The 57,671-nt window shown below is 61.9% G+C and carries 46 protein-coding genes (2 of these 46 cut by a window edge); 11 read left to right on the forward strand and 35 right to left on the reverse strand.

The window, feature by feature from the left end; translation table 11 throughout:
- The 8 genes in view from hypF to BLT26_RS08480 are tightly spaced (at most 37 nt apart) and all read right to left on the reverse strand, a layout consistent with a single transcriptional unit that may run on beyond the window.
- A protein-coding gene (hypF, locus tag BLT26_RS08445; protein WP_217631404.1) for a carbamoyltransferase HypF crosses the window boundary here: on the reverse strand, positions 1-1,689 show its 5' portion. 627 nt of this gene lie to the left of the window's left edge; 1,689 of the gene's 2,316 nt are visible here — the first part of the coding sequence; its start codon is at positions 1,687-1,689; its stop codon lies beyond the left edge, outside the window.
- A complete protein-coding gene (locus BLT26_RS08450) occupies positions 1,679-1,951 on the reverse strand; it encodes a hydrogenase/urease maturation nickel metallochaperone HypA (RefSeq protein ID WP_091512021.1) in 273 nt (90 codons plus the stop codon). The genes hypF and BLT26_RS08450 overlap by 11 nt, the downstream gene beginning before the upstream one ends.
- Positions 1,933-2,418 carry a hydrogenase maturation protease gene (locus tag BLT26_RS08455; RefSeq protein ID WP_091512025.1) on the reverse strand — a complete coding sequence of 162 codons (486 nt, stop codon included), beginning with the start codon at positions 2,416-2,418 and terminating at the stop codon, positions 1,933-1,935. The genes BLT26_RS08450 and BLT26_RS08455 overlap by 19 nt, the downstream gene beginning before the upstream one ends.
- Entirely contained in the window at positions 2,415-3,734 is a 1,320-nt protein-coding gene (locus tag BLT26_RS08460; RefSeq protein ID WP_091512029.1) for a Ni/Fe hydrogenase subunit alpha, read from the reverse strand. The genes BLT26_RS08455 and BLT26_RS08460 overlap by 4 nt, the downstream gene beginning before the upstream one ends.
- Positions 3,721-4,518: an NADH-quinone oxidoreductase subunit B family protein gene (locus BLT26_RS08465; protein WP_091513322.1), complete on the reverse strand. Its 798-nt coding sequence runs from the start codon at positions 4,516-4,518 to the stop codon at positions 3,721-3,723. Before BLT26_RS08465 ends, BLT26_RS08460 begins: the two co-directional genes overlap by 14 nt.
- A 37-nt stretch (positions 4,519-4,555) precedes the next feature.
- Entirely contained in the window at positions 4,556-5,362 is an 807-nt protein-coding gene (locus BLT26_RS08470; RefSeq protein WP_245720653.1) for an FAD/NAD(P)-binding protein, read from the reverse strand.
- Complete coding sequence (locus BLT26_RS08475) at positions 5,359-5,841, reverse strand: cyclic nucleotide-binding domain-containing protein (protein WP_091512032.1); 483 nt, start codon at positions 5,839-5,841, stop codon at positions 5,359-5,361. The genes BLT26_RS08470 and BLT26_RS08475 overlap by 4 nt, the downstream gene beginning before the upstream one ends.
- On the reverse strand, positions 5,841-6,959 hold the full coding sequence (locus BLT26_RS08480) for a 4Fe-4S dicluster domain-containing protein (RefSeq protein ID WP_091512036.1): 1,119 nt from the start codon (positions 6,957-6,959) through the stop codon (positions 5,841-5,843). The genes BLT26_RS08475 and BLT26_RS08480 overlap by 1 nt, the downstream gene beginning before the upstream one ends.
- 131 nt (positions 6,960-7,090) lie before the next feature.
- Between BLT26_RS08480 and BLT26_RS08485 the strand changes: the two genes are divergently transcribed.
- Complete coding sequence (locus BLT26_RS08485) at positions 7,091-7,639, forward strand: GNAT family N-acetyltransferase (RefSeq protein ID WP_091512039.1); 549 nt, start codon at positions 7,091-7,093, stop codon at positions 7,637-7,639.
- Positions 7,640-7,765: 126 nt separating this feature from the next.
- Here BLT26_RS08485 and BLT26_RS08490 read toward each other — a convergent pair whose 3' ends face one another.
- A complete protein-coding gene (locus BLT26_RS08490; RefSeq protein ID WP_091512042.1) occupies positions 7,766-16,273 on the reverse strand; it encodes a GH36-type glycosyl hydrolase domain-containing protein in 8,508 nt (2,835 codons plus the stop codon).
- Positions 16,274-16,396: 123 nt separating this feature from the next.
- Complete coding sequence (locus tag BLT26_RS08495) at positions 16,397-17,386, reverse strand: universal stress protein (protein WP_091512046.1); 990 nt, start codon at positions 17,384-17,386, stop codon at positions 16,397-16,399.
- Positions 17,387-17,618: 232 nt separating this feature from the next.
- Here BLT26_RS08495 and ppsA point away from each other — a divergent pair, with 232 nt between their 5' ends.
- Positions 17,619-20,030, forward strand: coding sequence for a phosphoenolpyruvate synthase (ppsA, locus tag BLT26_RS08500; RefSeq protein ID WP_091512049.1), 2,412 nt, complete (start codon positions 17,619-17,621; stop codon positions 20,028-20,030).
- Positions 20,031-20,037: 7 nt separating this feature from the next.
- Here the strand turns inward: ppsA and BLT26_RS08505 are convergent, their stop codons facing one another.
- The 12 genes from BLT26_RS08505 to BLT26_RS08560 all read right to left on the reverse strand — a co-directional run bounded on the left by BLT26_RS08505 (position 20,038) and on the right by BLT26_RS08560 (position 32,009).
- On the reverse strand, positions 20,038-22,728 hold the full coding sequence (locus tag BLT26_RS08505) for a cation-translocating P-type ATPase (protein ID WP_091512053.1): 2,691 nt from the start codon (positions 22,726-22,728) through the stop codon (positions 20,038-20,040).
- Positions 22,729-22,838: 110 nt separating this feature from the next.
- Positions 22,839-23,336: an eL24 family ribosomal protein gene (locus BLT26_RS08510; protein ID WP_091512056.1), complete on the reverse strand. Its 498-nt coding sequence runs from the start codon at positions 23,334-23,336 to the stop codon at positions 22,839-22,841.
- A 204-nt stretch (positions 23,337-23,540) separates the two neighbouring features.
- Entirely contained in the window at positions 23,541-24,431 is an 891-nt protein-coding gene (locus BLT26_RS08515) for a F0F1 ATP synthase subunit gamma (RefSeq protein ID WP_091512059.1), read from the reverse strand.
- Positions 24,428-25,909 carry a F0F1 ATP synthase subunit alpha gene (locus BLT26_RS08520; RefSeq protein ID WP_091512062.1) on the reverse strand — a complete coding sequence of 494 codons (1,482 nt, stop codon included), beginning with the start codon at positions 25,907-25,909 and terminating at the stop codon, positions 24,428-24,430. The genes BLT26_RS08515 and BLT26_RS08520 overlap by 4 nt, the downstream gene beginning before the upstream one ends.
- Complete coding sequence (locus tag BLT26_RS08525) at positions 25,903-26,673, reverse strand: F0F1 ATP synthase subunit delta (RefSeq protein ID WP_091512065.1); 771 nt, start codon at positions 26,671-26,673, stop codon at positions 25,903-25,905. The genes BLT26_RS08520 and BLT26_RS08525 overlap by 7 nt, the downstream gene beginning before the upstream one ends.
- Positions 26,674-26,689: 16 nt before the next feature.
- A complete protein-coding gene (gene atpE / locus BLT26_RS08530) occupies positions 26,690-26,965 on the reverse strand; it encodes an ATP synthase F0 subunit C (protein ID WP_091512067.1) in 276 nt (91 codons plus the stop codon).
- An 18-nt stretch (positions 26,966-26,983) separates the two neighbouring features.
- A complete protein-coding gene (locus tag BLT26_RS08535; RefSeq protein ID WP_091512070.1) occupies positions 26,984-27,694 on the reverse strand; it encodes a F0F1 ATP synthase subunit A in 711 nt (236 codons plus the stop codon).
- A gap of 3 nt (positions 27,695-27,697) precedes the next feature.
- Positions 27,698-27,970, reverse strand: coding sequence for an AtpZ/AtpI family protein (locus BLT26_RS08540; protein ID WP_091512074.1), 273 nt, complete (start codon positions 27,968-27,970; stop codon positions 27,698-27,700).
- Positions 27,967-28,392 (reverse strand): F0F1 ATP synthase subunit delta/epsilon, encoded by a 426-nt coding sequence (locus tag BLT26_RS08545; protein ID WP_091512078.1) that lies wholly within the window; start codon positions 28,390-28,392, stop codon positions 27,967-27,969. The genes BLT26_RS08540 and BLT26_RS08545 overlap by 4 nt, the downstream gene beginning before the upstream one ends.
- Complete coding sequence (gene atpD, locus BLT26_RS08550) at positions 28,389-29,819, reverse strand: F0F1 ATP synthase subunit beta (RefSeq protein ID WP_091512082.1); 1,431 nt, start codon at positions 29,817-29,819, stop codon at positions 28,389-28,391. The genes BLT26_RS08545 and atpD overlap by 4 nt, the downstream gene beginning before the upstream one ends.
- Before the next feature lie 37 nt (positions 29,820-29,856).
- A complete protein-coding gene (gap, locus tag BLT26_RS08555; RefSeq protein WP_091512085.1) occupies positions 29,857-30,855 on the reverse strand; it encodes a type I glyceraldehyde-3-phosphate dehydrogenase in 999 nt (332 codons plus the stop codon).
- Positions 30,856-31,091: 236 nt separating this feature from the next.
- Entirely contained in the window at positions 31,092-32,009 is a 918-nt protein-coding gene (locus tag BLT26_RS08560) for a pirin family protein (RefSeq protein WP_091512089.1), read from the reverse strand.
- Positions 32,010-32,248: 239 nt separating this feature from the next.
- On the opposite strand from BLT26_RS08560, the gene BLT26_RS08565 reads away from it, so the two are divergent.
- The 3 genes from BLT26_RS08565 (at position 32,249) to BLT26_RS08575 (ending at position 34,389) form a co-directional block, all read left to right on the forward strand.
- On the forward strand, positions 32,249-33,118 hold the full coding sequence (locus BLT26_RS08565; protein ID WP_091512092.1) for a mechanosensitive ion channel family protein: 870 nt from the start codon (positions 32,249-32,251) through the stop codon (positions 33,116-33,118).
- A 105-nt stretch (positions 33,119-33,223) separates the two neighbouring features.
- Complete coding sequence (locus tag BLT26_RS08570) at positions 33,224-33,820, forward strand: FMN-dependent NADH-azoreductase (protein WP_091512096.1); 597 nt, start codon at positions 33,224-33,226, stop codon at positions 33,818-33,820.
- 89 nt (positions 33,821-33,909) lie between these two features.
- Positions 33,910-34,389, forward strand: coding sequence for a nucleoside deaminase (locus BLT26_RS08575; RefSeq protein ID WP_091512102.1), 480 nt, complete (start codon positions 33,910-33,912; stop codon positions 34,387-34,389).
- A 9-nt stretch (positions 34,390-34,398) separates the two neighbouring features.
- Here BLT26_RS08575 and BLT26_RS08580 read toward each other — a convergent pair whose 3' ends face one another.
- From BLT26_RS08580 to BLT26_RS08595, 4 genes are all read right to left on the reverse strand, one after another.
- Positions 34,399-36,735 (reverse strand): TonB-dependent receptor, encoded by a 2,337-nt coding sequence (locus BLT26_RS08580; RefSeq protein ID WP_091512106.1) that lies wholly within the window; start codon positions 36,733-36,735, stop codon positions 34,399-34,401.
- 269 nt (positions 36,736-37,004) lie between these two features.
- Positions 37,005-39,080, reverse strand: a complete 2,076-nt coding sequence (locus BLT26_RS08585) for a TonB-dependent receptor (protein WP_175453063.1) — start codon at positions 39,078-39,080, stop codon at positions 37,005-37,007.
- 115 nt (positions 39,081-39,195) lie between these two features.
- The gene (locus tag BLT26_RS08590) at positions 39,196-42,378 is read right to left on the reverse strand and encodes an efflux RND transporter permease subunit (protein WP_091512113.1); all 3,183 of its coding nucleotides are present in this window, start codon (positions 42,376-42,378) and stop codon (positions 39,196-39,198) included.
- 11 nt (positions 42,379-42,389) lie between these two features.
- Positions 42,390-43,556, reverse strand: a complete 1,167-nt coding sequence (locus BLT26_RS08595) for an efflux RND transporter periplasmic adaptor subunit (RefSeq protein WP_091512116.1) — start codon at positions 43,554-43,556, stop codon at positions 42,390-42,392.
- 251 nt (positions 43,557-43,807) lie between these two features.
- Here BLT26_RS08595 and BLT26_RS08600 point away from each other — a divergent pair, with 251 nt between their 5' ends.
- Positions 43,808-44,446 carry a TetR family transcriptional regulator gene (locus BLT26_RS08600; protein WP_091512118.1) on the forward strand — a complete coding sequence of 213 codons (639 nt, stop codon included), beginning with the start codon at positions 43,808-43,810 and terminating at the stop codon, positions 44,444-44,446.
- Positions 44,447-44,513: 67 nt separating this feature from the next.
- Here the strand turns inward: BLT26_RS08600 and BLT26_RS08605 are convergent, their stop codons facing one another.
- Genes BLT26_RS08605 through BLT26_RS08645 form a run of 9 tightly spaced genes read right to left on the reverse strand, consistent with a single transcriptional unit; the run spans position 44,514 to position 52,005 of the window.
- A complete protein-coding gene (locus tag BLT26_RS08605) occupies positions 44,514-46,208 on the reverse strand; it encodes a Na(+)/H(+) antiporter subunit D (RefSeq protein WP_091512121.1) in 1,695 nt (564 codons plus the stop codon).
- On the reverse strand, positions 46,201-46,536 hold the full coding sequence (locus tag BLT26_RS08610; protein ID WP_217631406.1) for a hypothetical protein: 336 nt from the start codon (positions 46,534-46,536) through the stop codon (positions 46,201-46,203). Before BLT26_RS08610 ends, BLT26_RS08605 begins: the two co-directional genes overlap by 8 nt.
- A gap of 4 nt (positions 46,537-46,540) precedes the next feature.
- Positions 46,541-48,010 carry a proton-conducting transporter transmembrane domain-containing protein gene (locus BLT26_RS08615; protein ID WP_175453064.1) on the reverse strand — a complete coding sequence of 490 codons (1,470 nt, stop codon included), beginning with the start codon at positions 48,008-48,010 and terminating at the stop codon, positions 46,541-46,543.
- Positions 48,007-49,488, reverse strand: coding sequence for a monovalent cation/H+ antiporter subunit D family protein (locus BLT26_RS08620; RefSeq protein ID WP_091512125.1), 1,482 nt, complete (start codon positions 49,486-49,488; stop codon positions 48,007-48,009). Before BLT26_RS08620 ends, BLT26_RS08615 begins: the two co-directional genes overlap by 4 nt.
- Complete coding sequence (locus BLT26_RS08625; protein WP_217631407.1) at positions 49,482-49,835, reverse strand: cation:proton antiporter subunit C; 354 nt, start codon at positions 49,833-49,835, stop codon at positions 49,482-49,484. The genes BLT26_RS08620 and BLT26_RS08625 overlap by 7 nt, the downstream gene beginning before the upstream one ends.
- A gap of 1 nt (position 49,836) precedes the next feature.
- Positions 49,837-50,859, reverse strand: a complete 1,023-nt coding sequence (locus BLT26_RS08630) for a DUF4040 domain-containing protein (RefSeq protein WP_091512129.1) — start codon at positions 50,857-50,859, stop codon at positions 49,837-49,839.
- Between the two features lie 15 nt (positions 50,860-50,874).
- Positions 50,875-51,270: a monovalent cation/H(+) antiporter subunit G gene (gene mnhG, locus BLT26_RS08635; protein WP_091512135.1), complete on the reverse strand. Its 396-nt coding sequence runs from the start codon at positions 51,268-51,270 to the stop codon at positions 50,875-50,877.
- Complete coding sequence (locus tag BLT26_RS08640; protein ID WP_091512139.1) at positions 51,263-51,535, reverse strand: MrpF/PhaF family protein; 273 nt, start codon at positions 51,533-51,535, stop codon at positions 51,263-51,265. Before BLT26_RS08640 ends, mnhG begins: the two co-directional genes overlap by 8 nt.
- Positions 51,535-52,005 carry a Na+/H+ antiporter subunit E gene (locus tag BLT26_RS08645; RefSeq protein WP_091512143.1) on the reverse strand — a complete coding sequence of 157 codons (471 nt, stop codon included), beginning with the start codon at positions 52,003-52,005 and terminating at the stop codon, positions 51,535-51,537. The genes BLT26_RS08640 and BLT26_RS08645 overlap by 1 nt, the downstream gene beginning before the upstream one ends.
- Positions 52,006-52,729: 724 nt before the next feature.
- On the opposite strand from BLT26_RS08645, the gene BLT26_RS08650 reads away from it, so the two are divergent.
- The 5 genes from BLT26_RS08650 to arsJ form a co-directional block, all read left to right on the forward strand.
- A complete protein-coding gene (locus BLT26_RS08650; protein ID WP_091512147.1) occupies positions 52,730-54,835 on the forward strand; it encodes a carboxy terminal-processing peptidase in 2,106 nt (701 codons plus the stop codon).
- A gap of 108 nt (positions 54,836-54,943) precedes the next feature.
- Positions 54,944-55,759 (forward strand): exodeoxyribonuclease III, encoded by an 816-nt coding sequence (gene xthA / locus BLT26_RS08655; RefSeq protein WP_091512151.1) that lies wholly within the window; start codon positions 54,944-54,946, stop codon positions 55,757-55,759.
- Between the two features lie 228 nt (positions 55,760-55,987).
- On the forward strand, positions 55,988-56,332 hold the full coding sequence (locus tag BLT26_RS08660; RefSeq protein ID WP_091512154.1) for a metalloregulator ArsR/SmtB family transcription factor: 345 nt from the start codon (positions 55,988-55,990) through the stop codon (positions 56,330-56,332).
- An 84-nt stretch (positions 56,333-56,416) separates the two neighbouring features.
- Positions 56,417-57,433: an ArsJ-associated glyceraldehyde-3-phosphate dehydrogenase gene (locus BLT26_RS08665; protein WP_091512157.1), complete on the forward strand. Its 1,017-nt coding sequence runs from the start codon at positions 56,417-56,419 to the stop codon at positions 57,431-57,433.
- Positions 57,430-57,671: the start of an organoarsenical effux MFS transporter ArsJ gene (arsJ, locus tag BLT26_RS08670; RefSeq protein WP_245720654.1), read on the forward strand. It continues 1,000 nt past the right edge of the window; 242 of the gene's 1,242 nt are visible here — the first part of the coding sequence; its start codon is at positions 57,430-57,432; its stop codon lies beyond the right edge, outside the window. Before BLT26_RS08665 ends, arsJ begins: the two co-directional genes overlap by 4 nt.

Here is a 57,671-nt window from a genome sequence, read left to right on the forward strand (position 1 = left end):
AAGCGCGGCCGCCTGGCGCCGTGGCTCGCGGATGGCTGCCTCACCTCCGGGCAAGGGGAACTCCCTCAGGCAGCAAATATGCTTGACCGTTGAGGCTCCGTCCCATTGCAGGAACTCGCTGCCCCGCAGCGTTCCGTCACTGCCAAAGCCGGTACCATCCCAGCAGATTCCCAGCGCAGGCCCGGAATAGCCGTGCTCGGCCATACAGGAAAAGAAATGGGCCACGTGATGTTGCACCCCGGTAGCGCGGGCGCCCTGCTTCAGTACCCACCGGCGGGATACATAACCGGGGTGCAGGTCGCACACCAGTTTGTCGTCAGGGGAGGCACTGCTTTCCCTGAGCCGGGCGATGGTCTGCTCAAAGGCATCCAGGCCGCGACGGTTATCCAGGTCGCCGATATGCTGCGCCAGAAAAACCCGGCGACCGCGTGCGATGGCCGGGCAATTCTTCAGGTCTGCGCCGACGGCGACCAGGTCGACGGCCGGTGCTTCCGGTGGAAGCTCCACCGGTGCAGGCACATAGCCGCGGGCGCGGCGCAGCAGTAAGGGGCCGCCGTCAACCTCGCGCACTACCGAGTCATCCAGGCTGTTCGAAATCCGGCGGTCGTGGGTCAGGAAGATGTCGGCTATGCCCCCCAGCCGGGTGATCGCGTCCGTGTCATCGCTGCACAGTGGCTCCCCTGACAGGTTGCCGCTGGTGCAGACGGCCGGTCTCTGCAGCATGCTCATCAATAGCTGGTGCAGGGGCGAACCGGGAAGCATGACACCGAGGTTCGGGTTGCCCGGTGCAACATTCCCGGCCACGCCCGCCTCCGAACCTGTGCGGCGGGCCAGCAGTACGATCGGCCGCTCCGCGCCGCAAAGGAGCGTTCTTTCCAGCGGGGAGACATGGCACTCGCGCTCTACCAGGCCAATATCCGAGTAGAGTACGGCAAACGGCTTTTCCGGCCGCCGTTTGCGCCGGCGAAGTCGCTCGATGGACGGGCTGCTGGCAGCGTCGACCAGCAGCTGGAACCCGCCGACGCCTTTCAGTGCCAGGATGCCTCCGTCCCTGACCGCATCTGCTGCCCGCTGCAGCGCCTCGTCACCAGTGGCGAGCCGGTTGCCCCGCGTATCGCGCAACATCAGCCGGGGCCCGCAGACCGGACAGGCGATTGGCTCGGCATGGAAGCGCCGGTCCAGGGGATCCGTATATTCCTGCCGACATTCCGGACACAGCACGTAGCCCGCCATCGTTGTATTGGCACGGTCATATGGCAGCTTTGAGACAATGCTGAAGCGCGGCCCGCACTGGGTGCAATTGATGAATGGATAGCGGAAGCGGCGGTTGGCCGGATCTGCCATCTCCCGGAGACACTCATCGCACGGAGCCAGGTCCGGAAGGAGTATTGCTGCGGCTGCTTCACCGCCACGGCTCGTACGGATCGAAAAACCCTTCGCTGGCTTGACCGGTGCAGGCTTTGAGCCGAGGGAGGTGATGCGGGCCCGGGCTGGACTTTCCCTGGTAAGCCGGTGCATGAACTCCCGTATCCCGCTCGGGCTGCCCTGCACCTCCAGTTGTACGCCCCGGCTGTCATTTGCCACCCAGCCGTGCAGGCCGCAGTCATTGGCCAACCGGTAGACAAACGGTCGAAAGCCGACCCCCTGTACCAGGCCGCCGATCTCTATCCGGAGGCGCTCAGTTGTCATGGCCCTGTGCGAACTCCAGACTGTCCAGCACGATTTCCTGCGCCAGCTCGTGGTGGATATCGGGCAGTTCTTCGATTTCCAGCCGCAGGCCCTCCAGGGGGGTGCCGGCTGTCTCATTCTCGAAATGCTCACGCAGGTGTTCGGCGGAGATATGGGCGAGTGCGCCGACGCGAAGCCGGGCGGCGATCGGCGTGCCCTGCTCCTCGCTGGAAATTCCGTGGATCTTCGCCACCAGGTTTCTGATCAGGGAGTGTTCGTGCATTCTGGACCTCCGTGGGGGGTTGCCAACAGTTCAAGGATCTCCATCTCGACACTGGCCGCGGCACTTTTGACGGCGCGTGAGAGAGCCGTGCCGGTAGTAAAATCCGCTCCACAGACGGCAAATATTTCCAGCCGCGCTGGCAATGCACCCACGACCTTTCCCATTTCGAGGGCCTCGGCCAGGTTGAGACCGTGGCTGGAGGTGGTGCACGGACTGGGAGCGACGGCTTCGACCAGCCCATCGAGCCGTATGATGTCGCCGACGGCGTGTCCCTCGGCGATTACCGCATCTACGAGGCAGACCCACCGGCCGCTCCAGTCCTGTAACAGGCGCGGCATGTCGCCGCCGTTCTCTACCAGCGGCACCCTGCCGGCGAACCGTCCCCGCAGGCGATCGAGCACATAGGGACCGACGCCGTCGTCACCGCGGAACCGGCTTCCCAGGCTGATTATCGTCCAGCCGCTCATTGCAACGCCCCCCTGCCCTGCTCGAGGTGTAGCTGCAGGAAATGCGTTGAACAGGAAATACACGGGTCGTAGTTGCGGATCGCCTGTTCACACAGGCCCTGAAGCTGCGCCTCGGGCAAGCGGAGGTACTGCGGTAACAACAGCCGTAGGTCTTCTTCGATGGTTTTCTGGTTCTGGGAGGTGGGCGGCACTATGCGGGCATCGGTGATCTTCCCCGCCTCATCAATACCGTAACGGTGATACAGCAGCCCACGTGGTGCTTCTGTTGCGGCACAGCCTCTTGATGCATACGGTTCGGCCTCCAGGTATGCCTCAGATGGCTGCTGGTAGCTGTCAATCAGGCGCAGTGCCTCGTCGAAGGCATACAATACCTCGAGGCTGCGCACCACGATGCTCTGGAAAGGGTTACCACAGAACCGCGGGAAGCCGATCTCCCCGGCCAGCTGCTTTACCCGTGGCGAGAGGCGGTCGAAATTAAGGTTGTAGCGGGCCATCGGTCCGACGAAATAGGCTCCGCGCTCTTTCAGGACGCACTGCAGTGCATTGCTGTAAGGAACATGCTCTTCCTGAAAATGTTGTTCGTATTCGTGAACGGCGATATCCAGCCCCTTGTTGGACACCACACGGCCCTCATTCATCGGGTATTCATCCGGATGCGACAGCGCCACAAATTCATATGTCTCCTCGCCTGCACGCTCAAACCGGGGAAACGATAGCGAGGCCGCCCAGCGCACCATGTCGGCAGCCATTTCCTGCGCCCGCTCCAGGGTTTCGCGCAGCTTGCCCAGTTCGCCGGGGTCGGGCACGCGATAGAATCCTCCCACTCGCACATTGATGGGGTGGATCTCGCGGCCGCCCAGCAACCGGACGATGGAGTTACCGGCTTTCTTGATCTCAAGTCCGTCCTGGACAATGTTCGGGTGATCCCGGGCCATGGCGACGGCGCTGTCGTAGCCGAGGAAGTCGGGGGCGTGAAGCATGTAAATATGCAGTACGTGGCTCTCGATCCATTCACCGCAGTAAATCAGCCGCCTCAGTGCCCGCAATTCCGGCGTAGGCGCAAGGCCGAGGGCATCTTCCATCGCATGTAGCGCGCTCATCTGGTAGGCCACCGGGCAGATTCCACAGATCCGTGCCGTGATATCGGGTGCCTCCCGGTAGTCGCGCCCGCGCATGAATCCCTCGAAAAAACGTGGTGGCTCGAAGATCTTCAGCTTCACGTCATGCACGCCACTGTCATCATAGCGGATGTAGAGTGCCCCCTCGCCTTCCACCCGGGCGAGGTAGTCGACCTTGATGGTCTTACTCTTTCCCATCGTCCGCCTCCTGGCGCCGGCTTTCCGCCGCAAAGGCCGGTGCGGCCGCATTGAAGTTGCGCAGGTTTTCCACCAGCGTGACCCTGTCAGTGCCCAGCTCTTCCTGCCACCAGTGACTGAGGGATGCTGTATTCGGATTTTCTTTGGGACCGTAGCAACCATAGCAACCACGGTTGTATGCGGGACAGACAGCGCCGCAACCCGCATGGGTCACCGGTCCCATGCAGGGAGTACCGTGGGCGACCCAGACACAGACGTTGCCACGGAGTTTGCACTCGATACACACCGAGTGAGCCGGGACCTGCGGAGGACGGCGATGGAGGAAAGCGCTGATCACCTCCAGTAGTTGTCGCTTGTTGATCGGGCACCCCTGCAGCTCGAAATCCACGGGCACATGCGCACTAATGGGCGTGGACGTCTCCAGTGTGTTGATATATTCCGGCCGCGCGTAGACCACCGCGGTGAATTCCTTTACGTCGCCAAAGTTGCGCAGTGCCTGAATGCCGCCGGCTGTGGCGCAGGCACCAATAGTGACCAGTGCACGGGATTGCTCCCGGACCTCCCTGATCCGGACCTCGTCTTCTGCCGTGGTGATCGAGCCCTCTACCAGGGAGAGGTCGTAGGGGCCCTTCACCTGGCGGCTGCTGGCTTCCATGAAATACGCAATGTCGATCGCATCGGCCAGCTGTAACAGCTCGTCCTCGCAGTCCAACAGGCTCAACTGGCAACCGTCGCAGGATGCAAACTTCCACACTGCCAGCTTTGGCTTACCGGGCTTCCCCATTTCGCCTGACTCCATTTACCCGGCCGTGCCAGATCGCTCACAGTGCCGGAATCTGCCACCATCCGCGGATATCGCTATACCGGAAAACCGGGCCGTCGCGGCAGATAAAGTTGGGCCCCCACTGGCAGTGGCCGCAGTGACCGGTGGCGCATTTCATGTTGCGCTCCATCGACAGGTAAATATTGGCGGGCGATATGCCCTTGCCCATAAGAAGCTGGACACAGAAGCGCATCATGATTTCCGGTCCGCAGATAAAGGCCACGGTATGCTGCGGATCCAGTTGAGCTGTCGACAGTGGCGCGGTTATCACGCCCACACGGCCGGGCCAGTTGACATCAGCATGGTCCACTGTTGCCACCACTTCCAGTGCGCGACCCCACTGCTCCAGTTCGGACCGGTACAAAACCTCGGCGGGCCGCCGAGCTCCATAGAACAGCCGCACCGAATGCACGTTCATTGAGCCCTGGAGCTGTGCGTAGATGATCGGCCTCAGCGGAGCCAGGCCGAGCCCACCGGCAATCACCAGGAGCTCACGGCCGGCCAGGCGGGCCACCGGCCAGCCGTTGCCAAAGGGCCCCCGCAAGCCAAGCGTGTCACCCTCGCGCAGGCGTTCCAGCGCGCGGGTGACAGCACCCTGGGCACGGATGGTGTGCACCAGCCCCGGCGTGTCAGCGGTGCCACTGGAAGATATTGGCACCTCACCCGCCCCGAAGGCGTAGAGCATGTTGAACTGGCCCGGTCGGAGACTTACGACCTCCTCCCGGGCTCCTGGCAACAGGGAGAGGGTGAAAGTCCCCGGCATCTCCTCGATCCGGCGCTCGATGCGATAGACGGCAGGGATCAACTCGAGCCCTCCGCCGGGCCCGGGCGCTCGCCGTAAATGTCCAGCAATTGCAGCCGCGTCGCCTGCAGGCGCTCGGTCATGATGCGCGCGAAACGTTTCATCAGCTCGTAGCCGAGCTCCGGCTCCGCCTCGCACTTGCCTCGCAGGCAGCGGCCATCAAGCTGGATAGCCTGCACGCTATCCACCGCTCGGGCATCGAATGTCCACTGGTAGGGAGGGAACAGCCACGACCAGCCGAAAATATCCCCCTCGTGCAGGGTCTGCAGGCACAGGGGGCCGCTGTTGGGTAACTGTATTTCCACGGCGACACACCCCCGCCTGATCAGGAAAAAATAGTCCGCCGGCATGTTTTCGCGGGCGATATACTCACCCGGCCTGTACTGGACTTCAACGCCACAACCACCGATGGTGCGCAAATGGGCGTCAGCAATGTCACGGAAAAAGGTGTGTTGGCGTAATAGCTCTTCGATATCTTCCATCAGCCCTCCAACCGCCTCACCCGCTCGACTTCCTCGGTAATATCGATCCCCACCGGGCACCACGCGATACAGCGCCCACAGCCGACACAGCCCGAGGTGCCAAACTGGTCGTGCCAGGTGGCCAGTTTGTGGGTGATCCACTGGCGGTAACGCGAGCGGGTATCGGCGCGCACGGGACCACCGGTGAGATGACTGAAGTCGGCGGTGAAGCAGGAATCCCAGCGCTCCCAGCGCTCTGCATGGTCCCCGGACAGGTCGGTCGTATCCTCGACCGTGGAGCAGAAACAGGTAGGGCACGCCATGGTGCAGTTGGCACAGGACAGGCAGCGCTCCGCAACCTGATCCCAGGCAGGGCTCTCAAAGTTGCGGTACAACAATGCCTTTAGGTCTGAGCTGTCAAAACTGCGGGGACCGGCTTCCACCTGCTGTCGCACGCGCTCCACGGCAGCAGCGGCCTGTCGGAGCTGCCTGGCTGTGGCAGCCTCTACCGGTATCTGGTGGAGGATATCCTCGCCTCTTGCAGAGCCGGCACGGATGAGGAAATAGTGTTCCGTGTCATGTATCACCTCGGTCATGACCAGGTCGGCGGGGAGGGATACTTCCGGGCCGGTATTCATGGAGGTGCAAAAGCAGGTCGGGGCCGCCGTTGCACACTCGACGGCGGCGATGAACAACTTTTCCCGCCGCCCGGCATAGCTTTCATTGCGAAAACGGTTGTCGACAAATACTCGGTCCTGGATCGCAATTGCGTGCAGTTCACAACTGCGCACGCCAAGAAAGGCCATCGCCGGTGCGTCCTCCACCACTGCTTCGATCTGCATCGCATGAGCGGCCTTCTGTGCCCGCCACACCGGCCGGCGGGGTTGTTGCAGGAATTTCTTCCAGGAATGTGGTCCTGCGTTGTAGCCGAAAAATGCATCATCCTCGCGCCGCCTCACCCGGTAACGGCCTTTTTCCTGTTCGTCGGTCCACCCGCGGGGCAGCTGGTCGGCAGCGGTTATTTCGCAGTACAGGATCGCGCCGTCCTGGAGCCTCGGGCCAACCAGTTGGAAGCCATGTTGGCGTATTGCCTGGATCAATTGGTCCAGGTGGCAAGCCTCGAGAATGAATGATTGCATATATGCTGTGCCTCACCGCGGATCAGCTGCGCCTAAATACGCTACTCCATTGGGCGGTATCGGTGACAAAGATCTATCATTGACCGAGATTCTAGAGACCGCACGCCAACACTGAGAGGAGGCTGGTGACAATGTCCGAAGACAAACACCGCGGAGACTATTCGCAGCCCGTTACAGTCGAACTCCGCGACGGACAGGTAGTGAAGATTCGCCCGATGACCCGGGATGACAAGGAACTGGAGCGCGAATTCATTACCAACCTGTCGCCGGAATCCCGGCACGAGCGCTTTCTCGGTGGCGTCGGTAAGCCGAGCGAGAGGATGCTCGACCAGCTGACAGACATCGACCACGACCTGCGCGAGGCGTTTATCGCCACCATTCCCGGCGTCGCCGGTGAAACGGAGATCGGGGTGTCCCGCTACGCCCTGGAGCCGGAGCGCAAGGTTGCCGAGTGCGCGGTCGTCGTGGCTGACGACTGGCAGAAGAAGGGGCTGGGCACGGTCCTGCTGAATCGGCTGGTGGAGACCGCCCGCACTCGCGGCATCCAACGCCTGTATTCAGTCGACTCGGCGCAAAATCACAAGCTCCAGGAGGTGGCCCGCGCGATGGGATGGGAATGCCACACAGATCCACATGATTCCGCCCAGGTGATTTACAGCTTCGACCTGGGCGTCGGTTGAAGCCGGACGTTGGTTGAAGAGAGTACTGATGACCCGCCCCATCGGGGCGGGCTGCTGGCAGGTCATTAACGATTGCCCGCCGGGAGTGCACCGCCGGCACTCAGGCTCGGCGTGAACCTGCGCGCATCACTCGCGCACCGCTTCTGAGACGGGTTCGAACACGGCAGTTACCCGATGCCTTTCGCCATCATCCACCAGTGGCACGCGCTTTCCCGCGCAGCCCTCACCGTCCAGTGTCAATTCGGACAGGTTTTCCGGACAACCACCGCAATTTTGCACCTCAACGTCATAAGAGCTACGGCCAAAGCGCAATGATACGCGATAGGAGTTCCACGCCCTTGGAAGGCAGGGGTGTATCTCCAGGCTGTCGCCGTTAAGGATCCTCAGGCCCAGCAGTGCTTCCAGCGCCCCGCGGTAAAGCCAGCCAGCGGCGCCGGTGTACCAGGTCCAGCCACCGCGGCCCACATGGGGGGGGACCCCGTAGACGTCGCCGGCCAGGACGTAGGGCTCAGTCCGGTAGGTGGCCATGCTCTCCGGGTCTGCGCTGTGGGTGATTGGATTCAGGTAGCTGAACAACTGGTGCGCCCTCTCCCCCTGCCCCAGCGCGGCGGCGGCCCACACCGCCCAGGTGGCACCGTGGGTGTACTGTCCCCCGTTCTCACGGATTCCCGGGGGATAGCCCTTGATATAACCCGGGTCCTTCTTGGTGCGATTGAACGGCGGAGCGAGCAGCAGGACTTCCCGCGCCTCCTCGCTAAGCAGGTGCTCGTAGACTGACTCCATTGCCTTTCGCGCCCTGTCGGTTGCCTCGTCCTGGGACAGGACAGCCCATGCCTGCGCGATCAGGTCGATCTTGCACTCGCTATTCTGCCTGGAGCCGACTGGCGTGCCGTCATCGTAATACGCCCTCCGGTACCAGGCACCATCCCAGCCGTTCTCCTCTACCTGGCTGCGGAAATTCTCACCCAGCTGGCGGTAGTACTCTGCCAGCGCATTGTCACCGATATATTCACACAGGGGGGCCATGTCGCGGCAAACCCGCAAGAGGAACCAACCCAGCCAGACGCTCTCCCCGCGGCCTGTGGTACTGATCCGGTTGAAACCGTCGTTCCAGTCGCCATTGCCGATTACCGGCAGCCCGTGCGGGCCGACCGCGCTGGCGCGCTCAATCGCCCGGCAGCAGTGCTCATACAGGGAACCGGCCTCTTCGCTGGTTTCGAATTCTGCGTAACGTTCGTGTTCGTCTGTCCGCAGCGGGGGAGCCTGCAGGTAGGGGACGGATTCCCTCAGAATCTCGAAATCACCCGTGGCTCGGATGTACCGCGCGGTGACGTATGGGAGCCACAGCATGTCGTCAGAGCAACGCGTCCGCACCCCACGCATGGGTCTCTCGTGCCACCAGTGCAATACGTCGCCGTCCTGGAACTGGCGCGAGGCCGCACGCAGGATATGCCCGCGCGTCCACTCCGGATGTGTCCATACCAGAGCCAGCACATCCTGTAGCTGGTCGCGAAAGCCGAAGGCCCCGCTGGACTGGTAGAACCCGGTGCGGGCCCAGAGGCGGCTGCAAAGGGTCTGGTAGGGTAGCCAGCGGTTGACCAGCAACTCCATGGCCCGGTCTGGAACCTGTATCTGCACCCCGCCGAGAAAATCGTCCCAGAATTTTTCGACCTCGATGCCCGATGCCTCGGCGCGCTCTGGCTGCCTGAATTCCCCCGCAAGCGTGATAGCCTGCTTCCTGTCCTTGCCCTCTCCCATCACAAAATACACTGAGGAGGTCGCACCGGCAGCCAGGTCGATATGTACCTGGTAGGCGGCACAGGGGTCTGTGCCGCACTGCACCCGCCCCGACAACCCGATGCGGAAGAGGGCCTCCGGCGAATCGGGCCCTCCCGACCTGCCCATGAACTCATAACGGTCAGTGGTCAGCCCGTGGGGCGGAAGGCTGGCAGTGAGAAACGCGACGCCGGGCTTGGTGGCCGGAACAAAAGTATTGCGTGCCAGTAAAGCGCTGCTGCGGGGCTCGAACTCACTTACGAGGTGTGGCCAACTGTCGGACCGAGTGAGGCCCATGACCCACTCCACATAACAGGTTGCGGTCAGGCGGCGGGGCCTGTCCCAGCAATTTTTCAGGGTCAGCCGCCCTATCTTGACGGGTGCCTTGCGGTCAACAAAGACCCGCCACGACTGCTGCAACCCATGACTGTGGTGCCGGTATTCGGTGTAGCCGGCGCCGTGGCGCACCTGATATGCAGCGTCGGCCGGTCTCGGGGCCGGCGTGGGGCTCCAGACTTCGGCGGTCTCCTCGTCGCGAAGGTAAAGTAACTCGCCACTCGGGTCCCGCACCGGGTCGTTGTTCCACGCTGTCAGGCGGTGTTCACCGCTGTTTCCGTTCCAGGTGCAACAGGAACCACTTTCAGATACCAGGCAACCGAAATAAGGGTTGGCGATGACGTTGGCCCAGGGTGCGGGCGGACGCTGCCCGCGCTCGAGTTGGATGACATACTCGCGGCCGTCTGCGCTGAAACCACCCAGGCCATTGTCGAACAGCAGGTCTGCGGGACGTTGCAGCTCAGGTGTGGGTTGCACGCTGTAGTCTGCAGCGCGCACCGGCACGAAGGGCGGCAGCGGCTGCAATTGGGTGGCTATCGCTCCCGCTGCCCTTTCCAGCTGGGAAGCCACGGGACCCGCTCCGGAGTCCAGCAGCACCCGCGCGCTCGCCAGCAGACGGATCCGGTCTGCCCCCGGCAGCTCCGTGCCGGCCACCATTATCACCGCACCGGCGAGTTCCCGCGAGAGGCGACCACGGACGTCGGTGATCAGCGCCTGCAAGTGATCGCGGGTCTGTTGCGCGTAGCCGGCGGATTCCTCATCCAGGAGCACGAGGTCAACGGCGATGCCACGGCCGGACCAGTAGGCATGCGCCTGCAGTACCTGTTCCGCGAAGGCTATATCCGTTTCTTTGCGGATTTGCGCAAGCAGTATGGGGTTGTCGCCGGATATGCCCCGACTCCAGAGCATGGACTGGATATGGCGCCCACGGGCCAGCACACGCGACGACGCACGAACCGCGGCGGATGGCGCCAGTACTGCTGACAGCAGGTCGCCCATCCAGTGCACGTCACCTGCCGCAATGCGCAGGCTGCGCAGCTCGTGTTCGGATTGCATGCGCGCAAGGTCAAAGATCCACCTCACCTTCGGGAGGGAACGGTAGGAACGGATGGCGGACAGCAACTCTCGCCGTGACCTGCTCACCCCGGTCAGGTAGACCACCTCGATCTCCGAATGGGGGGGGATGACAACCTCTTGCGCGGAGCCGATCACCGGGTCCAGAACCGGTCCGGTGGTGCCGCTGAAGCCCGCCAGGCCCGCCTCCACCGCCTGGGGCCGGGCCGGTGATCCCCACCGGCCAAGGAAGCGTGTCCGGTCGGTTTCCCAACCGAGTTGATGCTCTACGCCGGGCTGCACCATCACGCAATGCGCGAGGTAAACGGGCTTTTCCGCGCTGCCCCGGGGGCGGCGCCGGTAGAGCATTGCCTGGTCGTCCGGCAGGTACTGGCTCTCCACAAAGAGCTTGGCAAACGCTGGGTGGCGCCGGTCGTCCTGCTCGGGCGCCAGCACCACCTCGGCATAGTCAGCCAGCAGGAGTCGGCGCTCCCGGTCACTCTCATTCTTTACCAGCAGTCTCCGCGCCTGGATATCGTGCTGGGAACTGAGCGCCATATGCATGCGGCAGAACAGCTGTGACCGTCGACGCTGCAGTTCGACGCTGTGTGGAGCGAAATTTGCGTCGCAGCCCCCGCCATCGCCGCAGGGTGCCAGTCCCAATGAAAACTGCTCGCCGCTGTCCAGGTCCCGCACATAGTTCCAATGGCCCCACTGATGGCGTGTCGGGTCCGGTTGCCAGCGGGTGACGGCGATATCGTGCCAGTAGCTGCCGCCGGCGCCATCGGCTGCCTGTACAAGCGTGTAGTGGCCGTTGGACAGCAGGTTGTACCGGGGAGAGGGGCTTGCGGGGTCGACCCGGCGATACTCCAGGGCCACTTCGGCGTGAAACCGGCGGGCGACACCTGGCCGTCGCCACCCCTTGAGCACTGGAGGCGCGGAAGGCACGCGTTCATGCAACAGCGGCGCCAGGGCCTGGATCCGGGCATCACGGTGAAAACGCCCCACCATGATGTCCTGGTGCAGGAAGTTATTCAGTGCCAGCAGGATCATGCCCTGGTGATGGCTCATGTAAGAGCGCACGATACGTGCCCGCCGGGGAACCGGCCGGGCCGTCTGGCCGAAATCAATCGCTTCGTAAAAGCCGAACTGGCCCTCACCGCCAATCTCACGCAACTTGCGCAGGTTTTCCACTACCGCGGCAGCACGAAATGGCAGCGCCATCACCGATGAATAGGGAGATACCACCAGCCGCTCTCCCAGGTCACGACGGAATCCCAGACCCGGCACGCCAAAAGCCCGGTACTGGTAATGAAGGTGGCTGTCGAGCTCATAATAACCTGACTCGGCGATGCCCCATGGCAAACTGAAGCGATCGGCAAAGTCCCGGTGGGCATCGATCGCATTGCTGCACGCCCGGCCCATGAGGCTGTTCTCCGGGGTCTGCATCAAGAGCCGTGGCATGAGGTATTCAAACAGGGTCGCGCTCCAGGACATGAGCACCACCCTTCCCTGCAGTCGCCGGAAGGGCCGCTCCAGATGACGCCAGTGACGGGCCGGTATATCGCCCTTGGCCATGGCGATAAATCCACTCAGGCGCGATTCAGAGGCGAGCAAGTCATAATAATTCGGATCCAGGGCGGCGCCGGTGACGTTGTAGCCGATATGGAACAGGTGACGCTCGCGATCAAACAGGAAAGCGAAATCCATCTCATCGACCCAACGCCGCGCCCGGTGTGCAAGTCGTTCCAGGTCCGAGCTGTATTCGGCGGCATTCTTGCGCGCGGTCTCCAGGGCATCCCGCAAACCCTGGATCCACGCGCTGGCCTCTTCACGCTGCTGCTGCGCTAGCTTATGTGACGCATCTTGCAGTCGTGCAAGCGCAACTTCTGCGACCGCACAGATTCCGGGCATGGCCGCCAGTGAGATCGCGCTATGGAACCCTTCTGCGAGTGAATTAAAACATTTCCCGGCGTCGGTGCCCGGATCCCGGCATGCCTCAGGCGGCGCCTGCAGGAATTGTTGCCAGGGCTCGAGGTTTTCCTGGTAGCGCCGCGCAGCGAGCGCCTGGTGATGCAGTTCATCCAGCCAGCGGCGTAGCCGCCCGAGGGCCTCGGCACTGAAGTTCCTCTCGTCGTCCTCGATAAGCCGGAGCATGCGCTTTTGCAGCGCTGGTAGTTCCTGTTCCTGGATTACCTCGATGGCCTGTAACCAGTGGCCCTCGTCGGCTCGCGATTGCAGGTCCTTGCACAACAAATCAATTTCCCGGGATACCTCACACATTTCCGCAGTTGCGGAATCGCTCTCGGCCGGAGTCAGGGTTTGCCCGATTACCCCGAGGGTGTCCGCAATCCCCAGCACCAACCGTCCCCCACCGAGGGGCTCCGCCTGCAGTTGCTCCAGCCCCTGGGCCAATGCCAGAAGGCTGGCAGCGAGGTTGCCGCTGTCTACCGTGGAGACATAGCGAGGGTCAAGCGGACGGAGCTCCCGGGTCTCGTACCAGTTGAGAAAATGCCCCCGGTACCGTTCGAGACCGCGCATGCGTTCGAAGCTGTTGTTCAGCCGCGCCAGCAGCATTGTGAGGTCGAGGTAACCGAAATCGTAGGCGCTCAGGATGCTCAGCAGCCCCAGCCCGATATTAGTGGGCGAGGTCCGCCGTGCCAGTACCGCCAGCGGCTCCTCCTGGAAGTTATCCGGTGGAAGCCAGTGATCGTCCGGGCCCATGAAATGCTCGAAGAAAAACCATGTGCGCCGTGCGAGAAGGTGCAGCTCACGCGTGTCTTCCTCATCCAGTCGATGGGATTCAATCGGCCGCGACCGGTTAGTCCAGGCGATCAGCTGTGGCGAGCACAGCCAGCCCAGTAAAAACGGCGCGGCTACCAGCAGGTTGATCGGAGCCGTGATTGAAACGACGGTGGTAGCGCCTATCGCCAGGAGGGGGGTAGTCCAGAGCTCCCGCCAGGCGCGATTAACGTGTGACGACGAAGACAGGGCCCGGTTTACCTGCGCCGCAGAAGTCCACTCCAGGAGCTTCCGGTGGGAGATGAATAACCTGAAGAGAGTGCGTCCGATGGCATCCAGAGAATTGAGGGCCTGTGCCGGAAGAAGCACCAGGGAGAGGCCGGTATGCAGTATCCGCTGGCGCAGCTGGCCCAGCGCGCTGCGGAGGTGATAAGGCACCCGCCGCGGGGCCCCCACACTGCGCCACAGCAGGGACAGGAATTCCAGCCATACCGGCGACGCGGCCACCAGGATTGTAGCCAGGGTCCAGGCCCAGGCGCTGCCCGGTAGCCAGCCACTCCAGGCCATCAGCAGTAGCGCCAGCAGGCAGGGCGGCTCAAGGCTCCGGCGCAGGTTATCGGCTATTTTCCAGCGATGAATCGCCGGTAGCGGGTTTGCCACTTTGCGCTTTCCCGCAGCCGGCACCCGCTGCCCAAGCCATGCTAATAGCTGCCAGTCGCCCCTGATCCAGCGATGCGAGCGTCGCAACAGGGCGAAGGCACTGGGTGGGTATTGCTCGTAAAAGACGGTATCCGATAACAGGGCTGCCCCACCAATCGCCCCTTCGAGCAGGTCGTGGCTGAGTACAGCATTTTCCGGAAGGCGGCCGGCCAGGGTACGGGAAAAAACTTTCGGGTCGTATATCCCCTTGCCGGCGAAAATGGCCTCTCCAAAAAGATCCTGATAGGCATCGGATACGGCATGGGTATAAATATCGACGTTGCGATCCCCGGCAAAAACCCCCGTAAATACTGTGTCGACAGAACTGGTGGGGTCGACCTCCAGCCGCGGTTGCAGAAAGCCATAGCCATTGATTACCCGCTGTTCGTCGGCGTCTACCTCGGCACGGTTGAGCGGGTGGGCTATGGCTCCAACAAGGCGTTGGGCCGTGCCGGCAGGCATCTGGCTGTCGGCATCCAGGGTAATGACATATGCGATGTTTCGCAGCAACTCCCTGTTACCGTGGCAGAAGGTAAAACTGTGGCCATCCTCGCCCTGCAACAGCCGATTGAACTCGACCAGCTTCCCCCGTTTACGCTCCCACCCCATCCAGCGGCCCTCCGCCGGGTTCCATCGCCGTTCTCGGTGAAGCAGTAAAAATGGAGCCCTGCCGTCGCTATTCGCATAGCGTTCGTTGAGGGTATCAAGTGAAGCGCGTGCGGCATGGAGTAGTGTGTCGTCGCCATCGACACGCTGTGCGTCCGCATCGGCAAAATCACCAAGCACGGCATATACAAGGTTGGCATCGGTATTATTGAGGTAATTCATTTCGAGACAGTCGAGGATTCTCTGCATGTCCTCTATGTCTGCGAATAAAACCGGCATAACCACGACGGTGCGACAGGTATCCGGTATACCTTCGCGAAAATCCAGTTTTGGCAACCTGTGTGGCGGTAGCATGTGGGTGATGATGCCGTTGACCATTGCCAGGGATACGCCCAGCAGGGGTACCGAGCTCAGTACTGCCACTAACAACATCAAAGCCGGCCCCGCGTCCTTCCCAAGCAGGAATCCAGCGAGGACGACGAGTACTGGTGCGGAGAAAGTGGCCAACCCGAAAAAGTACACGGTCGTTGCCCTTTGCAGGGCCCCCTGTCGCAGCCGGTCCCGTAAGCGAGGGCGGTATCCAACTGCACTCTCCAGCTGCGGGCGCCCGTCGCCCACGAGGTAATAACCGATGTGGCCTGTCCGGCTATCACTTGGCCCGGCCTCACTGAGGGCGAGCGCCTGTCGGGCTACGTGCTGCTCTGTTCTGTCGCTGCCGCGTGCGAGTTCTTCGACTACCTTGCGGTAACCGTCGCGCGAATCGAAATCCATCCGCGTGTAGGCGCCGGCCGGATCGGCTTGAAGTACCTGTTCGATGCAGCTGAGGGATTCGACAAATTCCCGCCAGTCGTGGGTGCGTAACTCTCGCAGGCTGATAATGACGCTGGCGATCTGGACGCTGTGGGGGTCATCGTTCTCCCCTGCCCCCTGCCGCGACTTGTTTGCGAGCGCGAGTTTTGCGAACTCCGCCAGCTGCTCCAGCAGCGCGAGCCGCAAGAGCGCGGGCAGTGCCCAGAGCTCGCCGGTGGACAGGCTCGCCTCGGACTGGTACTCACCCAGTTGCTGGCGCACGGATGCCAGGTCCAGCGGCTGGCTGATACCTGCCACGAGTGCCTCGGCCACAGCGCGCACTCGCAGGCCAACCTGTCCCGTACCGAGGCTGATTGCCGGCAATTGCCTCAAATAGGCGGGGGGCAGGGACTCTCTTACCAGCTCCAGTGCTTCCTGGACTATGTGGCGATTATCAAGGAGCCACTCCTCACTCCGGCTACCCTTCTCACCGGCCTCGATACGTGCAGAGAGTTGCCGGTAAAGCAGCTGGAAGTTCCGTTCAAGCTCCTTGAGCCTGCTATCGAGTCGGTAACGGCGTCCCGCACGAACAGTGTGGCGGTGATGTTGGGCAAGTGTCGCTATCGCTTCCATGTTCTACAGTTCTATGCCGCGGGAGGCCGTATCCGTGCCTGGGGGGCGCGACCTGCACGCGGGCCTTATGGCGTTGAATCGAAGTTATTTTCGCTGCCGCGGCGCCCTTGCAGGGCTGGAACGTCACGGATTGGCGGTATTGTTCTCGAATGATGTCGGTGGGCGTATCTGGCTGAAATCGGCCCCGCTCCGCAAGGCTTGCAGCTGGGACTCCGGCAGGTCCTGGAAGACCAGTACTGGCAGGCTGCTATGGCTCATGACCGTGTGGCAGATATTGCCGGTTGCCTGCCCCGTTGCGCTCTGCCAGTCCTGGGCACTCATCGCGATCAGGTCGGCATGTTCTTCGGCCGCTATCGCGTAAATGCGCTCAGCCACATTCTGTGCCACCACCAGTCGCGGACGTACCTTGATGCCGTTTTGCAGTTGACGGGCAATCTCTTCAAGGTAGGCGATGGCAGCACGGCGATTGCATTCCACGAACTTTTCCCGTGTGGCGTGCTCCTCGCGGGTGATCGGCATCCGCCGCGGCATATCGGGTATGGCGATTACCTGCAGCAGGATCAGCTCCACATCCTGGCCTCGCGCCATGGAAGCTACCTCGCATGCGACCCACTCCGAGCGCGGGGAACCATCCATTGACACCAGGATGCGTCGATAGCCGGCCCCCTCCGCATCCGCCGGGGGCTCTCCTGGTCGCAGCAAAAGAAAGGAGCGCCCTGCACCACTGAAGACTTTCTGCGCAGTACTGCCGAATGCGAACCGGCTCAAACCTCCCTTGCCATAAGCCGTGAGTACAATCAGGTCGATTGATGCGGTTTCACAGTACTCGACAATCTGCTCGGCCGGACGCCCCTCCACTACGGTCAGGGTGACAGCTATCCCCTCTGACGACATGCGTGCCGCCAGCCGCTTCAGGTAGCTCGTCAGCTCTGCCCTCCGCAGGCGCCAGTCGACCGGATCGACGGCCTGGTCGTCGGCATGGGATTCGGATTTCTGGACATGGAGCAGATGGACTTCGGCGCCATTTTGTCGTGCAAGCGCCATTGCATGCGCAATGGCCTCCTCCGCGAGATGGGATCCATCCAGGGGTAATAAGATATGTTTGAACGGCACGCGGTCTCCCCTACCCGGCTAGGGACAAGAACACTTATTAAGGTTTTAAAGCAGGAAGCAGGTGCCAGCCTTGTTGATTGGGCGATGCCAGCCCGGTTATTGCCGATCCCTGCAAGCTTGATCTATGAAATATCGAAAACGCGACCTGAGCTTAGCTCGACTATGGTCAAGTGTACAAAAGAGCGGTTCAAATCGCGTTGGAAATGGAGCCAAACCGGGCATTGGGTTCAACATGACTGAAATGCGCTATATCCGCTGGTTCAAGGAAACCAGTCTCGCTGACATCGCCGAAGTCGGGGGGAAAACAGCCTCCCTGGGAGAAATGTACCGCACCCTGGGTTCTCGCGGCATCAACGTGCCCAATGGCTTCGCCATTACCGCTGCCGCCTACCGGGCAGTGCTGGACCGTGCGGATATCTGGGAGCAGCTTCGCAGTTTAATGCAGGGTGCCGGAGATCCCGACAGCGAGAATACGGAGAAAGCTGCCGCCGATGCCCGCCGGCTTATCTATGATGCAGGCCTGCCTGATGATGTGGCGGCTGAGATTGCCCAAGCCTATGTGCAACTCTCGGAGCAGTATGGCACGCAATTGCGCGTTGCCGTCCGTAGTTCTGCGACAGCCGAGGACCTGCCCGATGCAAGTTTTGCCGGTCAGCATGACAGTTTCCTGAACATAGGCGACAAGGACGGCCTGCTCGAGGCCTGTCGACACTGCTTTGCATCCCTGTTTACGGCGCGCGCGATCAGCTACCGGGAGCGCAATGGGTTCGATCACTTCAAGGTTTACCTGGCCATCGCGGTCATGAAAATGGTGCGCGCCGACCTGGCCTCCAGCGGTGTGATGTTTACCCTGGATACGGACAGCGGTTTCCGCGATGTCGTATTTATCAACTCCTCGTTCGGCCTCGGGGAAAATATTGTCCAGGGAACGGTGGACCCCGATGAATTCTTCGTTCACAAACCCACTTTTGAACAGGGGCACCGGTGTGTGCTTAGGCGTCAGCTCGGTGTCAAGCAACTGACACTGGTGTGCGATGACGACCTTAACAGCCAGGAACTGCACAATATCAAAACCCCTGAGCCGCGCAGGAAGTACTACAGCCTCAGTGACGACGAGGTCCTGACGCTCGCCGGGTACGCGATCGAAACCGAGAAGCACTACAGCGAACAGCGCGGCGAGCCCTGCCCCATGGACATCGAGTGGGCCAAGGATGGCGACGACGGCCAGCTGTACCTGCTCCAGGCGCGCCCCGAAACGGTCGCGTCCCGGAAACCGCACAACCAGCTGCAGCGCTACAGTCTCAAGGAGAAACCGGGCGCCGATGCGCTGCTCGCCCGTGGCCGCGCCATCGGCACGGGGATCGCCACCGGCAGGCTGCGGAGGGTCGACAGCGTGGAGGGGTTGGCAAACTTTAAGGAGGACGAGGTGCTCTTTGCCGAGAGCACCAGCCCCGACTGGGGCCCGGCCATGCGCCGTGCCGCCGCGCTGGTTACCGAGCGCGGCGGGCGTACCTGTCATGCCGCCATAGTGGCACGCGAATTCGGCATCCCCGCAGTGGTGGGTATCGGCGAGGACGGACGCGAGCTGGCTGATGGGGACACCGTAACCCTCTCCTGTGCGGAGGGAGACGTGGGGAAGGTATACGCCGGTGAGATACCCTTTGAAGTAACCACCACCGAGCTCGACAGCGTGCCGGAAACGCGCACGAAAATGATGATCAACCTGGGCAGTCCCGAGCAGGCTTTCCGCCTGAGCGCCCTCCCCTGTGACGGCATTGGCCTTGCGCGGATGGAGTTTATTGTCAACGAGCATATCAAGGCCCATCCCATGGCGCTTGCGCATCCCGACCGCGTCGCGGACGCTGCGGAGCAGGAGAAAATCAGCGAGTTGATCGGCTGTCATGACAGCGGTGCCGACTACTTTATCGAAACCATGTCCGAGGGCATTGGCACCATCGCTGCAGCCTTTTATCCCCGACCGGTAATAGTGCGTACTTCCGACTTCAAGACCAACGAGTATGCACGCCTGGTTGGCGGCGCCGCTTTCGAGCCGCACGAGGAAAATCCTATGCTGGGCTTCCGTGGGGCAGCGCGTTATGCACACGAGGCCTATGCGGACGGGTTCGCCCTGGAGTGCGCCGCGCTGAAGCGGGCCCGGGAGGAAATGGGGCTCGATAACATCAAGGTAATGATCCCCTTCTGTCGCCGTGTCGCCGAGGGCGAGCAGGTTCTTGCGGCCATGGCCGCCCACGGCCTCGAGCACGGGGTAAATGGCCTGGAAGTCTATGTAATGTGCGAGATTCCTAACAACGTCGTTCAGATCGACCAGTTCAGCCGGCTGTTCGATGGTATCTCTATCGGTTCCAATGACCTCACCCAGCTGGTGCTGGGGGTTGACCGGGATTCCGACTTCGTGGCGTTCGATTTTGATGAGCGGGATCCCGGTGTGCTGGAAATGATGCGGCAGGCGATCGAGGGTGCCCAGCGAAACGGGATACCCGCTGGAATCTGCGGCGAGGCGCCGTCCAATTACCCGGAAGTGGCAGAGTACCTGGTGCAACTGGGCATCGATTCCATCAGCCTGAGTCCCGATGCGCTATTGCGCACTATCGAGCGTGTGGCGGAAATAGAGCGCAGGCAGTAGTCCCGCATCAGCTGGCCGCCCCCCTTGCGTTGCGCAACAAAACCAGCAGTTCCATTGCCAGCAGCTGCAGCAGGGCCACCGCCAGCAGCGCCCCCCAGTGCTCCAGGGTAACCGGGCTGGCGCCAAGCACCTGCTGCATCAGCGGCGAGTACATTGCCAGTATATGAAGCCCCTGTGCTGCCAGGGTACCCAAAAGCAACACCGGGTTGGCAAAGAACCGCTGCCGGAATATGGAGCGGGTTTCGGAGCGGCTGTTGAATACCTGAACATTCTCAAACAGCACCATCAGCAACAACAGGCTGTTGCGGGCCTCTTCAACCGTCCAGCCGTGCTCCAGCAGCCAGTAAAAACAGGTAAACCCGAGCCCGCCCATTACCAGGCCCGAAGTCACCACCCTGCGCACCATCAACGGATTGAACAATGACTCGCCGGGAGACCGGGGGGCGCGCTGCATTTCATCGCCTTCACCCGGCTCCAGGGCCAGCCCGATACTCTGGATGCTGTTGGTCACCAGGTTCAGCCACAGCAACTGCACCGGAGTGAGCGGCAGGGGCAGTCCCATTGCGGTAGCCAGCACAAACAGTACGACCTCCGCGGCGCCGGTGGAAATCAGGAAAAATACCACCTTGCGGATATTCTGGTAGGCAATCCGGCCCTCCTCGACCCCGGCCACGACCGAGGCAAAATTATCGTCAGTCAGGAGCAGGTCGGCGGATTCCTTGGCCACTTCGGTGCCGCGCTCGCCCATGGCGACACCCACGTGTGCGCTCCGCAGGGCCGGCGCATCATTCACACCATCGCCGGTCACTGCGACAAACTGTCCCTGCCTTTGCAGCGACTTTACGATCGTGAGCTTCTGTTCGGGTGAAACCCGGGCATATACGCGGGCCCCCACCGTCAGTGCATCAAGCGCCCCACTCCCCTCACCTTCTGCCCGCGCCAGTTGGGTGCCCGTAACCGCCTGGTCTTCCGGACCTGCGAGTTTCAATTCCCGCGCGATGGTGAGTGCCGTGCGCGGATGATCACCGGTCAGCATGCAAACCTGGATGCCCGCTTCGTGACATGCTTGCACCGATGCCACCGCTTCCGGCCGCAAGGGATCGTGCATGCCCACAAGCCCAACCAGGCAGAGGTCGTGCAACTGCCCCGGTGCGAGGGGGGCGTCGTCGACGGCAGTCCCGTCGGCCAGCGCAAGCACCCGCGCGCCCCCCTCGGCCAGCCGTTGCATCGCCGCCAGGGCCGCTTCGGGATCCAGGGCCATGTCGCCGCTTGTGGTGGCCATGCGGCTGCACATGGGCAGCAGTTTTTCCAGGGCGCCCTTCACGCAGATCAGGCTCTCTCCCGGCGCCCCGCTCGCATGGCGACTGGCCGCATAACCCAGCGCCGGTTCGTAGTGAATCTGGTCCTCCAGGGGGTGGGCGTCGAGTAGCGCCTGCCGGCCGGGCCCCACCTGCTCAGCCATGACCAGGAGCGCCTGGTCGACCGCATCCCCGCTGCCCTGCCAGTGGCCATCATCACGCCTGCTGACCTGGGCTTCATTGCACAACGCTGCGACACGGCACGCTCGCGGCAGCAGTCCCCGGGCGCGGCGGACAGAGGCCGTCGCCTCCCAGTTTCCGTTGTTGCGGTGGTGGAATTCGCCCCCGTCCACCAGCGCCACCTGGTGTGCGGTCAGGTGATTCCTGGTGAGGGTGCCGGTCTTGTCCGCTGCGATCACGGTGCAGGAACCCAGGCTCTCGACCGCCACCAGCTTGCGCACAATCACGTGACGCTTCGCCATTCGGCGGGTTCCGATGGAGAGCACAACCGTCAGGGCCATCGGCAGGCCCTCGGGAATGGCAGAGACTGCTAGCGCGACCGCGGTCATGAATATCACCAGTGGCGGTGTATCCCTGGCCAGTTCCACCGCGGCCAGCACCGCCACAGTCACCAACAGCGCGACCGTGATCTTCTTGCTGAAGCGCTCGAGGCGCTGGAACAGCGGGGGACTCACCTGCTCGGCGGCTGCCAGGCTTGAGCTCAGCCTGCCCATCTCAGTCTGCAGGCCGGTCGCAAACACCAGACCGCGCCCCCTTCCGGCAGCCACCAGGCTACCGGCGAAACACTGATTGGCACGATCTGCCACCGGCAGCCCGGGTTCCGGGAGGGTTTCAGCAGTCTTCGTCACGGGCAGCGATTCACCTGTCAGCACCGACTCGTCCACCTGCAGCCCTGCCACCTCCATCAAACGTATGTCGGCGGGCACCCGGTCACCTGAGGAAAGCAGCACCAGGTCACCGGGAACCAGCTCTTCGGCGTTTACCTCGACCGTTTCCCCTTCCCGGACGGCCAGGACCCGGCTGACCATCAGCTTCCTCAGGGCCTGGGCGCTGCGGTGAGCGTGGTATTCCTGAAACGCGCCGATCAGCGCATTGACCAGCAGGATAATACCGATGAACGATGCATCGGCCAGCTTGCCGACGCTGAGGGAGACCAGCATGGCCGCGACCAGGACATAGATCAGCGGGCTTACAAACTGGCGCAGGAACAGGCGGGGAAAGCCCGGGAGCGAAGGTGGCGGCAGCGTATTGCGCCCCACCCTGCGCCTGCGCTCCTCAACTTCCCCGGCTGCAAGGCCGCTCGCGCCGCTGTCCAGCCGTGAAGCCACTTCTTCGGGGGGCAGGCAGTGCCATGGGTCCTGGGAGCTGTGCTCGGTCATAAGAGGATCGGGATCGCTGGCTTATATCTGCGGACTGTCGCGGGCAAGGTCAGGATCCGGGTGCGACGGCCCGGATGCCCTTGCCCGGGCCAGGGGGTGCCGCCGCGATTTCATGGGCGATAATGCGCCGCCAGGTGCGACAGGTTATCCAGCTCACATTCCTCACTGTAATGGATAAGCGCGCGTTCCACCCGGTCCGAAATCCGCTGCCTCAGGCCGCCCGCTTCCGTGATGATCGCCTTTTCAATATCGGCCAGCGAAACCTGCATCAGGTCATAATGAACCAGGGCCCGCTCCCCATCGAACCGGACTTCGTCGACACCTTTCAGCGCCGCCAATGCCTCGCTTAGGTGCAGGGCTTCTTCTGCTGACGGCGCCTCCGCGAGCACAATCGTGTGCGACTTCGGCACGGAGGTCCCCAGCTGCCCCTCCGCGAGGCCGAATGTGGCCTCGCCGACATAGAGGTGTGGCCAGCGCTGGAAGCGCTCGCGGCAGTGATCAGAACAAAAGCTGTACTTGATATGCCGGTGGGTCCAGCTGTGCGCCCCCTCCGGCACCATTTCACCGCACACCGGGTCCCAGGTGGCTCCCAACAGGCTTCTGGTCATTTCCACAACTCAAACTGGTGATTATCCGGGAAATTGTAGCAACCGGGCTGGATATGTTCCGGATACCGGAGGCAGAGGCAGCCTGGTGTGCTCCCAATGCCGGTGGCTGCTCTGTTCCCGTGATCGGGTTCGATGTAGCGCCAGCCACGCAACATCGAACTGCCCTGGACGGACTAAATGCCACGGGTTCCACTGTCCCGGGAATCAGCCAGCCTGGCCACCACCGTCCCGGCGGTTCACCGTGATTCCGGCCAGATCACTTGCACTGAGGAGTATGACTTCAATTTCCTCCGTTATTTCCTCCTGGCGCAGCTGGTTGCTGCGATGCTTGAGCGCCTCCAGGCGTTCGTCCAGGTAGCGCACCGCACCCTCGAGATGACGCAGCCGTTCCTGGTTTTCCGCCATAAGCGATAGGTACAGGATTTCGTGTAATACGGAGAAGAGGTAGAGGTCGACGAGTTCCAGCAGGAACTCCCGCGGCAGCATATTGAGTTGCGGGGCAAAAGCCCTTCGCTGTATGCGGGGAAGCGGCCCCGTAAAAGGCGGAAGCAGGTCGCGGACCGTAACCTCTTCCCGCCCGGGCTCGTGATGCAGCATGCGCAGTAGCAGTGGGCCTCGCTGTTGTATTTCGCTCAGCGTCGAGACCAGCTCATTAAGGGTGTGCTCTATCTCGTCCGCTACCGCCGCGCCATCGAGCGAGGCAACCAGCTGCGGATGCCCGACCAGCCTGTCACAGAGCCTGCGGCCGCAGGCCACCACTGCTGCTCCACCGTCTGCTTGCCGAACCTGTTGCGCCAGCTCGGTCACCAGCGATTCGTTAAAGCCGCCACAGAATCCCCGCTCCGAGCCGAGCACCAGCAATACACGATTCCTCTCCGCGCCATCTGCCCAAGTATCCCGCGCAAGGGTATCCGGATAAAAGGCGAGGAAATCCGCTGCGGCGATTTCGATAATGTCGACCACCCGTCGCTGCCTGTCGACAAAGTGCTCGATGCGACGCGTTTCCATAAATGCCAGTGATTTCATCGAGGAGATAATTTCACGCATCTCGCGGAGATTACCGGCATGCCGAAGCAACGTGCGCCGGTTGCTCATGACGTTGCCTCCCCGTAAGCGCTCAGCCACCTGGCTGTCCGCCGCCGCCAGTGGCTGCGCTCGTCATCGAGGCCGAGGTCAGATGCTGCGACCTCCCGATGGATGTGCGCCAGCACGCCCGGAACCTGCTCCGGCGGGACATCATCCAGCAGGTCCTCGTTGAAAGCGACCATCCATGCCAATTCGAACTCGATCGGTAATGGCGCCAGCCTGTCCTGCTTGAAGATTTCCCGCAGGATGCGCCCGCGACGAATCACCTTTTCCATAGCGGGCTCGAGACGTGCCCCGAAACGCGTGAACATCTCCAGTTCCAGGAATTGCAGGTACTCAAGCTTCATTTTTCCCGCTTCGCGCTTGATCGCAGGGTGCTGGGCGCGACCACCAATGCGGGAGACAGACTTGCCGATATCGATCGCCGGGCGCTGGCCGGCCGCGAACAGCTCACGGTCCAGGTACACCTGTCCATCGGTGATGGAAATCAGGTTAGTGGGGATATAGGCGGCAATTTCACCCTGCTGGGTCTCGATGATGGGTAGCGCGGTCATGCTGCCCCCACCTTGCTCCGCGCTCAGGCAGGTGGCCCGCTCAAGCAGGCGTGCATGCACGGAAAATATATCGCCGGGATACGCTTCCCGCCCCGGCGGCCGGCGCAGCAGCAGGGATAATTCACGATAGGTCTTGGCATGGGTCGAGAGGTCGTCATAGACCACAAGGGTATCCAGGCCGCGGTGCATCCAGTATTCGGCGATCGCGCAGCCGGCGAAGGGAGCCAGGTGTTGTAAGCCCGGCAAAGCGCTCGCCTCTGCCACCACCAGGGTGGTGTATTCCAGCGCGCCGTAATCGCGCAGCAGCTCCATGGTATTCACGACACTGGAGCGCTTCTGGCCGATGAGCACATAGATGCAGCGGGCGTCCTGGCCCCGCTGGTTAATGACTGTATCCAGCGCCAGGGAGCTGCGCCCCAGCCCCTCGTCACCGATCAGTAACTGGCGCTGGCCACGCCCGATGGGAATCAAGGTATCCAGGATCTTGCACCCGGTGTACAGGGGACGCTTGACGAAGTCCCGCTCCGTTATGCCGGGTGAGGCCCGCTCCAGCGAGCACCAGCCCGAGCATTCCGCCGGCCGACCGCCGTCGAGTGGGTTGCCCAGCGGGTCGATCACCCTGCCGAGCAGCATATCGCCGACTGCGATACCGAGAGGCTGGGCCCGGAGATGTGCCCCGGTCCCGGCGGTCAGGCCGGCGGTCTCGTGCAGCAGGACCACACCCACCAGCGTGGGCGTAAGGTCGAACACCTGTCCGCGGCTGCCATCGGCAAATTCGACCACGTCGTCCATCGCCGCCGAGGGTAGGCCCGAGATCCAGGCGATCCCGTCGCCTACCGCCACCAGGCGGCCCTGTTCGCGCAGCCGCAGTGCCGGCTGGTACTCCTGCAGCCATGTGGCGCGGCGCTGAAGCAGCTCACTGCTCGTTACCATGGGTTCTCGCCGCCTGCGACGTCAGCCCGGCCTATCCGGGCAAATCCCCGCAATTCTTCCCGGATATTGCAATCGAGGGCCCAGGCCCCGATATTCAACTGGATGCCGGCAATCAGCTCCGGATCCTCCACGAAGTTTGCTTCCACCGTGCTACCCGCCAGGCTTTCCAGGGCCTCCCGGATTTCCGCGCGCTCCCCCGCAGCCACCGGATAGGCACTGGTGACTTCGACCCGGACGCCTTGCCGCCCCAACTCGGCGCGCAGGGCTTCCTGCTGCGCGCCGGAGAGATCGCCGAGAGTATCAACCAGAATTGCCTGCAACCGCTTCTCCAGCTCCGGGCCGGCGGCCTGTTCCAGCAGGCGTGCCGCAAACCGGACTCCCTGCTCCGCCGCCTGCCGCTCCAGCTCGAGCTGCTGCTCCCGCAGCTGACGCCCCGCCAGGACTCCGGCGCGCTGTCGCTGCTCCTGCAGCTCATGTTCCAGCTTGCGTTCCAGTTTGGCGCGTTCAGCCTTCAGGTCCCGGTGCAGCTGTTCCCGGGCCTGTTGCTGTTCCGCTCCCCAGTCATCGAGGCGAGTGGAAAGCTGCTGCTGCATTTGTTCTGCGTCTGCCCGGATCTTATCGGCTTCGGCAACGCGCTGGTCAATCCGCTGCTGTCGGCGCGCGATCACGTCCTGTACCGGGCGGTAGAAAAAGCGTTTCAGCAGCCACACCAGTATGAGGAAGTTGATGATCTCGAGGAGGAATGTCGACCAGTTCAGTTCCACAGGAAGGCCCCGTCGCTCAGCCGCCTGATTCCACCAGGTATTCCAGCAGCGGGTTGCGGAACAGGATGATCAGTGCAATGACCAGTACATAGATGGCCAGGGACTCGATCATCGCAAGGCCGATAAAGAGGGTCCGCATGATCGGGCGCTCGGCCTCCGGTTGCCGGGCGAGCGCTTCCAGCGCACTGCTGATCGCCCGCCCCATCGCGATTGCGGGCCCGATGACGCCAATTCCGATTGCCAGCGCTGCGATCACGGTGGAACCGAGCGCAAACCAGCTTATGTCATCCATTGTGAGTCCGCTCCTGTCTCAGGGCTGCCCTTCACAGCCCGGCTTATCCTGGGCCTCTGCGCGTAACTGCTGTGACTGCAGCCCTCCGGCCACGTATATCAGGGCGAGCATGCCGAAAATGTAGGCCTGAACCAGGGCCTCGACGATATGCAGCATCAGTATAGGAATGGGCGCGAGAAAGCCGGCCACCAGCAGGACCAGCATTGCGGTCAGCTCCAGGCTCATGATATTGCCGAAGAGCCGCACCGCGAGGGCGACGGTGCGGGTAATTTCACTCAGCAGGTGAAAGGGTAGCAGTATCGGGCTGGGAGCCAGGTAATGGCGGAGATAGCGCCTGATGCCCTGGCTGCGGATGCCGAACCAATGCACGGACAGGAACACCAGGATCGCCAGTGCAGTGGTGGCGGAGAGGTCCCGGGTGGGCGAATGCACGCCCGGGATCAACCCGCTCAGGTTGGCGGTAACCAGGAAGATCCACAGGCTGGCGATAAATGGCAGCAGCAGCTTTACATGGTCCGGAGCTACAGCCCGAACCGCGTCCTCCATGGCCATGACCGCGCCCTCCGCCAGGGTCTGCAGGCGGCCCGGCTGCAGGTGCAGGCGTCGTGAGAGCAGCCATGTCACAAGCGCGAGCAGGCCGACGATCGCCATGGTTGTAAGGGTAGTGGTGGTGATCTCGAGCCCGCCAAGGCGGAAGAGTACCACCGGGACTATGTCACTCTCACCCACAGCTTACTCCCGCACCAGCAGGTATACATTGATTGCTCCCACGACCAGGCCGAGAAAAATCAGGCTCAGCGTCCAGCGCGTGGAATAACCGGCCACCAGCCCGTCCAGCCAGCGGCCAAGGTAGGCCCCGCCCACCACCGGCAAGACGAACACCAGTCCAAGCGTGCCCAGGTAAATTGTCTGCGCAATCAGTGTGGGGCGTTCGCGCTCGGCGCGTTTCATACGCCGCGCCTGGCGTTCGACCCGTTCGCGCAACTCCCGCTCGCGGTCCTTCATGGCGCGCCACCCATGTACCCACCGCCCGCCGGGCGGCTGATATCCCACAGGCGTTTCAGCACGGACTCCTCCATGCGCCGCAGGCTTTCCTTCATCTCCCGCAACGCCTGCTCCTCGCTGAGTAGCTGTTGCTGCAACAATGTGGAAATCCGCTCGTAATCGCTGTCGACCAGGAACCGCCGGCAGCAGATCTGCAGATGATTGTCGACAAAGTAGAGCAGCCCGCCCGGGACTGCCAGGTACTGCCACTCTTCGCTGGCGCAGCGAAAGCGCGCCAGGCCAAACAACAGCGACGTCATGCTCCGTACATGGCCAGCGAGAATCCCGAAGCTACCGGATGCATCCTCGCCCACGAATGACACCACGCCGTCCATGCGGCGCTGCCCGGTTGCGGACAACAATTCAAGGCTGAAGCCCCTCACTGCCGCCCTCCCCGCCCCGACGAGGAGTCCGACGTGGTGCCCGCCATGGTCCCGCGCATGTAACACTCCTCTTCGGCCAGGTCGTCGAAATCCCCGCGCAGGAAGGCATCGCAGTCGGCCAGCGTGTCCTCCAGCGAAACAGAGATGCCGGGGATTCCCGTATGAGACGCGATGGTGGCGAAGGGCTGGGTAAGGTAGCGCTGTAATTTGCGTGCCCGCATCACGATGCGCCGGTCCTGGGCGGAAAGCTCTTCGATGCCGAGCATCGCGATAATATCTTCCAGCTCGTGGTAGCGCGCCAGGTGTTCACGCACACCTTCAGCAACGGTGTAGTGGCGATCACCCAGGGTATGCCGGTCCAGGGCGCGGCTCGCCGATTGCAGGGGTTCCACGGCGGGGTAAATGCCCTTGCCGGCCTGGGCGCGTGAGAGTACAACCGATGAGTCCAGGTGCCCCAGGATCGCATCCACCGCCGGGTCGGTCATGTCATCAGCCGGCACATAAACGGCCTGTACGGAGGTAATGGCGCCGGCGCGCGTAGAGAGGATGCGCTCCTGCATTTCCGCGACCTCACTGGCCAGCGTGGGCTGGTAGCCAACCGTGGCAGGCATGCGCCCGAGCAGGCTGGAGATCTCGCTGCCGGCCTGCACGAAGCGGAAGATATTGTCCATGACGAACAGCACTTCCTTTTCCAGGGTGTCGCGCAGGTACTCGGCATAGGTGAGCGCCGACAGGCCCACGCGAAAGCGCACCCCGGGCGACTCATCCATCTGTCCGAAGGACATGACGGTGTGGGGCATCACCCCGGCTTCGCGCATCTCGTGCCAGAGCTCATGCCCCTCCCGGATTCGCTCGCCGACGCCGGCAAACACAGAGACGCCCCGGTGCAACGTGGCCATGGCGTGCATGAACTCCATCACCAGCACGGTTTTTCCCACTCCGGCGCCGCCGAACAATCCTGTCTTGCCACCCCTGATGAAAGGGCACAAAAGGTCGATGACCTTGATACCCGTCTGCAGGATGGCCCCCGTTCCGACGCTATCCGACAGGGGCACAGGGGCGCTGTGGACATTGCGATAGCCTTGCGGCTCCAGCGGCTCGCCACCATCCAGTGGGGCGCCGAAGACATTGAGCAGGCGACCGAGACAGGCGGGAGTCACAGGCACATGGAGCGGGGCCCCGGTGTCGTAGACGGCCATGCCGCGGCGGAGCCCGGCGGCCCTGTGGAGGCAGATGGCGCGCACATGCCGCTCGTCGAGGTGCTGGTGGACCTCGAACAGGAAACTCTCACCGTGGTTAGAAGCCTCCAGCGCCTGGCGCAGTGGGGGCAGCTGGTCGCAGCGAATCACAGCCACGGGGCCGTGGACCTCGCTCACACTCCCTACCGGCGAGCGGGCGGCAGTTTCGCCAGCCTCTGTATCAGCCATGGGCCTTCATGCACCGCATTTGCATGGTCCGTTGGGCCTACAGTAGGACCTGCTCCAGCAGGTCCAGGCATCGACAGACATAGCCGTACTCGTTGTCGTACCAGGCCTGCACCTTGGCCAGGTGTCCCTGCACCCGGGTGGAAGCACCGTGAATAAGGGACGAGTGCGGATCGCCGATGATGTCGGTCGAAACCAGGTCATCGTCCGTATAGCCGAGGATATTGTGCAGGTTCCCCCCGGCGGCACTGCGCAGGGCACCGTTAACTGCGGCGCGATCTGCGGGGGAGCGCAACTGGACGCTGATGTCAGTCAGGGAGCCGTTCACCACCGGTACCCGTACCGCCAGCGCGCTCAGGCGGCCTTCCATTTGCGGCAGGACCGCCACAGTCGCCGCGTCAGCCCCGGTAGAGGTGGGTATGATATTGACTGCCGCGGCCCGCCCCTGGATTTTCTTGCGCCTTGCGCTGTCGACCGTTGCCTGGCTGCCGGTGTAGGCGTGGATGGTGGTGACCAGTGCCTGCTCGATACCGAAACTCTCATCCAGCACCAAGAGCGGCGGAGCGAGCGAATTGGTGGTGCAGGAGGCATTGGAAATGACAAAGTGGCGGTCACGGTCGAAATCTGTGTGGTTGACCCCCATCACCACGGTGATATCCGCGTCGGCGCAGGGCGCACTGATCAGCACACGCCCGGCACCTGCCTCCAGGTGCCGGGCTGCATCCGCACGCCGGGTAAAGCGGCCGCTGCACTCGAGCACCGCGTCCACGCTCTCAGAATTCCACGGTAGCTTTGCCGGGTCCTCCTCCGCATAGATTGCCAGCGACAGGTCACCCAGGTGGAGCCGGTCGTCCTCGGCGGAAATTTCACAGGGCAGGCGCCCATAAACCGAGTCGTACTTCAGCAGGTAAATGAGGTTTTCCAGTGGCATGGGATCATTGATCGCTACCGGGACAAACTTGTGATAGCCGCCATCGAGATAGCGGCGCAGGATTAAACGCCCTATACGGCCGAGGCCATTAATCGCAATTTTTTTCATTCGTCGCCATCCTGCGTTTGCCGGTTTCCCCCAATGATAGGTGGTCGCCCGGCCCCTACCCCTGCCCGGGGCCGTACGCGGTGGTCGTTGGCGACTATTGCGACGAATAGGAGATGGAAGCTCGCTCGCTCCCCCGGACAAAATGGGCCCCAGGCTCCGGCCGGGATCATAGGGTGCGGTTTGCGCTGGCGAGGGCCGCCCGGCGCACCTGCGTTTCCGCGGAAGATTGAAATGGTTCAGCGGCCAGGAAAAGGAAGGAATGCCTCCTCGTCCCCGGGAACCTTTGCGAATTTGCCGGCCTGCCATTCCTCCACTGCCTGGTCAATGCGCTCTCCCCTACTGGAGACGAAGTTCCAGGCGATGCAGCGTTGCCCGACAGGCTCCCCACCAATGATCACGATTCTGCTGTCTTCAGTCGCTTTCAGTGTTACCCCTTCGTCGTGACGGAAGGTGGCCATGGCAGACCGGGGTATGCCCATATCCCTGGCAGCAAGGTTGCCGTCGACCACATAGACTGCCCGCTCTTGCGCATCGGGCAGGCAGATTTCCTGACCCGCCTCGAGCGATGCCTCGGCAAGGAGCGTGTCTGCGAAGGTCTTCACCGGTGAGGTGACGCCGAATGCACTGCCGATAATAACCCGCGCAGCGACACCGTTGACCGACACGGCGGGGACTTGCTCGAACGAATAGTGGTGAAATTCTGGGGCGTCCTCCTCGTGCTCCTGCGGCAGGGCCAGCCACAACTGCAGCCCATGCATGCGGTGGGAGTGGCTACGTACCTCATCCCGCTCTCGCTCGGAGTGCACCACCCCCCTGCCCGCCACCATCAGGTTGACCTCGCCCGGCCGGATGGCCTGCAGGCTACCCAGGGAATCCCGGTGAAGGACTTCTCCCTCGAAGAGGTAAGTCACCGTACAGATGCCAATATGCGGATGGGGAGGGATATTCACTCCCTCGCCCGGTTTGAAGTCCACCGGCCCCATATGATCGAAGAATATCCAGGGACCTACCATCTGCCGTTCCCTGTTTGGCAGGGAGCGGCGCACCGGAATACCCCCAAGCTCCCTGTCTCGCGGTTCGATCAACTGTAGCAGCGCGCCGCATCCCTCCTCGAAGTCGCAGTCCTGCTCGGCGGATCGTGTCAGGTTGCTCACGGCGTCCCTCCTGCTGGTGTTTGTAGCCTCTGGCGTTGATCGTGGCGTTGATCGGCGACCATGCTGCCAATCTTAGATCAGCCGGCGTGATGCGCTCGCCGCCCGTGACTGTACCGGACAGGAGAAGGCAACCGGTGAGGGCTGTGCCCTGTCTATTCTTTTAAAGGGATACTCCTATGGCGCGCAACCCTTTATGATAGCCGCCTTTTGCTCCCGCCCCGGCCGTATATGGAGTTCCAATGCTGCTATCGCTCCTCGACAATAAACTGATTCTCTCCTGCCTGGTGATTGTCGCCATTCTCCTGTTGCGCTTCGCGCTCGGCTGGATCTTCGCGAAGCAGAAACGCTGGGCGAAACAGGATCGGCGCCGCCGGATCAACACCGTCCATAACTTCAGCAACCTGTTGATCGTGATCGGGCTGGTGGCAGTCTGGATATCGGAATTACGCGAGTTTGCGCTGTCCATCGCCGCTTTTTCTGTGGCTATCGTCCTCGCCCTCCGGGAGGTGGTGCAGAGCCTGGTGGGCAAGCTCTACCAGGCCAGCATGCGCTCCTTCCAGGTAGGCGACTGGATCAAGGTGGGCGACCAGTTCGGCGAGGTGATCGACAGCGACTGGCTGAGCACCACCCTGCTGGAAATCGACCCTCACGGGCTCGGCAGCGGTTACACGGGTATCACCCTGTACATCCCCAACAACGTGTTCTTTACCCGCCCGGTAAAGAACCTCAATTTCATGCGTCGCTATATCGAGCACACTTTCTCCATTGTGCGCGAGAACAAGGGCGGCAACCCGTTTGCCGCCAAGGCCTTCCTCAAGGAGCGGATCCGCGAACACAGCGAGGCCTTCCACGAGGTGGCGGCCCGTTACTGCCAGATGATCGAGCACCGCACCGGGGTGGAGCTCGTGGGCACCGAGCCGAAGATCACATTTACCACCAACGAGCTGGCCCACGACGTGGTTACCATCACCCTGTTCTGCCCGCGTGAGGACGCACATGAAATCGAACAGCGTGTGACAGAGGATTTCTACAACTTCTGGCACAGCGGCCCCCAGGCTGCGGCGAATGCGAGTGGGGAGACCGGCAACGCCGGAACCAAACCCCATTAAAACTTCGATAAAACAGGCAGGTCCTTGCGGTTATTTGCGATTTTTTGTCGCTTTAAGCGGTGATTTAATGCCCCCATCGAATCATTTGTCCGATGGAGGTATGAAATGACCCAGTTACTCAAGATCAAGGCAAGCCTGTTCCACAATGACGGCCAGTCATCGCGGCTCGTTGACAGCTACGCAGAGCGCTGGTTGCAGCAGCACCCCGGCGCCGGCGTGATCGAGCGCAACCTGGCCGAGAGCCCGGTACCACACCTGGACCAGTTCCGTTTCGGCGCCTTCACCACCCCGGAGGAAGAACGGACACCGGAGCAGCGGGCCGTGGCCGCCTATTCGGACCAGCTGATCGAGGAAATCCAGGCGGCGGATGTGCTGGTGCTCGGTATCCCGATGTACAACTTCAGCGTGCCGTCCACCCTCAGCAGCTACTTTGACCATATCGCCCGGGCAGGTGTTACCTTCCGCTATACAGCCAATGGCCCCGAGGGACTGCTGGAGGGCAAGAAGGCGGTGGTGTTTATCTCCCGCGGGGGTATCTACGGCGAGGATCACGCCCAGACCGCGCTTGTGCGCCAGTTCCTCGGTTTCATCGGCATCAGCGACGTCGAGTTCGTGCACGCCGAAGGACTCGCTGCCGGCGATGATACTCGCGCGAAGGCGCTCGCCACCGCCGAGGCCCGTATCGACGAACTCGCGGCATAGGCCGACAGATCCCCGGGTTGCGGGGCCGCTGCCCTCTTCTATGCTCAGCAGGCTAATGGAGCACGGCCTGATGCCGGGGTAACGACACCATGACGACGGAAGAGCGCCACCGGGAAAACCTCGCCCGCGCCCTGCTGCTGGCAGATGCCAACGTACGGGAAGAAGGCGGACGGCCCTTCGGGGCCGTACTGGTGCGAGAGGCCCAGGTCCTCGCGGAAGGGGTGAATACCATCCACCGGGACGGCGATCCCACTGCCCATGCGGAAATCCAGGCTATCCGGGCGGCTGCCATTGCCATCGGCAGTCCCCGGCTGGATGGTGCGGTCATGTATGCCAGCGGCCATCCCTGCCCCATGTGCCTGGCCGCCATGTACCTGTGCGGGATCAGCCGCGCCTACTATGCGCTGAGCCAGGAAGACGGGCAGCCCTACGGCCTCTCCAGCGCAGAAATCTATGCCGAGCTGGCCCGGCCCCCGGGCCAGCGCGGATTACAGATGGAGCATCTTCCGCTGGAGCACGGCCCGGACCCCTATGCGCGCTGGGCCGCGATAAACCGGAAACCCGGCTGAACGCCCGGGTCAGAACCGGTGCGCCAGCACCAGGTCGACATGTCGCGGCAACTCGGGGAAAACCAGTGTCGAACCGAAATAGCCACCCTCGAATACCGGCGCCCAGTTTTCCTCGTCGGTGAGGTTGAACACCTGCAGGCGGAGGGCGCTGCGCCCGCCATTGAAGCGGTATTCTGCATTGGCATTCAGGGTAAACTGGGCGGGGATCTCCACTGTCTGCAGGTAGTCGAGCGGATAACGACCGGAAAATACCGCCGACCCGCCAAGCGACCAGCGCTCATTGAGCCGATAACCGGCGGCGGCGGAGGCGCTCCACTCCGGCAATCCGTGCAGGCGTGCATCTGCAGGAGCAAAAACGGTGAAATTCGGTGCACCCCGGCCGGTGCCCGCGACAATATCCGGGCGCGAGTCGTCGAAGGCATCCAGTACCTGGCGCGAGTCCTGGAAGGCGGCAGAATCATCAAACCGGGCGTCCAGGTAGCTGGCCCCGGCAGTAGCCCACAGTTTTTCCCCCTGGTAAAAGAGCTGCATCTCCAGTCCGCGGGTGCGGATGCCCGAATTGCTGCCGTCGCGGTTACGCAGGCTGCGGGTCTGGTCGAACAATGCCGCGTCGGCGTACCAGGCAGTAGCGTCCGGCCGGTACTTCAGGCCCACCTCGTAAAGCGTATTTTGGGTGGCGAAGTTCACGGGACTGATGGTGTTGTCGCCGGACAGCGTATTGCCGCCTGCCAGGCTGTTGGAGGTGGACTCCTGGTAGGCGAGCGTGGCGTAACCTGTGAAGGCTTCCCGCGGGCGGTAGTGCAGGCTGGCGCTGCCGGACTTCAGCCAATCGCTGTAATCGTCACTGGCGGGCTGCACACCTGCCGGCGCCAGCGGGTCCCGCGCCTCCACATCGTAGTAATCCCCGCGCAGCCCGGCTGTGACCCAGAGCCGTTCGGTGAGATCCTGGCGATGCTGTACAAACAGGCCGGTCTGCAGGCTGGCGGAGTCAGTGGTGTCGGACAGGTTGAAGTTCCCCGCGCCGTCTCCATCGAGGTCGTACTGGCCGCCGGGTGACACGAACACACCGGGACGCAGCTCCACCAGGCGCTCTTTCTGCGCATCGCCGAGCGGAATACGGCGGTTTTCCAGCGGTGCGGTCAAATCAATAGGCAGGTCGGCCTCGGTGGTGAACTGGCTGTAGCCCAGCACATCGTTGTAGCGCAGGCCAACCCCCGCCACCGTATCGCCAAAATGGAGCTCGCTGCGGTTTTCGAAAGTCTTTGCCCCGTCAATGATCTCGACAAAACTGTTCTGCGCGATCTCCTCCCGCTCCAGGTACTCAAAGTAGGTGCGGTTGACCAGTGCCAGGTCGTCACTGAGTTCGCGCCGATAGACGGAATGCAGGAGCAGGGTCTGGGCACCGTTGATATCCAGGGGATCGGTGAGCACGGTGCTGCGATCTATCTCCACCAGCCCGGTTGGGCTCACGATACCACCGGCGCCGGGCACCGTGGAGCCATCGGGCTGCACCCCCTGCCCCTGCACGTAGAGGCCGTCGTCGATCAGCTTCTGTGTGGGGCGGTTGATACCGGCATTGTCGGTCCAGTCGATATCGTAATACTCCAGCGAGAGATTCCACTCACTGCTGTTGCCTGGCCTGAGGCGATAAGCCAGGAACAGGTTATCGCTGTCCAGGCCAGCGTAATCGTAGAAGCTGCCCTCGTCGCGGTGTTCATAACTGACCCGCACCGCCGAGCGGTCCTGTTCCAGCACCCGGGAGTAATCCAGCCCGGTGCGGTACCGGTCCCATTCACCGCCGCGAACCTGCACGGTTCCCCAGGTGTCGGCGAGGTCCGGACGCTTGGGCTGCAGGTTTACGAAGCCGCCGGTGCGCTGGGTGGTGCCCAGGATCACCGAGGGTGTGCCGCGCACCACATCCACCTGCTCCACTGCATTGAATGACAGGGGAATTCCCAGCCCATTGTTACCCACCTGGCGACGGATACCCGCTTCAAAGACCTCACCCAGCTGGCCCCGCAGCGTTGGCAGGCTGGGAGCACCAAAGCCCGTTGCACCGTAGGTATTGGGTGTGACGCGCCGCAGGTCCCGCAGGTCCTCCACGGCCACGGCCTCCAGCAGCCACTGGTCAATGGGGGTGACCGAGCGCGCGATATCCTCGCTGGTCAGCCCCTCACCAAAGGCATCGCTGACGGTATTGCCCGCAATTCCCGCCCGTGCCGGGTCATCCTGGCTGCCTGTTACCTCCACCAGTTCCGGCTCTGGTTCCTGGGCCGGGACCGGTGTGGCAATGAGCAGCATCAATGAGAGTGCGATGGGTGTTTTGCGAAAATTGTTGTCGGTCATTCCTGGCCTCTGGTGGTCATCCAAGATTCTTTCCCTGTGCGGTGTATTGCTGCCTTTAAGCGGCATTCCGGCGCACCTGGTCGCCCTGCATTCCGCCATAGTCCACAGCCGGGCGGTGTAGTGGTCCGGCTCCGCGGCCGGGTAACAGTTTCTGTGTTTGCTGGCACTGGGTCGCGGCTGGCAGAAATTTATTACAGCCTTTCGTCACTGCCGATACCCGGACCGGTCAGCACAGGAAGTCACACCGCCAGCCCGCCTACATCCGGCTGTCACAGTTGCAGCGACAGGCTGGCGTAAAGTGCCCGTGATTCTCCGGGAAAGTACCGGTCCCCACTGAAGTTGCTGAAATCGGCACGCTCCGCGTACTGCTCATCCAGCAGGTTGAGCAGCCGCAGCCCCGCTGACCAGCGTTCGCCGAGCCGCCGGCTGGCGCGCACGTGCAGCAGGTCGTGGCCAGGATAGCCGTGCCGGTTCAGTGGATCCGTGTGATAGCGGCCCTGGTGCAACCACTCCAGCTCAAGCTGCGTGGCTGGGTCCGGCTGCCACTGGAGCCGCGTCGAACCAAAGGTCCACGGCGCCGAGTCCACCAGCTTGCCATCCAGGGGGGTACCTTCGATAAGCCGCTCGTCGTTGTAGCGGTGCTCTGCATAGCTCGCTGACACGTCCAGTGACCATTGCGGTGCCAGCTGGTAACCCAGCGCAAGTTCCAGCCCGCGATGGGTGGTGGTACCGCCGGAGCGATTGAAGAAGTCCGCATCGCGGAAGATCACATTGCGCTTTTTCATGGCAAAGCCGACCACCTCGTAATCAAGGCGCCCTGCCCAGCCCCGCATTCCAACCTCGGCACTGCGAATTTCCTCGGAATCCAGGTCAGCCACTTCCTGGTCCCGCTGGAGACGGTAGAGCTCGGTCGCCTGTGGCGCGCGGAAGCCGTGGGCCAGGTTTACGAACAGCTGCCGGGCGGGAGTCCAGTCGTAAACCAATCCCACGTGCGGGGACCAGTTTTCAAAATCGTCGCTGCGATCGGCGGGACGGCTGTAGCGGCAACCACCGAAGCCACAGTCGCTGCCATCCTCGCGCGTCCGGCCGGCCAGCATGCGGTTGTCATAGCCATAGGACAGGTTTTCCAGCCGCAGTCCCGCCTCCAGGACCAGCCGCTCGGTCAGGCGCAGGGATGCCAGAGTATAGGGCGACAGTAATAACGCATCGACGCGGTAATCGTAATGCCGCCCCGGCGGAACGGTCTCCGCCAGGAATTCAGATCCCGCAGCAATGCCGGACTGCGACTGGCGCAGCGAGGCCCGGGTATATTCCCAATCGAGGCCCGCCGCCATATGGAGGGACTCAGTCACCGGCGCGCTCAGGCTGGTCCGCATTCCGGCACTGCGATGAGCCGTCTCCTCGAGCGGCTGTCCGGGCAGGAAGTGTTGCCTGAAGTCCATCTTCCCGTAACGGGCATAGGGAGTGATCTCCAGCTTGTAACCTGCCCCCCACTCCGACTCGACCCTGTGCGAGAGGCGCGCAGTACGCACTTTCCGAAAGGCTTCCGGGTTGGGGTTTGAGCGTCGGAGCGCATCGTCCCGGTAAGCGTCCTCGCCCACTACATAGCCCGCAGTATCCTGCTCCAGGTTGGTGACATTAAAACGGGTCTCGGAAGACGACTGGTCGCTGCGGTGCACCAGGGTCAGTTTCTGCTGGTCGTACCCGGAACTGGCCCGGTAGCCGCCGTCACTGGCCAATGAGATGGCACTCAGCAGGCCGGAACCATTACCGGTGCCAATCGGGACCCGGCTCTTGAACTTCCAGCGATCGTTGGGCCCGGCCTCCAGGCTTGCGATACCGCTATCGCCGGGTCTGTACGACGGACCCAGCACATTCACCACGCCGTGCATGGCCCCGGCTCCGTGCAGGGTACCCGCCGGACCACGGATTACCTCGATACGCCCCGCCTGTTCGCTGTGCGCGGCAAACAGTTCATTGACATTGCAAAAGCCGGCGGGGAACAGCGGGATACCATCCTGCATGGTCAGGACACTGCCGCAGGCGCCAGCGCCGGTCAGCACCGGGGAGCGCAGGGCCGGCAGGTATTCCTGGCCATTGCCGCGGCTCAGGTTGGCCCCCGGCACGCGTGCCAGGCTCTGCTGGATATGGCTGTGATTTACCAAGCCCAGTGCATCACCACCAAGGACCGCCAGACTGCCACTGTAGTCCGATCGCCTGTCGTGTAGAGGGCTGCCGGTGACCACAACAGTCTCCAGCTGGCTGTCAGCCTCCTCCCTGCCCTGGTCGTGTGCAAAAGCGCCCCCACTCAAGAGTAACGCCGTTGCGACTGCGGCCCTGCGCATGCCGATCCCCTGTTGCAAATATTTCCCGCGCATTCTACCGCACATAAAAAAACGCCGGCGAGTGCCGGCGTTTCCAATCGGGCCTGGTGACCCGGACTCAGCTCACATCACGAGCTCAGGTGACCTCCGCCGCAGTGCCTTCGCGCACCGGCGCGCGCTCTCCCCCGGCGGGTTCAGTTAACGGCTCTTCAGGTTTACGCGAGCGTCCAAACAGGCGCTGCACGACTACGAAGAACAGCGGGATAAAGAATATCCCCAGCGTTGTCCCCACCAGCATGCCACCCAGCACCCCGGTACCAATAGCCTGTTGGGCACCGGAGCCAGCGCCCGAGGCCATCGCCAGTGGCAGTACCCCCAGGCCGAAGGCCAGCGACGTCATCAGGATCGGGCGCAGGCGGTCGCGCACCGCGCGCATGGTGGCCTGCACCAGTTCCATCCCCTCTTCCAGGTTCTGCTTCGCGAACTCCACGATCAGGATGGCGTTCTTGCTGGTGAGGCCCACGGTGGTAAGCATGGCCACCTGGAAATAGATGTCCCGTTCCATACCGCGCAGAGTGTTGGCGAGCACCGCACCCAGGATGCCCAGTGGCGCCACCAGCAGCACCGCAGTGGGAACCGTCCAGCTCTCGTAGAGGGCCGCCAGGCACAGGAATACAATCAGCAGCGACAGCGTATAGAGGAGCGGCGTCTGCGCCCCTGCCTGGCGTTCCTGGTAAGACAGGCCACTCCACTCGAGTCCGATGCCACCCGGGAGCTCACCAACGAGCCGTTCTATCTCCGCCATGGCCTCTCCGGAGCTGATACCCGGCGCCGCAGAGCCGTTGATCTGCATTGCCGGTACACCGTTGTAGCGCTCGAGGCGCGGCGAGCCGTACTCCCACTCGAAGCTGGCAAAGGTCGACAGCGGGACCATTTCGCCGGCCCGGTTGCGCACCGACCACTTGCGGAAATCCTCTGGCACCATGCGGTGCGGCGCATCGGCCTGGACATAGACCTTCTTGACACGGCCCCGGTCGATAAAGTCATCGATATAGCGCCCACCCCAGGCGGTCCCGATGGTGGTGTTGATCTCATTGATCGACAGGCCAAGCGCGGCTGCCTTCTCTGTATCGATATCAAGGCGGAACTGGGGTGTATCCTCCTGGCCATTCGGGCGGACATTCGCCAGTAGCGGGCTCTGCGCCGCCGCACCCAGTAGCTGGTTGCGCGCCCGGGTGAGAGCCTCGTGCCCCAGGTTGGCATTGTCCTTCAGGTAAAAGTCAAAGCCACCGGAGGTGCCCAGGCCCGGCAGTGCCGGGGGGGAGAACGCGAAGGCCATCGCGTCCTTGATCTGCATCAGCGCACCCATGGCCCGCATGGCGACGGACCCGGCATCCTGGCCCGGCGCCTCGCGCTCTTCCCAGTCGTGCATATTGATAAAGGCTATGCCGTTGTTCTGGCCGCTGCCCCCGAAACTGAAACCCTGGACACTGAAGACAGACTTGACGGTGTCCTGCTCGTTTTCGAGATAGTAGTCCTCGACTTTCTTGATCGACTCCATCGTGCGCTGCTGGGTTGCGCCCACCGGTGCCTTGATCATGGAAAACAGCACGCCCTGGTCCTCTTGCGGCAGGAAGGAGCTGGGCAGGCGCAGGAACAGCACCAGCATGACCGAGGCCAGCGCGGCAAACAGCAGCATAAAGCGGCCGCCGCGCGCGAGAGTCCCGCGCACGCCGCGCTGGTAGCTGGCGGTACCGTGCTCGAACTTACGGTTGAACCAGCCGAAGAAACCGCGCTTTGCATGGCCTTCGCCTTTTGCGACGGGCCTGAGCATGGTGGCACAGAGCGCCGGGGTCAGCACGATGGCGACCAGCACCGACAGTACCATGGCTGCAACGATAGTGGCCGAGAACTGCCGGTAGATCACCCCGGTGGCGCCTTCCATAAATGCCATGGGCACGAATACCGCCGACAGCACCACGCCGATACCCACCAGGGCCCCGGTGATCTGCTTCATGGACTTGCGGGTCGCCTCGCGGGGTGACAGCCCCTCCTCGCTCATCACCCGCTCGACGTTTTCCACCACCACGATCGCGTCGTCCACCAGCAGGCCAATGGCCAGCACCATGGCAAACATGGTGAGCATGTTGATGGAGAACCCCATCGCTGCGAGCACGCCGAAAGTGCCCAGCAGCACCACCGGCACGGCAATGGTGGGGATGATGGTGGCGCGGATGTTCTGCAGGAACAGGTACATCACCAGGAATACCAGGATCACCGCCTCGATCAGCGTCTTGATTACGCCCTTGATGGATGTCTCGACGAACGGTGTCGAGTCGAACGGCACCACGGTCCGGATCCCGGTGGGAAAATAGGGTTCCAGCTCCTTGAGCTTTGCCCGTACTCCGTCGGCCGTCTCCAGCGCATTGGCACCGGTGGCCAGGTTCACCGCCAGGCCGGTAGCCGGCTGGCGGTTGAAGCGGCTGATAAAGTCGTAATTCTCTGCACCGATCTCGACCCGCGCGATATCCCCCAGCTTGAGCACCGAGCCATCGGGGTTCGAGCGGATAACGATGTCGCGGAACTGTTCCGGCGTCTCCAGCCGGCCCTGGGATACCACATTGGCATTCAGCTGCTGGCCATCGATGGCAGGCGTTCCGCCCAGGCTACCAACAGCTACCTGCTGGTTCTGCGACTGCACCGCGGCGATCACATCACTGGGCACCAGTTTGTAGGTTTCCAGCTTGTTCGGGTCCAGCCAGATACGCATGGCGTACTGTGAGCCGAAAACCTGCACACCGCCCACCCCGGGTACCCGGCTGATAGCGTCGACAATATTGGCATTGATGTAGTCTGCGATATCCGCACGGTCCATGCGGCCGTCCTCGGATACGAAGCCCACTACCATCAGGAAGCCGCTGCGACCCTTGCCAACGTTCACCCCCTGTCGCTGCACCGCTTCGGGCAACAGTGGCAGGGCCAGCTGCAGTTTATTCTGCACCTGTACCTGGGCGATATCGGGGTCAGTGCCATTGGCGAAAGTCAGGGAAATATTCACCCGGCCATTGGATTCACTGGTAGCAGACATATACAGCAGGCCGTCGAGACCCGTCATGCCCTGCTCGATAACCTGGGTCACCGATTCCTCCACCACTCGGGCAGAGGCACCGGGATAGCTGGCACTGATGGATACCGTAGGCGGTGCGATGTCCGGGTAGCGCTCTACAGCGAGCTTGCTGACCGCAAGCCCGCCGCCGAGCATCACGACAATCGCGATGACCCAGGCAAAGATGGGACGATCGATAAAGAAAGATGCCATGCCGGGCCCCCTCAGGAATCTGCTTCGGTGGCAGCTTCCACCGCGCGGGCGGGTTGCTCAGTCTCAGCGGAGACGGTGGTGACCTGCACACCGGGCCGGACTTTCTGCAACCCTTCCACGATGACGCGATCACCCGCTTGCAGCCCATCTTCGACCAGCCAGTGGCTGCCGATAGTCTGGCTGACGGTCAGCGGGCGCACCTCTACCTTGTTGTCACTGTTCACCACCATGGCATTGGTGTTGCCCTTGGGATCGCGGGTGACGCCCTGTTGCGGTACCAGGATGGCGTTATCCCGGAGACCGCGGCCGACCACAGCGCGCACATACATGCCCGGCAGCAGCATGTGGTCGGGATTGGGCACCACCACGCGCAGCAGCACACTGCCGGTAGTCGGGTCTACAGTGGCTTCGGCAAACTCGAGCTTGCCCTTGTGCTCGAAGGTGGAGCCGTCCTCCAGCAGGATCGTCACCGGCAGGTCGGTAGTATCTTCCACCTGACCGGCTTCCAACGCGCGCCGCAGGCTGAGCAGCTCGCTGGTGGACTGGTTCAGGTCCACATAGATGGGATCCAGCTGCTGGATGGTCACCAGGGCCGTGGCCTGGTTCGCCGTGACCAGCGCGCCCTGGGTCACGGACGACTTGCCGATGCGACCCGCTATGGGGGCACTGATGCGGGCGTAATCGACCGGGATGCGGCTGCGCCTGACCGCTGCCCGGGCGCTGGCAACCGCGGCTTCCGCTTTCTTGAGGTCGGCCCGGGCACTGTCGTTCTCCTGCTTGCTCACCGCCCCGGTCTTCACCAGGTTGGCAACGCGCTCGGCACGCAGCCGCGCAACCTCGAGCTCGGCGCGGGCGCTTTGCAGACCGGCCCGGGCACTTTCGTGATCGGCACGGTAGGTAGCATCGTCCAGCTGGTAGAGCGGCTGGTCCGCCTCGACCATGCCGCCCTCACGGAACAACTGCTGTTCCACCAGGCCATTCACCTGCGGTCGCACCTCGGCAACCTTGAAGGGGCTGGTGCGGCCTGGCAACTCACGGGTCAGGGTCACTGACTCTGGCTCGAGGGTCACCACCGCCACCTCCGGCGCCATCTGTGGCCGCCCACCCTGCTCCTGGCTGCAGGCCGATAACAGCGACAGGCCGGCCAGCATGCAGGCCAACAGATTCCGTTTCCGCATGAACACCTCTCCAGTGACCCGCAGGTCCGCATATGGCTGTCAGCGTACCGTACGGTCAGTCCGCTGTGACAGTTATGAATGGTTAATAGTGCCGCGCATTCTATCCCCCGGTCGAGATATACGGCAAGTATTCATTCATGCATGAATATGAATTACACTCCGCGCCCGAGGGGCCCCGGTGCGGGCCTGTAACAGACAACCTGACCGGCTGGCTGGTAGCTCGCAGACCGGAGCATTGAGAGGGCTCAGACTTGGTTAAGCGTCGTAAAGAAGATGCCATGGAGACGCGCGAGCGTATTCTGGATGCAGCGATCACCGTATTCCATCAACAAGGCGTTGCGCGTCCGTCGCTTACCGAAGTGGCGGAATTGGCCGGCGTCACCCGGGGTGCGGTGTACGGTCACTTCCGCAACAAGGCCGATGTATTCAATGCGCTGGCCGAACGAGTCCAGTTGCCGGGAGAAAAGCTGTGTGAGGAAGCGGGATCTGAACCTCCGGAAAATCCCCTCGGCGTGTTGCGGACCCGCTGGTTGTGGTTATTCCAGGAGGTATCCTGCAACCGGGAATGGCAGCTCATCCTGGATATCATCCTGCACCGCTGCGAGCTGGTGACCGAGAGCGGAGAGATTCGCCAGCGCATGCTCGACTGCACTGAGGAGGGCCAGGAGCGCGTTCGCCAGCTGATCAGCTGGGCGGTGGACCGGGGCCAGCTGCCCGCGGACCTGGATGTCGAGCTGGCCGCTCCCCTGATGCATGGCTCCCTGGTGGGGACGCTGGGCGACTGGCTACTCCAGCCCCGCGACCGGGACCTTGCCAGTATCGGGGAGCGCTACCTGGATGCAATGATCGAAATGCTGCAGCACTCCCCCACCCTGCGCCGCAGTGCATAGACTTGAGGGGCGCGGGGAACTTTAGATTGCATTGAGGGCGCTATTGCCCGCGCATCTGCCGCTCGACCTACAGGGCAAATCCAAGCAACAGGTAAACCCCCAGCAACAGTACCACGCCGGCCACCATGCTCCCGGTCAGCCAGCTGCGGGCCAGCACGCCGTCCGGTTTGTGGTGGCTGGCTACGGACTCCATAAGATTCCCCACGCCCGCAACGGCCGCGCGGCGTACGCGGCCGTCGAGGCGGAAAGCCGCCGCTACCGTGCCGCGTATTGCCTGCGGCAGCAGCCGCCGGTAGAGCCATTCGACGTCCAGGTTTACCGACGGCAGTTCTGGCGGGTACAGGCGGCGCAGGTTCAGCCACACGAACGCCAGTGCAGAGAAGAACAGCAGCTGCAGCTGGGTCAGCACATGCGTGACATCGTAGGGTGTGTAATCCACAGCGTACGGCAGCAGCCCATACAAAGCCTGCGGGTAGATACCAACGGCCAGGCACAGGGCTGCAGCAATCGTCATGGCCACCAGCATATTGGTCGGCGGCTCCTGAGCACGGATGCCCGAATCGTGGGCAAAGAAGGCAAAGTACGGGATCTTGATGCCCGCGTGGTGGAAGACACCGGCTGAGGCAAACAGCAGGATCAGCCACACCCAGTCGTAGCCGTTCTTGATCGCCGCGCTCATCACCATCGACTTGCTGACGAAACCGCTGAACAGCGGGAAGGCCGAGATCGAGGCAGCACCGACAATACAGAGCACTGTGGTTTTGGGCATGGTTTTGTACAGCCCACCCAGCTCTGACCCGTTGATACGGCCGGTGACATGCAGCACCGCGCCCATGGACATGAACAGCAGTCCCTTGAAGATCACATCATTGAACGCATGTGCCACGGCGCCGTTGATGGCCAGTGAAGTCCCTATTCCGATGCCCACCACCATAAACCCGAGCTGGTTGATCAGGCTGTAGGCCAGCACCCGGCGGAGGTCATTTTCGATAACGGCGTAGAAGATCGGGAAACAGGCCATTGTTGCGCCGATATATACCAGCAGCTCTGTGCCCGGATAGGCCCGCGCCAGGGCGTACACCGCCGCCTTGGTGGTAAATGCACTCAGGAATACTGTGCCGGTGGGAGTGGACTCCGGGTAAGCGTCAGTAAGCCAGTTATGGAAGAACGGGAAGGCGCACTTGATACCGAACGCCAGGAAGATCATCCAGCTGTAGGGATTGTCATCCAGGCCGATCTGGCCAAAAGCGAGGGACTCATGGGACTGCGCGTAAAAGATAATCCCGCCCAGCAACAGGAGGCCAGAGAGGATATGCAGGGTGAAGTAGCGTAGGCCAGCCATATAGGCACGGCCGTTGCGGCGTGCCCAAACCAGGAATACGGACGTCAGTGCCAGCAGTTCCCAGAATATAAACAGGGTCATGAGGTCGCCGGCAAACACAGCCCCCAGGGCGCTGCCCGCATACAGAAGGCTCACAACCTGCTGCAGCGTGTCGCGGACATGCAATGCATAAATGATGGCGATCAGTGCTGCGATGTGGAACAGGTAACCGAATAACAGGCTGAGCTTGTCCGCACGAAATAGCAGCAGGTCGAATTCGAGTACCGAATATGCACCGAAACTGCCTGCCCCCAGCATCCAGAGGTTTGCCAGTCCCAAAAGGGGCACGGCGATCATCACCAGCGCGCGCGGCCAGCCGCGCAGGACCAGTGCCAGCAGCGCGGCTACGAAAAACGGAATGAAGGGCGCCACCTCAAACATGCTCCTGCCCTCCATTTGAGTGTCCACCAGACTGTTCAGCGGCTGCCGCCACGGTGGAGTCTTCTGTCCCCAGCTCCAGCCGTTCGTAATAGTCCGCCGGGCGCATCAGGAATGTACGCATCCATTTGGCAATTATGACCAGTACCACGCAGCCAACGAATCCATACAGCGGGTAGAACCCGGGCAGCCCTTCCCAGCCGTGTTCTGTGTGCCGGTGTACCAGGAAATCCGCAGCGAACAGCAGCGCGCAGATACCGTAGAACGTGCGGAGTATTCGCCGGATGTTTTCCGGCTTGTCGAAAAAATCTTGCTTGTCACCAGTGCTCATCGGGTCAGATTCCGGCCTTGATCAGCTGATAGATAATGTCGGGGAAAAGCAGCAGGAGGACACAGCCCGTGGCCGTGATGCCCAGTGCCAGCAGGGACGGCCACGGCGCTTCACGCACTGCCACACCGGTACTGCCGGCATCGGTCGCTTCCACGCCAGAGAAAAACGCCCGCAGCGGAATCGGCAACAGGTAGGCGATACTGAGCAGGGAACTCACCATCAGCAACCCCATCAACCACAGCTCACCAGCCTCCAGGGTACCCAACAACAGGTACCACTTGCTCCAGGTGCCGCCGGTTGGCGGGATACCGATAATGCAGAGACTGGCGACCAGGAAGGCGCCCATGGTAATCGGCATCTGTCGCCCCAGGCCCCGCAACTGCCCTACCTCGGTTTTGTGGGCAGCCACCAGGATCGCGCCCGCACAGAAAAACAGGGTGATCTTGCCAAACGCGTGCATCACGATGTGCATCGCACTGCCTGTTACGCCGGCGCTGGTCGCCAGCAACGCCCCCAGCGTGATATAGCCGAGCTGGCTGACGGTGGAGTACGCGAGGCGCTTTTTCAGGTTTTCCTGCCGCATTGCCACAATCGCAGCCAACAGGATGGAGGCGCCGGCGAGGTACAGCAGCCACTGGGTGGCGGGGATCTCCCGCAGTGTCTCCAGGCCAAAGATCAACAGGCAGACCTTGAGCAGGACAAAAACACCTGCTTTTACCACCGCCACCGCATGGAGGAGCGCGCTGACCGGCGTGGGGGCCACCATGGCGGCGGGAAGCCAGCGATGAAACGGCATGATCGCAGCTTTGCCGACGCCGAACACATACAGCACCAGCAAAAGTGACAACAGGCCGGCCGGGGTATCGTCAGTGAATACGCCACCGGGCTGGAACGACAGCGTGCCAGTGAGCAGCCAGGTGGCAATAATGGCCACCAGGAAGAAAGCTACCGAGGTCCCCAACAGGATGCCCAGGTACAGGCGACCACCTTCCCGAGCCTTGTCGGTGCCGGCATGGGTGACCAGCGGGTAGGTACAGAGCGTGAGGAGCTCGTAAAACACAAACAGGGTAAACAGGTTCTCGGCAAAAGCGATGCCCATCACTGCCGCGATTGAGATAGCAAAAAAGGCAAAGAAGCGTGTCTGGTTCTGCTCCCCGTGCCCGCGCATGTAGCCGATGGCATACAGCGTGGTGACGATCCACAGGCTGCTGGCCACCAGGGCAAAGATGAGCCCGAGAGGCTCGACACGAAATGCGAGCGTCAGCCCGGGCAATACCTCCAGCCACAGCACTTCAATGACCTGCCCTGCCATAACTACCGGGTAAAGATTGCCTACCGCTGCAAGCAGTAGTGTTCCGGCTGCCAGGGAAACGCCCTCACGAAGGTTTTCGTGGCGCCCGGTCAGGACTACGCCTGCGGCCGCCAGCAGCGGAATCAGCAGGGCCAGTTGCAGGAGGCTGCTGGCAGACATCATTGGGCACCCCCGAACAGGTATTGCGCGGCCGCTCCGGTTACCTCAACCGGCAGGCGCGTATCAATACCGAAATAAAGGTTCGCGGAGATAAGGAGCCAGGTCGGCAGCAACAGCGAGAGCGGCGCCTCCCCCACTACCGGTGGCTGATCTCCAGCGGGCTCCTGGAAGTATGCCGCCTCGACCAGGCGCCAGATATAGACCACCGCCACCAGTGAACCCATTACCACCAGTAAGGCGACAAACCAGAGGTTGCTCTCGAGCGCCGCACTGATCAGGTACCACTTGCTGACAAAGCCAACCGTCAGGGGCATACCGATCAGGCTGATACCGCCAATCACGATGGCGGCCATGGTCCATGGCATGGTGCGGCCGAGCCCGCGGAACGCATCGATATGGCAGCTGCCTGCCCGATAAGCCAGGCCCGCGAGCGCGAGAAACAGGCCACCTTTCATCAAGGCATGGTTGAACAGGTGCAGCAGGGTCGCCTGCACCGCTACGACACTGCTGATGCCGATACCCACCACCATGTAACCGACCTGGGCGACACTGGAGTATGCCAGCATTCGCTTGATATCCACCTGGTAGATCGCCACTACCGAAGCGACGAACACACCGGCGAGGCCGAGGCCAATGAAAAGTGACTGCAAGGGCAGACTGGTCAGTGAGAACTGCACACCGAACACGGTGAAAGTAAACCGCACCAGCAGGTAGAGGGCCACCTTGGTTGCCGTGGCAGCGAGGAACGCGGTCACGATCGAGGGTGCGAAACTGTATGCGTTTGGCAACCACATGTGCAGTGGGAACAGCGCCAGCTTGAGGCAGACACCCACCACGATAAACGCGAAGGCCGCCAATACCGTACTCGAAGAGCTGACTTCCGGCAGCCGCTGGGCCAGGTCGGCCATATTGAGGGTACCGGTCATCATGTACAGGAACCCGATGCCGATCAGGATAAACGTGGCCCCGATGGTTCCCATGATCAGGTACTGGAAAGCTGCCCAGAGTGCACGGCGATCCCGGCCGAGTGCGATCAGTGCGTAGGTCGCGAGCGAGGAAATCTCGAGGAATACAAACACGTTGAACACATCGCCAGTGGCGACAATGCCCAGCAGGCCGGCAAAGCAGAGGAGGTAGAGTGTGTAGAACAGCGTCTGGCGGGCCTGGTCCATTTCCGCCTGCACACTGGCCCTTGCCGCAGCCAGCACGACAGTGCTTATACCGGTAACCACCAGCAAGACCCAGGCATTGAGCAGGTCTATACGATATTCAATGCCCCAGGGCGCGTCCCAGCCACCCAGGCCGTAGGTGATTGCGCCCGACGTACTCACCTGCTGCAGCAACAGCGCGCTTACCGCGAATGCCGCAATGCTCACGCCAAGAGTGAAGAGCCAAACCAGGCTCGCCCTGCGAATAATCAGGCACGAGGGTGCCGCTACCAGCGGAAGGATAACCTGCAGTATAGGGAGGTGTGTCAGCACGGGCGGTCCTCCGCCTGGATGTCGCGCTCCTCAACCGAACCGTACGCGCGCTTGATGCGGATGACCAGTGCCAGGGCCAGGGAGGTGGTGGCGATACCCACCACGATAGCGGTGAGTATCAGCACGTGCGGCAGCGGGTTGGAATAGATCGTCTCTCCGTGTGCCAGGATCGGCGCGTTGCCGCCGTTCACCTTTCCCACGCTGATATAGAAAATAAACACGGAGGTCTGGAAAATGTTCAGGCCAATGATCTTTTTGATCAGGTTGCCCTGGGCCAGAACCATATACAGGCCGATCATCATCAGTGCGATGACCACCCAGTAGTTGTAAAGCGACGTCAGCAACACTCTATCCTGCCCTCCCCGAGGTCAACTCCTTACCACTGCCATCTTCCAGTCCCCGCTGCAGCTGCTCAGAGAACAGGTAGAAGACCAGCATCATCACCGCAGCAACAGTAATACCGACACCCAGCTCGATAACAATAATGCCGAGGTGCTGGCCACTCACCGGGTCAGCGGCGAGGGCGCTGTAGTCGAGGAAGTTCTTGCCGGTCGCCATTCCCAGCAGCCCGACCGACCCGTAGATCAGTACTCCCAGTGCGGCAAGGAACTGGACCACGCCGTGCCCGGCCACGCGCTTTACCGCGTCGAGCCCGAAAACCAGTGCGTAGAGGATAAAACCAACGGCGAATATTACGCCCGCCTGGAAACCGCCGCCGGGCCCATACTCACCATGGAACTGCACATAGAGGGCATAGATCAGGATTGGCGGTATCAGCACCTTCGCTACGAGGCGTAATACCAGGTGCTGCGGATGAGGGGCAGACAGTGCGCGGATCGGGTGCTGTTGCTCTCGCAAAGCGAGCAGCAAACTCAGCACACCCAGCCCGGCGGTAAATATCACCACGACCTCGCCGAGAGTGTCAAAGGCCCGGTAACTGGCCAGCACCGAGGTCACCACGTTGGGAATACCGATCTCGGCAAAGGACTCGCCGATGTAATGTGGAGCGACGTGGATATGGGCCGGCGCCCCCGGGTCACCGAAAGCGGGCATGTCGAGCGTCGCAGCAATCAACAGCGCACCCACCGCGCCCACCAGGCACAGGGCGAGCATTGCGCGTGGCGGATCCGCTTTCTGGTTGCGCCCGCACAGGGCCAGGGTTGCCAGGATCAGCAACGGGGAGATACCCGCACCGACCGCCGCCTCGGTAAAGGCGACATCAACAGCTCCCATGGTCATGAAAAAACTTGCCGAAAGCAGTCCGTAAATCCCCGTCAGCATAGCGGCCGCAAACATGTCGCGGGTCCACGCTATCGAGACAGCGGTCAGCAACAGCAGGCTCAGCAGCGCCAAATCCAGTAGTAAGTCCATTCCGTCTCCCCGGTTTCAGTCGCGGCCTGTATTGGTCGTATCGGCCTCTAATGCGGGCTCTGCCGCATTCCGGGCAGCCTGCCCCGCTTGCGCTGTCGCCGGTCGTCCCGGCTGCTCCAACCTCAGTTCACTGTGCTGCGCCGCCTTGGCGAGCGCGTGACTGGCGGTGGGACTGGTAAAGAATATGAAAAGCAGTATCAAGCCGAGCTTGAAGAGCGCGAGACTCCAGCCCGCCAGCAGCATCAGCGCACCCACAATCAGGAAAGTTGCAAGGGTGTCGGTGACCCCGGCGGCGTGCATGCGGGTATAGAAATCAGGGAATCGCACCAGCCCGACTGCCCCCGAGACCATAAAAAAACATCCAGCGGCGAGCATCAGGCCGCTCAGGGCATTGAGCAGCGAGTCAATCATGGGCCGTATCTCCCATGCGAGAGCGGTACTCGAAATAGCGCAGCACGCCTACCACACTGACGAAGTTAATCAGGGCGTAGACCAGCGCAATATCGAGGAACTCGGGCTTGCCGACGGTAAAACAGATTACCGCAATCAGGAGGACAGTCTTGGTGCCAAAGACGTTCACCGCCAGGATGCGGTCGTAGATGGTGGGGCCCAGCAGGGCCCGGGCCAGCGCCAGGCCCATCACCACCAGCAGCGAGATTACTGTTGCAGCGAGCATTATTCTTCCAGCGCCCTCACTTGTTTTTCCATTTCCCCGCGGCGTAATTCGTCCAGCCCCTCTGAGGTCAGAGAATGCACCAGGATTTCGTCGTTCTCAATATCGACTGCCACGGTGCCCGGCGTGAGGGTAATGGAATTGGCATAGAGCACCTTTCCCATATCCGTTTTCAACCGTAACGGGATTCTCGCACTGGTGGGACTGATTCCCGCACGTCCCCGCCACACGCCGGCCACCACCGTGAGGTTGCTCTGCACTATTTTCCTGAAGAGCCACCAGTAGTACCCAGGCAGCCGGGGCAGAAGCCCAACCGGCTGTGACTCATGGTCGACAAGCCCCATTCGCCGCGCGATCGCGATCACAAAGAGTACGGAGATAAACCCGAAGCCGAGCAGCAACGCGGTGTAGTGCCCGGAGTTTGCGAGCCAGATAAACGACAGGATCAGGAACAACGCGATGAGATAACGCATCGATTCACACCCGGCTGAAGGTCATTGGGAACAGGAGGTTTCGGCAACGGACAGGTAGTTCATTGCCTGCCATATGGAAAGGGTTGCGTACTGCGGTCGGGACCGGGGATCGTTTCATACTTGCCATAATATGTTGTTTTTTTGAGCAGTTATTTTGACTCGAGCCTGCGTTCCGGTCTCTGCCGTATCGGTAGGTGCCCGCTCAGTTAATTATTGTGTATCCGATCCACGCCAGAACCCGAATCAGGCCCCGGCTGAGCTGCTAAAAAAGTCTCACCACTGTGTCAGTCTGTCAAGTGATACAAGAGATTTACATTGTGTGCCGGATACTGGAGGCGCCCTGGCCCGGGATCCAGGAGGCAGCCAGACCAATTGGTCACAGAGGGGCACACACAGGTGCTGCCCAGGAGTATGACTGCAGGGCCGATGGCGTGGGATGCATTTTTCAGGCTCAGATTGATCAGATTTCGACCGGCAATCTCGGATGTGGGGTGTAGGGCGGGCGTGAGTTTGAGGACATAAACGCGTAAAACCTGCTCACTACGCAACAAATTGCCCGCGAATGCTGTTACTCGAAACCGTCTACCTCGTATGAGAGGCAACTCATGCCTTTTGGAGCTTTCAGCCTTTATACTTGTCCTAAGCTATAAGTCGCCATTGCCCCGGGCAGGTGCCCGACCGCTGGTGCGGCGCCTTGAAGTTAGGACGTATAAAGAGACTCCCTATGCTTACCAATCGGATCAAAGCCCTGTTCTCCGGCCTTCTGATTCTCTCGCTTGCCACCATCTCACCCGTCACCCTTGCAGAGGCTGAGACCCTGCAGCCTGAGGACGGCCAGGGTGGGACCGCTCGCGAGATCGTCGGCAAGCTGGAAATGCTCCACTACAACAAGCAGAAAGTGGGCGATGATATGTCCGCCGAGCTGTGGGAGGAGTACATCGACGCCCTGGATCCGACCCGGAGTTACTTCCTGGCATCGGATATCTCCGAGTTCAGGGAGTGGCAAGATGATCTCGACGACCAGCTGCGCACTGGCGAAGTGGAAGCCGGGTTCGAGATTTACAACCGTTACCGCCTGCGGGTGACCGACCGCCTGAACAACATACTTTCCCAGCTGGACAAGGGCCTGCCACCTTTCGATTTCACCCGCGACGAGTCACTGGTACTCGACCGCGAGGAAGCCGAATGGCCCGGATCCATCAGTGCCGCTGACGAGCTGTGGCGCAAGCGACTGAAGTCGAGCGTCCTCAACCTGCGCCTGACCGGCAAGGAAGATGAAGAGATCCGCGACCTGCTCGTCCGGCGTTACCAGGGGCAGCTGAAGCGTATCAACCAGCAGACCAGCGACGATGTGTTCGAACTCTACATGAACTCGCTGACCCGCCTCTATGATCCTCACAGCAACTACCTGTCGCCGCGCTCCCTGGAAAATTTCAACATGAGCATGTCCCTCTCCCTTGAGGGCATCGGCGCCGTGTTGCAGATGGAGGAAGAATATACCAAGGTCGCCCGACTGGTGGCCGGTGGCCCCGCTGATCGCACCGGCAAGATCAAGCCCAATGACAAGATCGTCGCTGTTGGCCAGGGCGAGGACGGCGAAATGGTCGATGTGGTGGGCTGGCGTCTCGATGACGTGGTGGACCTGATCCGTGGCTCCGCGGGCACCTTTGTGCGCCTTGAAACCATTCCCACAGGTGGTGACGGGTCCCATCGCACAATCCTGATCAAGCGCAGCAAGGTCAAGCTGGAAGACCAGGCAGCGAAAAAGGCCATCTTTGAGTTTTCCGACGGTGAGAAGAACTACAGGGTAGGCGTGATCAACCTGCCCACCTTCTATATCGATTTTGAGGCCTACAGGCGCCGTGACCCGAACTACAAGAGTACCACCCGTGATGTGGCGAGGCTCCTCGATGAACTGAAGCAGGAAAATGTCGACGGCATCATCCTGGACCTGCGCAACAACGGTGGTGGATCACTGCAGGAAGCCACCATGCTTACCGACCTGTTCATCGACCAGGGACCGGTAGTGCAAATCCGCCATGCCAACGAGCAGATCTCGCGCCACAACCGCTCGCGTTCGCGCGCCATGTATCGCGGTCCGCTCATGGTGCTGATCAACCGGCTGTCGGCTTCCGCATCAGAGATTTTTGCCGGCGCCATCCAGGACTACAACCGCGGTATCGTGGTGGGTAACCAGTCATTCGGCAAAGGCACAGTGCAGACCATGGCTCCGCTGAAGCAGGGCCAGCTGAAGATTACCCAGTCCAAGTTCTATCGCGTATCCGGGGACAGCACCCAGCATGCCGGGGTCACTCCCGATATCGCAATGCCGCAGTTGATTGATGCAGAGAGTGTGGGCGAAAGTGCCTATGACACCGCCCTGCCCTGGGATCGCATCCATGCAGTCCCCCATGCGAAGTACTTCAACCTGAAGCAGATGCTGCCGGGCCTTATTGCCAAGCATAACGAACGCACTGCAGCGGATCCCGACTTCATCTACCTGCGCGAGCAGTTCCGATTTGAAAGTGAGCGCGCTGACCGCAAGTTCGTTTCCCTCAATGAGCAGTCGCGCAAGGACGAGCGTGAGCGGATCAACGAAGAGCTGCTGATCATGGAAAACCGGCGCCGCACCGCCAAGGGGCTGGAACCCTACGCGACCTTTGAGGAGCTGGAAGAAAGTGAATCCGATAGCACCGCAGCTATCGGTGGCCCGGTCGAGATCAAGCTGGAGGATGACCCGATCCTCAACGAGGCAGGCTATATAATGTCAGACTTTATCGGCCTGACCGAGAAGACCGCCAAGGCTCCGCCACAGGTAGCCAACTTCTGACTGTCAGCGGAGCGGGCCGCTTGCAGCGGCCGCTCCGCTGTTACAACCATTAAAGTGATACACAGGTTGGGCCCCGCCCGACCTTTTTTGTTTTTCAGGGGGAGAGAAGTGAAAGTCGTTTCATTCAATGTCAACAGTATCCGGGCGCGCCTGCACCAGATGGAAACACTGGTGGAGCGCCATGCACCGGATATCATCGGCCTACAGGAAACCAAGGTCACCGATGAAGACTTCCCGGTGGATGTCGTACGCGACCTGGGCTATGAGGTGATTTACTTCGGGCAGAAGACCCACTACGGCGTGGCCCTGCTCTCCCGGCTGCCCTTTATTGACCGGGAATACGGCTTCCCGAAAGACGATGACAACGCCCAGCGCCGCATGGTGGCGGGAAAGTTTGATATTGGCGGCGATGCCCCGCTTACAGTCATCAATGGCTACTTTCCCCAGGGAGAAAACCGGGAACACCCGGTGAAGTTCCCGGCCAAGCGCAAGTATTACGCTGACCTGGACGATTATCTCCAGACCACCTGCAAGCCCGAGGCCCCGGTACTGGTTATCGGCGACATGAATATATCCCCCACCGACATGGATATCGGCATCGGGGAGGCCAACCGAAAGCGCTGGTTAAGAGACGGGAAATGCAGTTTCCTGCCAGAGGAACGGGAGTGGCTGGAGACGATCCAGAGCTGGGGACTCGTCGATACTTTCCGTGAGCGGCACCCGGAAACTGACGATGTATTCAGCTGGTTCGACTATCGCAGCCGCGGATTCGATCGCGATCCAAAGCGCGGCCTGCGTATCGACCTGATCCTTGCCTCCCAGCCCCTGGCAGACAAATGTGTCGATGCGGGGGTGGACTACGAAATCCGCGGGATGGAGCGCCCCTCCGACCACGCGCCGGTATGGGCCGAATTCGACCTCTAGCCGAAAGTACCTGTTCGACGGAGGCCGGGTACCGTAAATCCCGGCCTCATTCACGGGTGCCTGAACCCGGTTACGCTGGCGCGCGCTCCCTGAGGCCTGGCCAGGTCCTGGATTCAACAGAGCGCCGCACGTTAATTCCCCACCCGCACCCGCATATATGTTTTTGCATATATGCGGGTGCGCAGATATGATTCACCGAAATCCGACCTCATGAATCGATGACTGCATATGACTCCCCTGCAGTTCTTCAAAGCCCTGGCCGACGACACGCGACTTCGCTGCCTGCTCCTGATCAGCAGCGAGGGAGAGCTCTGTGTCTGCGAGTTGGTGAGCGCCCTCGCTGAAAGCCAGCCCAAGATATCCCGTCACCTCGCCGCGCTCCGCCAGGCCGGCCTGCTTAGGGACCGTCGCCAGGGCCAGTGGGTCTTCTATCGTATCGATCCGGCCCTGCCCGAGTGGGCGCGCGCAGTCTTGCGGCAAACCCTGCAGGCCGATAACGGTGTCACCGCGGATGATCTCGAGCGCCTGCAGCGCATGGGGAGCAGGCCGGACCGCTGCGTCCCGAACGAATGACAGGGTGACTTTTTCAGGGCTGAAACCGGCACGAGGCACAGTGTGCTTCGGCCGCGCCCGGACTTTTCAAGGAGACTGTTTTTTATGGCGATCAAGGTAGGCATCAATGGCTTCGGCCGGATCGGGCGTCTCTGCCTCAGGGCCGCATGGGACTGGCCGGATATCGAGTTCGTCCAGGTTAATGATCCCGCTGGTGATGCGGCGACGTTGGCACACCTGCTCAATTTTGACTCGGTGCACGGTCGCTGGCATCACGAGGCCCGGGCCGATGGCGATTCTATTCTTATCGGCGAAACGCGGCTGGCATGCACCCGCAATGGCGATATCGGCGCTACCGACTGGTCCGGCTGTGACCTGGTGATTGAGGCCAGCGGCCGGATGCGCTCTGGCCAGCTGCTGCGAGCATACCTCGACCAGGGGGTACAACAGGTCGTTGTCAGCGCGCCGGTGAAGGAGCCCGGGATACTCAATGTTGTAATGGGGGTAAATCAGGAGCTGTTTGATCCAACCCAGCACCGCATAATCACCGCAGCCTCGTGCACTACCAACTGCCTCGCCCCCGTCGTCAAGGTACTGCACGAGAACCTGGGGATACGGCATGGCTCCATGACCACCATCCACGACATCACCAATACCCAGGTAATCCTCGACGCGCCACACAAGGACCTGCGCCGGGCGCGTGCCTGCGGCATGAGCCTGATCCCCACCACCACCGGTTCGGCAACCGCGATAACCGCCATTTTCCCGGAACTGGAAGGCAAGCTGAACGGACACGCCGTACGTGTGCCCCTGGCCAATGCCTCACTGACAGACTGCGTATTCGAGGTGGACACACCCACGGCCGCGGATGACGTGAATGCGCTGTTCCAGAAAGCGGCCGAGGGCGAACTCAGGGACATTCTTGGCTATGAGGAGCGCCCGCTGGTCTCCATCGACTATCGCACTGATTCCCGCTCCTGCGTCATAGACGCACCTTCGACCATGGTGGTCAACAAATCCCAGGTGAAGGTATACGCCTGGTATGACAATGAATGGGGCTACGCCAATCGCACGGTGGAGCTCGCCCGCATGGCAGGGGTTGCAAGGGGCCTGGAGCGGTGAAGCACAGCCTCCCCGCCCTGCTCCGGGACCTGTCGCCGGAGGTGCGCCAGTACCTGGTTGTCACCGGTAACTACTGGGCATTTACGCTGACCGATGGCGCCTTGAGAATGCTGGTGGTGCTTTACTTCCACGAGCTCGGTTACGCGCCCTTGCAGATCGCTCTCCTGTTCATTTTTTACGAGTTCTTTGGCGTGGTCACCAACCTGGTGGGCGGCTGGCTTGGCGCCCGGATTGGACT

Source organism: Microbulbifer yueqingensis (genome assembly GCF_900100355.1).
In the GTDB taxonomy this organism is placed as follows: domain Bacteria; phylum Pseudomonadota; class Gammaproteobacteria; order Pseudomonadales; family Cellvibrionaceae; genus Microbulbifer; species Microbulbifer yueqingensis.

What these genes read in the sequence shown, in the direction of transcription:
- BLT26_RS08450 (WP_091512021.1), bottom strand. Translation starts at nt 1,951, where the DNA reads ATGCACGAACACTCCCTGATCAGAAACCTGGTGGCGAAGATCCACGGA.
- BLT26_RS08455 (WP_091512025.1), bottom strand. Translation starts at nt 2,418, where the DNA reads ATGAGCGGCTGGACGATAATCAGCCTGGGAAGCCGGTTCCGCGGTGAC.
- BLT26_RS08460 (WP_091512029.1), bottom strand. Translation starts at nt 3,734, where the DNA reads ATGGGAAAGAGTAAGACCATCAAGGTCGACTACCTCGCCCGGGTGGAA.
- BLT26_RS08465 (WP_091513322.1), bottom strand. Translation starts at nt 4,518, where the DNA reads ATGGGGAAGCCCGGTAAGCCAAAGCTGGCAGTGTGGAAGTTTGCATCC.
- BLT26_RS08475 (WP_091512032.1), bottom strand. Translation starts at nt 5,841, where the DNA reads ATGGAAGATATCGAAGAGCTATTACGCCAACACACCTTTTTCCGTGAC.
- BLT26_RS08480 (WP_091512036.1), bottom strand. Translation starts at nt 6,959, where the DNA reads ATGCAATCATTCATTCTCGAGGCTTGCCACCTGGACCAATTGATCCAG.
- BLT26_RS08485 (WP_091512039.1), top strand. Translation starts at nt 7,091, where the DNA reads ATGTCCGAAGACAAACACCGCGGAGACTATTCGCAGCCCGTTACAGTC.
- BLT26_RS08490 (WP_091512042.1), bottom strand. Translation starts at nt 16,273, where the DNA reads ATGGAAGCGATAGCGACACTTGCCCAACATCACCGCCACACTGTTCGT.
- ppsA (WP_091512049.1), top strand. Translation starts at nt 17,619, where the DNA reads ATGACTGAAATGCGCTATATCCGCTGGTTCAAGGAAACCAGTCTCGCT.
- BLT26_RS08505 (WP_091512053.1), bottom strand. Translation starts at nt 22,728, where the DNA reads ATGACCGAGCACAGCTCCCAGGACCCATGGCACTGCCTGCCCCCCGAA.
- BLT26_RS08510 (WP_091512056.1), bottom strand. Translation starts at nt 23,336, where the DNA reads ATGACCAGAAGCCTGTTGGGAGCCACCTGGGACCCGGTGTGCGGTGAA.
- BLT26_RS08515 (WP_091512059.1), bottom strand. Translation starts at nt 24,431, where the DNA reads ATGAGCAACCGGCGCACGTTGCTTCGGCATGCCGGTAATCTCCGCGAG.
- BLT26_RS08520 (WP_091512062.1), bottom strand. Translation starts at nt 25,909, where the DNA reads ATGGTAACGAGCAGTGAGCTGCTTCAGCGCCGCGCCACATGGCTGCAG.
- atpE (WP_091512067.1), bottom strand. Translation starts at nt 26,965, where the DNA reads ATGGATGACATAAGCTGGTTTGCGCTCGGTTCCACCGTGATCGCAGCG.
- BLT26_RS08540 (WP_091512074.1), bottom strand. Translation starts at nt 27,970, where the DNA reads ATGAAGGACCGCGAGCGGGAGTTGCGCGAACGGGTCGAACGCCAGGCG.
- atpD (WP_091512082.1), bottom strand. Translation starts at nt 29,819, where the DNA reads ATGGCTGATACAGAGGCTGGCGAAACTGCCGCCCGCTCGCCGGTAGGG.
- gap (WP_091512085.1), bottom strand. Translation starts at nt 30,855, where the DNA reads ATGAAAAAAATTGCGATTAATGGCCTCGGCCGTATAGGGCGTTTAATC.
- BLT26_RS08565 (WP_091512092.1), top strand. Translation starts at nt 32,249, where the DNA reads ATGCTGCTATCGCTCCTCGACAATAAACTGATTCTCTCCTGCCTGGTG.
- BLT26_RS08570 (WP_091512096.1), top strand. Translation starts at nt 33,224, where the DNA reads ATGACCCAGTTACTCAAGATCAAGGCAAGCCTGTTCCACAATGACGGC.
- BLT26_RS08575 (WP_091512102.1), top strand. Translation starts at nt 33,910, where the DNA reads ATGACGACGGAAGAGCGCCACCGGGAAAACCTCGCCCGCGCCCTGCTG.
- BLT26_RS08580 (WP_091512106.1), bottom strand. Translation starts at nt 36,735, where the DNA reads ATGACCGACAACAATTTTCGCAAAACACCCATCGCACTCTCATTGATG.
- BLT26_RS08585 (WP_175453063.1), bottom strand. Translation starts at nt 39,080, where the DNA reads ATGCGCAGGGCCGCAGTCGCAACGGCGTTACTCTTGAGTGGGGGCGCT.
- BLT26_RS08590 (WP_091512113.1), bottom strand. Translation starts at nt 42,378, where the DNA reads ATGGCATCTTTCTTTATCGATCGTCCCATCTTTGCCTGGGTCATCGCG.
- BLT26_RS08595 (WP_091512116.1), bottom strand. Translation starts at nt 43,556, where the DNA reads ATGCGGAAACGGAATCTGTTGGCCTGCATGCTGGCCGGCCTGTCGCTG.
- BLT26_RS08605 (WP_091512121.1), bottom strand. Translation starts at nt 46,208, where the DNA reads ATGTTTGAGGTGGCGCCCTTCATTCCGTTTTTCGTAGCCGCGCTGCTG.
- BLT26_RS08610 (WP_217631406.1), bottom strand. Translation starts at nt 46,536, where the DNA reads ATGAGCACTGGTGACAAGCAAGATTTTTTCGACAAGCCGGAAAACATC.
- BLT26_RS08615 (WP_175453064.1), bottom strand. Translation starts at nt 48,010, where the DNA reads ATGATGTCTGCCAGCAGCCTCCTGCAACTGGCCCTGCTGATTCCGCTG.
- BLT26_RS08630 (WP_091512129.1), bottom strand. Translation starts at nt 50,859, where the DNA reads ATGGACTTACTACTGGATTTGGCGCTGCTGAGCCTGCTGTTGCTGACC.
- mnhG (WP_091512135.1), bottom strand. Translation starts at nt 51,270, where the DNA reads ATGATTGACTCGCTGCTCAATGCCCTGAGCGGCCTGATGCTCGCCGCT.
- BLT26_RS08640 (WP_091512139.1), bottom strand. Translation starts at nt 51,535, where the DNA reads ATGCTCGCTGCAACAGTAATCTCGCTGCTGGTGGTGATGGGCCTGGCG.
- BLT26_RS08645 (WP_091512143.1), bottom strand. Translation starts at nt 52,005, where the DNA reads ATGCGTTATCTCATCGCGTTGTTCCTGATCCTGTCGTTTATCTGGCTC.
- BLT26_RS08650 (WP_091512147.1), top strand. Translation starts at nt 52,730, where the DNA reads ATGCTTACCAATCGGATCAAAGCCCTGTTCTCCGGCCTTCTGATTCTC.
- BLT26_RS08660 (WP_091512154.1), top strand. Translation starts at nt 55,988, where the DNA reads ATGACTCCCCTGCAGTTCTTCAAAGCCCTGGCCGACGACACGCGACTT.
- BLT26_RS08665 (WP_091512157.1), top strand. Translation starts at nt 56,417, where the DNA reads ATGGCGATCAAGGTAGGCATCAATGGCTTCGGCCGGATCGGGCGTCTC.